At 50.8% G+C, this 56,062-nt stretch carries 54 protein-coding genes, 24 tRNA genes and 1 rRNA gene (1 of these 79 cut by a window edge); 36 read left to right on the top strand and 43 right to left on the bottom strand.

The window, feature by feature from the left end; translation table 11 throughout:
• The 4 genes from AC27IT_RS24115 to AC27IT_RS24100 form a co-directional block, all read right to left on the bottom strand.
• Window positions 1-786: the 5' portion of an AIPR family protein gene (locus AC27IT_RS24115; RefSeq protein WP_283858482.1), read on the bottom strand. It extends 987 nt beyond the left edge of the window; the window shows 786 of its 1,773 coding nt (coding positions 1-786); the start codon lies at window positions 784-786; its stop codon lies off the left edge, out of view.
• Window positions 787-870: 84 nt separating this feature from the next.
• Window positions 871-1,350 carry a 23S rRNA (pseudouridine(1915)-N(3))-methyltransferase RlmH gene (gene rlmH, locus AC27IT_RS24110; protein ID WP_283858483.1) on the bottom strand — a complete coding sequence of 160 codons (480 nt, stop codon included), beginning with the start codon at window positions 1,348-1,350 and terminating at the stop codon, window positions 871-873.
• Window positions 1,351-1,356: 6 nt separating this feature from the next.
• Window positions 1,357-1,599, bottom strand: coding sequence for a CxxH/CxxC protein (locus AC27IT_RS24105; RefSeq protein ID WP_007780439.1), 243 nt, complete (start codon window positions 1,597-1,599; stop codon window positions 1,357-1,359).
• Window positions 1,600-2,139: 540 nt separating this feature from the next.
• A complete protein-coding gene (locus tag AC27IT_RS24100; protein ID WP_005831709.1) occupies window positions 2,140-3,360 on the bottom strand; it encodes a S1C family serine protease in 1,221 nt (406 codons plus the stop codon).
• Window positions 3,361-3,636: 276 nt separating this feature from the next.
• Between AC27IT_RS24100 and AC27IT_RS24095 the strand changes: the two genes are divergently transcribed.
• Entirely contained in the window at window positions 3,637-3,873 is a 237-nt protein-coding gene (locus AC27IT_RS24095) for a hypothetical protein (protein ID WP_005831713.1), read from the top strand.
• Here the strand turns inward: AC27IT_RS24095 and AC27IT_RS24090 are convergent.
• The 6 genes from AC27IT_RS24090 to AC27IT_RS24065 all read right to left on the bottom strand — a co-directional run bounded on the left by AC27IT_RS24090 (window position 3,868) and on the right by AC27IT_RS24065 (window position 11,053).
• Window positions 3,868-4,656 (bottom strand): MBL fold metallo-hydrolase, encoded by a 789-nt coding sequence (locus AC27IT_RS24090; protein ID WP_007780446.1) that lies wholly within the window; start codon window positions 4,654-4,656, stop codon window positions 3,868-3,870. The genes AC27IT_RS24095 and AC27IT_RS24090 overlap by 6 nt on opposite strands.
• A 43-nt stretch (window positions 4,657-4,699) precedes the next feature.
• Window positions 4,700-5,473 (bottom strand): two-component system regulatory protein YycI, encoded by a 774-nt coding sequence (locus tag AC27IT_RS24085; protein ID WP_005831717.1) that lies wholly within the window; start codon window positions 5,471-5,473, stop codon window positions 4,700-4,702.
• A complete protein-coding gene (locus AC27IT_RS24080; protein ID WP_197187555.1) occupies window positions 5,460-6,842 on the bottom strand; it encodes a YycH family regulatory protein in 1,383 nt (460 codons plus the stop codon). The genes AC27IT_RS24085 and AC27IT_RS24080 overlap by 14 nt, the downstream gene beginning before the upstream one ends.
• Window positions 6,839-8,662, bottom strand: a complete 1,824-nt coding sequence (gene walK, locus AC27IT_RS24075; RefSeq protein ID WP_025846297.1) for a cell wall metabolism sensor histidine kinase WalK — start codon at window positions 8,660-8,662, stop codon at window positions 6,839-6,841. Before walK ends, AC27IT_RS24080 begins: the two co-directional genes overlap by 4 nt.
• Window positions 8,662-9,372 (bottom strand): response regulator YycF, encoded by a 711-nt coding sequence (yycF, locus tag AC27IT_RS24070; RefSeq protein ID WP_005831723.1) that lies wholly within the window; start codon window positions 9,370-9,372, stop codon window positions 8,662-8,664. Before yycF ends, walK begins: the two co-directional genes overlap by 1 nt.
• 184 nt (window positions 9,373-9,556) lie before the next feature.
• Entirely contained in the window at window positions 9,557-11,053 is a 1,497-nt protein-coding gene (locus tag AC27IT_RS24065; protein WP_005831724.1) for a LysM peptidoglycan-binding domain-containing M23 family metallopeptidase, read from the bottom strand.
• 257 nt (window positions 11,054-11,310) lie between these two features.
• Here AC27IT_RS24065 and AC27IT_RS24060 point away from each other — a divergent pair, with 257 nt between their 5' ends.
• A complete protein-coding gene (locus tag AC27IT_RS24060; protein ID WP_005831726.1) occupies window positions 11,311-11,682 on the top strand; it encodes a hypothetical protein in 372 nt (123 codons plus the stop codon).
• A gap of 75 nt (window positions 11,683-11,757) precedes the next feature.
• Here AC27IT_RS24060 and AC27IT_RS24055 read toward each other — a convergent pair whose 3' ends face one another.
• From AC27IT_RS24055 to ychF, 10 genes are all read right to left on the bottom strand, one after another.
• The gene (locus AC27IT_RS24055) at window positions 11,758-11,967 is read right to left on the bottom strand and encodes a hypothetical protein (protein ID WP_007780462.1); all 210 of its coding nucleotides are present in this window, start codon (window positions 11,965-11,967) and stop codon (window positions 11,758-11,760) included.
• A 170-nt stretch (window positions 11,968-12,137) separates the two neighbouring features.
• A complete protein-coding gene (locus AC27IT_RS24050) occupies window positions 12,138-13,424 on the bottom strand; it encodes an adenylosuccinate synthase (RefSeq protein ID WP_005831731.1) in 1,287 nt (428 codons plus the stop codon).
• A gap of 181 nt (window positions 13,425-13,605) precedes the next feature.
• A complete protein-coding gene (dnaB, locus tag AC27IT_RS24045) occupies window positions 13,606-14,955 on the bottom strand; it encodes a replicative DNA helicase (protein ID WP_005831733.1) in 1,350 nt (449 codons plus the stop codon).
• A gap of 24 nt (window positions 14,956-14,979) precedes the next feature.
• Window positions 14,980-15,423, bottom strand: coding sequence for a 50S ribosomal protein L9 (gene rplI / locus AC27IT_RS24040; RefSeq protein WP_025846303.1), 444 nt, complete (start codon window positions 15,421-15,423; stop codon window positions 14,980-14,982).
• A gap of 26 nt (window positions 15,424-15,449) precedes the next feature.
• Entirely contained in the window at window positions 15,450-17,387 is a 1,938-nt protein-coding gene (locus AC27IT_RS24035; RefSeq protein ID WP_487092133.1) for a DHH family phosphoesterase, read from the bottom strand.
• A 4-nt stretch (window positions 17,388-17,391) separates the two neighbouring features.
• The gene (locus AC27IT_RS24030) at window positions 17,392-18,300 is read right to left on the bottom strand and encodes a DUF2232 domain-containing protein (RefSeq protein ID WP_005831738.1); all 909 of its coding nucleotides are present in this window, start codon (window positions 18,298-18,300) and stop codon (window positions 17,392-17,394) included.
• A gap of 84 nt (window positions 18,301-18,384) precedes the next feature.
• Complete coding sequence (gene rpsR, locus AC27IT_RS24025) at window positions 18,385-18,615, bottom strand: 30S ribosomal protein S18 (RefSeq protein ID WP_005831740.1); 231 nt, start codon at window positions 18,613-18,615, stop codon at window positions 18,385-18,387.
• A 41-nt stretch (window positions 18,616-18,656) separates the two neighbouring features.
• A complete protein-coding gene (locus AC27IT_RS24020; RefSeq protein WP_007779761.1) occupies window positions 18,657-19,136 on the bottom strand; it encodes a single-stranded DNA-binding protein in 480 nt (159 codons plus the stop codon).
• Window positions 19,137-19,165: 29 nt separating this feature from the next.
• On the bottom strand, window positions 19,166-19,453 hold the full coding sequence (gene rpsF / locus AC27IT_RS24015) for a 30S ribosomal protein S6 (RefSeq protein WP_005828370.1): 288 nt from the start codon (window positions 19,451-19,453) through the stop codon (window positions 19,166-19,168).
• Window positions 19,454-19,595: 142 nt separating this feature from the next.
• On the bottom strand, window positions 19,596-20,696 hold the full coding sequence (gene ychF / locus AC27IT_RS24010; protein ID WP_005828368.1) for a redox-regulated ATPase YchF: 1,101 nt from the start codon (window positions 20,694-20,696) through the stop codon (window positions 19,596-19,598).
• Window positions 20,697-20,941: 245 nt separating this feature from the next.
• Here ychF and AC27IT_RS24005 point away from each other — a divergent pair, with 245 nt between their 5' ends.
• Window positions 20,942-21,565, top strand: coding sequence for an NAD(P)-dependent oxidoreductase (locus AC27IT_RS24005; protein ID WP_487092132.1), 624 nt, complete (start codon window positions 20,942-20,944; stop codon window positions 21,563-21,565).
• Between the two features lie 147 nt (window positions 21,566-21,712).
• Entirely contained in the window at window positions 21,713-22,093 is a 381-nt protein-coding gene (locus AC27IT_RS24000) for a hypothetical protein (protein ID WP_487092131.1), read from the top strand.
• A gap of 281 nt (window positions 22,094-22,374) precedes the next feature.
• Here the strand turns inward: AC27IT_RS24000 and pepF are convergent, their stop codons facing one another.
• The 6 genes from pepF to AC27IT_RS23970 form a co-directional block, all read right to left on the bottom strand.
• Window positions 22,375-24,285: an oligoendopeptidase F gene (pepF, locus tag AC27IT_RS23995; RefSeq protein ID WP_487092130.1), complete on the bottom strand. Its 1,911-nt coding sequence runs from the start codon at window positions 24,283-24,285 to the stop codon at window positions 22,375-22,377.
• Window positions 24,286-24,474: 189 nt separating this feature from the next.
• Window positions 24,475-24,780, bottom strand: a complete 306-nt coding sequence (locus AC27IT_RS23990) for a hypothetical protein (RefSeq protein WP_025846312.1) — start codon at window positions 24,778-24,780, stop codon at window positions 24,475-24,477.
• 178 nt (window positions 24,781-24,958) lie between these two features.
• Entirely contained in the window at window positions 24,959-25,735 is a 777-nt protein-coding gene (locus AC27IT_RS23985) for an Ig-like domain-containing domain (RefSeq protein ID WP_429782345.1), read from the bottom strand.
• Between the two features lie 105 nt (window positions 25,736-25,840).
• Window positions 25,841-26,050, bottom strand: coding sequence for a DUF951 domain-containing protein (locus tag AC27IT_RS23980; RefSeq protein WP_005828358.1), 210 nt, complete (start codon window positions 26,048-26,050; stop codon window positions 25,841-25,843).
• Between the two features lie 20 nt (window positions 26,051-26,070).
• Window positions 26,071-26,964: a mechanosensitive ion channel family protein gene (locus AC27IT_RS23975; protein ID WP_005828356.1), complete on the bottom strand. Its 894-nt coding sequence runs from the start codon at window positions 26,962-26,964 to the stop codon at window positions 26,071-26,073.
• Window positions 26,961-27,242 carry a putative Se/S carrier protein gene (locus tag AC27IT_RS23970; protein ID WP_005828354.1) on the bottom strand — a complete coding sequence of 94 codons (282 nt, stop codon included), beginning with the start codon at window positions 27,240-27,242 and terminating at the stop codon, window positions 26,961-26,963. The genes AC27IT_RS23975 and AC27IT_RS23970 overlap by 4 nt, the downstream gene beginning before the upstream one ends.
• 216 nt (window positions 27,243-27,458) lie before the next feature.
• Between AC27IT_RS23970 and yyaC the strand changes: the two genes are divergently transcribed.
• Window positions 27,459-28,064 carry a spore protease YyaC gene (gene yyaC, locus AC27IT_RS23965; protein WP_487092129.1) on the top strand — a complete coding sequence of 202 codons (606 nt, stop codon included), beginning with the start codon at window positions 27,459-27,461 and terminating at the stop codon, window positions 28,062-28,064.
• Window positions 28,065-28,145: 81 nt separating this feature from the next.
• On the opposite strand, the gene AC27IT_RS23960 is transcribed toward yyaC, so the two are convergent.
• From AC27IT_RS23960 to rpmH, 17 genes are all read right to left on the bottom strand, one after another.
• Window positions 28,146-29,045 (bottom strand): diacylglycerol/lipid kinase family protein, encoded by a 900-nt coding sequence (locus tag AC27IT_RS23960; RefSeq protein WP_007779789.1) that lies wholly within the window; start codon window positions 29,043-29,045, stop codon window positions 28,146-28,148.
• A gap of 599 nt (window positions 29,046-29,644) precedes the next feature.
• Window positions 29,645-30,355: a DUF554 domain-containing protein gene (locus tag AC27IT_RS23955; RefSeq protein ID WP_005828347.1), complete on the bottom strand. Its 711-nt coding sequence runs from the start codon at window positions 30,353-30,355 to the stop codon at window positions 29,645-29,647.
• Between the two features lie 23 nt (window positions 30,356-30,378).
• A complete protein-coding gene (locus tag AC27IT_RS23950) occupies window positions 30,379-31,533 on the bottom strand; it encodes an aminotransferase class V-fold PLP-dependent enzyme (protein ID WP_005828345.1) in 1,155 nt (384 codons plus the stop codon).
• A gap of 15 nt (window positions 31,534-31,548) precedes the next feature.
• A complete protein-coding gene (locus AC27IT_RS23945; RefSeq protein WP_327944123.1) occupies window positions 31,549-32,394 on the bottom strand; it encodes a ParB/RepB/Spo0J family partition protein in 846 nt (281 codons plus the stop codon).
• On the bottom strand, window positions 32,391-33,149 hold the full coding sequence (locus AC27IT_RS23940; RefSeq protein ID WP_007779793.1) for a ParA family protein: 759 nt from the start codon (window positions 33,147-33,149) through the stop codon (window positions 32,391-32,393). The genes AC27IT_RS23945 and AC27IT_RS23940 overlap by 4 nt, the downstream gene beginning before the upstream one ends.
• A 1,777-nt stretch (window positions 33,150-34,926) precedes the next feature.
• Window positions 34,927-35,772, bottom strand: a complete 846-nt coding sequence (gene noc / locus AC27IT_RS23935) for a nucleoid occlusion protein (protein ID WP_007779796.1) — start codon at window positions 35,770-35,772, stop codon at window positions 34,927-34,929.
• Between the two features lie 906 nt (window positions 35,773-36,678).
• Complete coding sequence (locus tag AC27IT_RS23930; protein ID WP_327944122.1) at window positions 36,679-37,239, bottom strand: MgtC/SapB family protein; 561 nt, start codon at window positions 37,237-37,239, stop codon at window positions 36,679-36,681.
• A gap of 303 nt (window positions 37,240-37,542) precedes the next feature.
• Complete coding sequence (locus AC27IT_RS23925; RefSeq protein ID WP_327944121.1) at window positions 37,543-37,671, bottom strand: hypothetical protein; 129 nt, start codon at window positions 37,669-37,671, stop codon at window positions 37,543-37,545.
• A gap of 442 nt (window positions 37,672-38,113) precedes the next feature.
• Entirely contained in the window at window positions 38,114-38,830 is a 717-nt protein-coding gene (gene rsmG, locus AC27IT_RS23920) for a 16S rRNA (guanine(527)-N(7))-methyltransferase RsmG (RefSeq protein WP_026557681.1), read from the bottom strand.
• Window positions 38,831-38,843: 13 nt separating this feature from the next.
• Window positions 38,844-40,742, bottom strand: a complete 1,899-nt coding sequence (gene mnmG, locus AC27IT_RS23915) for a tRNA uridine-5-carboxymethylaminomethyl(34) synthesis enzyme MnmG (RefSeq protein ID WP_005828336.1) — start codon at window positions 40,740-40,742, stop codon at window positions 38,844-38,846.
• A 106-nt stretch (window positions 40,743-40,848) separates the two neighbouring features.
• Entirely contained in the window at window positions 40,849-42,225 is a 1,377-nt protein-coding gene (mnmE, locus tag AC27IT_RS23910; protein WP_005828334.1) for a tRNA uridine-5-carboxymethylaminomethyl(34) synthesis GTPase MnmE, read from the bottom strand.
• A 345-nt stretch (window positions 42,226-42,570) separates the two neighbouring features.
• Entirely contained in the window at window positions 42,571-43,200 is a 630-nt protein-coding gene (gene jag, locus AC27IT_RS23905) for an RNA-binding cell elongation regulator Jag/EloR (RefSeq protein WP_327944120.1), read from the bottom strand.
• A complete protein-coding gene (yidC, locus tag AC27IT_RS23900; protein ID WP_007779807.1) occupies window positions 43,197-43,955 on the bottom strand; it encodes a membrane protein insertase YidC in 759 nt (252 codons plus the stop codon). The genes jag and yidC overlap by 4 nt, the downstream gene beginning before the upstream one ends.
• A gap of 37 nt (window positions 43,956-43,992) precedes the next feature.
• The gene (yidD, locus tag AC27IT_RS23895; protein ID WP_005828328.1) at window positions 43,993-44,217 is read right to left on the bottom strand and encodes a membrane protein insertion efficiency factor YidD; all 225 of its coding nucleotides are present in this window, start codon (window positions 44,215-44,217) and stop codon (window positions 43,993-43,995) included.
• A 4-nt stretch (window positions 44,218-44,221) separates the two neighbouring features.
• On the bottom strand, window positions 44,222-44,590 hold the full coding sequence (rnpA, locus tag AC27IT_RS23890) for a ribonuclease P protein component (RefSeq protein ID WP_005828326.1): 369 nt from the start codon (window positions 44,588-44,590) through the stop codon (window positions 44,222-44,224).
• Between the two features lie 141 nt (window positions 44,591-44,731).
• The gene (locus AC27IT_RS23885) at window positions 44,732-45,700 is read right to left on the bottom strand and encodes a nucleotidyltransferase domain-containing protein (RefSeq protein WP_327944119.1); all 969 of its coding nucleotides are present in this window, start codon (window positions 45,698-45,700) and stop codon (window positions 44,732-44,734) included.
• Window positions 45,701-45,862: 162 nt separating this feature from the next.
• On the bottom strand, window positions 45,863-45,997 hold the full coding sequence (rpmH, locus tag AC27IT_RS23880) for a 50S ribosomal protein L34 (protein WP_005828322.1): 135 nt from the start codon (window positions 45,995-45,997) through the stop codon (window positions 45,863-45,865).
• A 582-nt stretch (window positions 45,998-46,579) separates the two neighbouring features.
• On the opposite strand from rpmH, the gene dnaA reads away from it, so the two are divergent.
• From dnaA to AC27IT_RS23725, 31 genes are all read left to right on the top strand, one after another.
• On the top strand, window positions 46,580-47,941 hold the full coding sequence (gene dnaA, locus AC27IT_RS23875; RefSeq protein ID WP_005828320.1) for a chromosomal replication initiator protein DnaA: 1,362 nt from the start codon (window positions 46,580-46,582) through the stop codon (window positions 47,939-47,941).
• A 206-nt stretch (window positions 47,942-48,147) separates the two neighbouring features.
• Window positions 48,148-49,287: a DNA polymerase III subunit beta gene (dnaN, locus tag AC27IT_RS23870; RefSeq protein ID WP_005828319.1), complete on the top strand. Its 1,140-nt coding sequence runs from the start codon at window positions 48,148-48,150 to the stop codon at window positions 49,285-49,287.
• A 48-nt stretch (window positions 49,288-49,335) separates the two neighbouring features.
• Entirely contained in the window at window positions 49,336-49,551 is a 216-nt protein-coding gene (gene yaaA / locus AC27IT_RS23865) for a S4 domain-containing protein YaaA (RefSeq protein ID WP_005828317.1), read from the top strand.
• Window positions 49,552-49,567: 16 nt separating this feature from the next.
• Window positions 49,568-50,686, top strand: coding sequence for a DNA replication/repair protein RecF (gene recF / locus AC27IT_RS23860; protein ID WP_327944118.1), 1,119 nt, complete (start codon window positions 49,568-49,570; stop codon window positions 50,684-50,686).
• Between the two features lie 9 nt (window positions 50,687-50,695).
• Window positions 50,696-50,983, top strand: a complete 288-nt coding sequence (gene remB, locus AC27IT_RS23855) for an extracellular matrix regulator RemB (protein ID WP_005828313.1) — start codon at window positions 50,696-50,698, stop codon at window positions 50,981-50,983.
• An 8-nt stretch (window positions 50,984-50,991) separates the two neighbouring features.
• Window positions 50,992-52,908 (top strand): DNA topoisomerase (ATP-hydrolyzing) subunit B, encoded by a 1,917-nt coding sequence (gene gyrB, locus AC27IT_RS23850; protein ID WP_369750389.1) that lies wholly within the window; start codon window positions 50,992-50,994, stop codon window positions 52,906-52,908.
• Window positions 52,909-53,133: 225 nt separating this feature from the next.
• Window positions 53,134-53,210, top strand: a tRNA-Ile gene (locus tag AC27IT_RS23845).
• A gap of 54 nt (window positions 53,211-53,264) precedes the next feature.
• A tRNA-Ala gene (locus AC27IT_RS23840) sits at window positions 53,265-53,340 on the top strand.
• Window positions 53,341-53,379: 39 nt separating this feature from the next.
• A tRNA-Asn gene (locus AC27IT_RS23835) sits at window positions 53,380-53,455 on the top strand.
• Between the two features lie 6 nt (window positions 53,456-53,461).
• Window positions 53,462-53,537 (top strand) — tRNA-Thr (locus AC27IT_RS23830).
• Window positions 53,538-53,554: 17 nt separating this feature from the next.
• Window positions 53,555-53,628: transfer RNA gene (locus tag AC27IT_RS23825), tRNA-Glu, on the top strand.
• An 84-nt stretch (window positions 53,629-53,712) separates the two neighbouring features.
• Window positions 53,713-53,788, top strand: a tRNA-Val gene (locus AC27IT_RS23820).
• A gap of 22 nt (window positions 53,789-53,810) precedes the next feature.
• A tRNA-Asp gene (locus AC27IT_RS23815) sits at window positions 53,811-53,887 on the top strand.
• A 35-nt stretch (window positions 53,888-53,922) separates the two neighbouring features.
• A tRNA-Phe gene (locus AC27IT_RS23810) sits at window positions 53,923-53,998 on the top strand.
• Between the two features lie 17 nt (window positions 53,999-54,015).
• A tRNA-Thr gene (locus AC27IT_RS23805) sits at window positions 54,016-54,091 on the top strand.
• Between the two features lie 49 nt (window positions 54,092-54,140).
• Window positions 54,141-54,225: transfer RNA gene (locus AC27IT_RS23800), tRNA-Tyr, on the top strand.
• 18 nt (window positions 54,226-54,243) lie between these two features.
• A tRNA-Gln gene (locus AC27IT_RS23795) sits at window positions 54,244-54,318 on the top strand.
• Between the two features lie 6 nt (window positions 54,319-54,324).
• Window positions 54,325-54,400 (top strand) — tRNA-Lys (locus tag AC27IT_RS23790).
• Window positions 54,401-54,421: 21 nt separating this feature from the next.
• Window positions 54,422-54,508 (top strand) — tRNA-Leu (locus AC27IT_RS23785).
• Between the two features lie 24 nt (window positions 54,509-54,532).
• Window positions 54,533-54,608, top strand: a tRNA-Gly gene (locus tag AC27IT_RS23780).
• 152 nt (window positions 54,609-54,760) lie between these two features.
• Window positions 54,761-54,834 (top strand) — tRNA-Arg (locus AC27IT_RS23775).
• 16 nt (window positions 54,835-54,850) lie between these two features.
• A tRNA-Pro gene (locus AC27IT_RS23770) sits at window positions 54,851-54,927 on the top strand.
• Window positions 54,928-54,945: 18 nt separating this feature from the next.
• A tRNA-Leu gene (locus AC27IT_RS23765) sits at window positions 54,946-55,027 on the top strand.
• 6 nt (window positions 55,028-55,033) lie between these two features.
• A tRNA-Gly gene (locus AC27IT_RS23760) sits at window positions 55,034-55,107 on the top strand.
• An 8-nt stretch (window positions 55,108-55,115) separates the two neighbouring features.
• A tRNA-Ser gene (locus AC27IT_RS23755) sits at window positions 55,116-55,204 on the top strand.
• A gap of 24 nt (window positions 55,205-55,228) precedes the next feature.
• Window positions 55,229-55,305, top strand: a tRNA-Met gene (locus AC27IT_RS23750).
• 1 nt (window position 55,306) lies between these two features.
• A tRNA-Trp gene (locus AC27IT_RS23745) sits at window positions 55,307-55,380 on the top strand.
• A gap of 23 nt (window positions 55,381-55,403) precedes the next feature.
• Window positions 55,404-55,479: transfer RNA gene (locus AC27IT_RS23740), tRNA-His, on the top strand.
• A gap of 24 nt (window positions 55,480-55,503) precedes the next feature.
• A tRNA-Arg gene (locus AC27IT_RS23735) sits at window positions 55,504-55,577 on the top strand.
• Window positions 55,578-55,586: 9 nt separating this feature from the next.
• Window positions 55,587-55,671 (top strand) — tRNA-Leu (locus AC27IT_RS23730).
• Window positions 55,672-55,943: 272 nt separating this feature from the next.
• Window positions 55,944-56,062: ribosomal RNA gene (locus AC27IT_RS23725) — 16S ribosomal RNA — on the top strand; the annotation flags it as partial.

The following is a 56,062-nucleotide window of genomic DNA, read 5'->3' as shown; positions in this document are numbered from 1 at the left end:
GTCAAAATATTGTTTTAAATTTGCTAATACTATGTATTCTTTTTCCTCTTGGACAATAATGGGAGTTTCAGAAATATGCAAAACAAAATCCGTTTTCGAAGGTGCATCATACAATGCAAGGATTTTCTGAGCATCAATATAATCTACACTAATAGTAGTATTTGGACTGGGATATAATGTCTTTAATTTAGCCATCATCTCATCAGCTTGTTGTTGTACATTAATATGAACCTCATTACCGATGCTTGTGTAAAAAAACTTAAAATTTACTTTTGGGGATTTTGTAATTAGACTTAAAAAAGTGTTATGGAATCTCCCGAAAAATTCTAATACATCACCATTGTACCTTTTTGAAAAATCGTTATTTTGAAATGATTCTAGAGAAAAAAGATTATCAACAATACTTTTCCAATTACTAAAAGCATTTTCTCTAAAAGATGTCTCAAATTTTGATTGGATGATATATACATCAAGAGTTGGGTTCTTTTTTATATTTGATAGAGGCGCATCATCCATAATTAACTCCTCATTTACAAACAAATAAAGTCCATCACATCCTCCATCGTTCCCACTTCCTACTATTCCTTTTTCTAACTCTTCGTCACTTAAATCAAATGACTTTAATATTAAACTAGCTGAAAAGAATTCAAAATAATCATGCAACATGGCATTAAATTGAGCATCATTTCGAACATTAAATATTCCATTTTCCACCAACATCTCTTCAAAGCTTTTTTTTATAAGTTGTTTTGCAATCAACTGAGAATTGTCCATTTTCTTTGACATAGTTAAAAAGCACCACCTAAATACATAGATATAAGTGTTGTTTCGACAGTATCAACTAATCTCCTTCTATCTCACTAATATCCCTCACTTATGATAAGGCTCCCCCCGACTAATCCGAAACGCCCGATAAACCTGCTCCAACAACACCAACCGCACCAACTGATGCGGAAACGTCATCTTCGAAAAAGACAACAGCGCATCCGCTCGCTTCAGCACTGCGTCTGCCAGCCCGAGCGATCCGCCGATCACGAACGCCACCTGGCTGCGCCCGTGCAGCGCCAGCCTGTCCAGTTCTGCCGACAGCTTTTCCGATGACCACATCTGCCCCTCGATCGCCAGTGCGATCACATACTGGTCCTGCTTGATCTGCGCGAGGATGCGCTCGCCTTCCTTGCGCTTTACCTGCTCCATTTCGGCCGCGCTCATTTCTTCCGGGGCTTTTTCGTCGTTGACCTCGATTACTTGCAGCTTGCAGTAGGCAGACAGGCGCTTGCTGTACTCGTCGATGCCCTCGCGCAAATACTTTTCTTTCAGCTTGCCTACGGTGATAATCGAAATTTGCACGTTCGTCTACATTCCTTTCTCTTTCAAAAGCGCAATCTGGCCTGGCTCGCCGCATACCCGGCAGCGCTTGTCGGCTGCGCTGTCGTCGATCGCCTGTGCCGGATACGTGTCCGGTGCCGTCTCGAAGTCGTTCACGTAGTCATCCAGTTCCTGCTCCAGATGCTCCATGCAGGAAAAACGCACCGGATATCCCGCTTGCAGCTCCACTTCCTTGCCCTCTATGCGAATGCTTTCCATCATCTTGTCCATCTCCATTGCCTCTTTTCCGCGCATTTTCATGTCGCTTCTTATTCTACCCCAGAACGACAGCAAAACAAATCCATGACCTGCTGATTTGCTGCTCCGAACTAAGCTAAGCTGACACTTCACCCCAGTTTCCACACAAAAAAAAGAAAGCGCCGATCTCAGCTCGACGCTCTACAAAGAAGGGATCTATTTTACAAATAGATAGAGGGGGGAACTACTTATATGCAAACGGGACAAAATCGTCCCGGAATTGCTGCCAGTTGGTTGCTGGCGAGACACTCCGGTTTGACAACAGGCTTCCAGAAGACTTCTGCCTTCCGTCTTTCACCAGCCACCAGAACGCCGCCAAGCTCGATCTTTACTCACGGAGCGGACTTACATTCACAGCCCTTATTCATGCTTCATGCCATGTCCGCATCTCCATCTATGGAAACTCTATGAAAGGAAGCGCAACGCCATAGCAACAACGCAACGCTTGCCATCCATAAGCTTAATCGACCACAAAAGCCTTACTGTTGTTACTCACAATATCACGTCAACTCATCACTGCGGTGTTTTCGTCAGCTTGACAGTAGCCGTCTTCTTGAAGCCGTCACGGTAGTACGTAATCACAACCGTGTCGCCCGGCTTTTTGTTCAAGGTCAGGAACTTGCGCAGTTGAGCGCCGTTGGCAATGTCCTTGTTGTCCATTTTGACGATGACGTCGTATTGTCTCAGGCCGACTTCGCCCGCTGGGGAGAATTTGCCGACTTCGCCTTGGATGACGACCCCTGCTTTTACTTCATCCGGCAGGTTCAAGGTTTCTTTCCAATGCACGCGCGGCACGTTGGTCAGGTCGAATGGCTGTACGCCAAGGTAAGCGCGTTCCAGCTTGCCTTTTTCCATCAGCTCGCTGACGATGACTTTCACGTCATTGATCGGCAGGGCAAAACCAAGACCTTCTACACCGGCTTTGGAGATTTTCAGCGTATTGATCCCGATGACCTGTCCTTGAATGTTGACAAGTGCGCCACCGCTGTTGCCCGGGTTGATCGCTGCGTCCGTTTGCAAAACATCCAGCTCCCAGTCGTCCTGGCCGTCTTCGTTAAAGTCCATCGGCATGGAGCGCTCCAGAGAACTGATGATGCCCTGTGTCACCGTGCGGGAAAACTTCATGCCCAGAGGGTTCCCGATGGCGATCGCCGGCTCGCCGACTTGCAGCGTGGAGGAGTCCCCCAGCTCGGCAACGGCGGTTACTTTGGAGCCGTCGATTTCCAGAACGGCGAGGTCAGCGTACGGATCAGCACCCAAAACCTTCGCGTCCACCTTTTCCCCTGTCGGCAAGGCGATTTCCAGCTTCTGCGCCTGGTCGATGACGTGGTAGTTGGTGATGATGTGGGCTTTGCCGCCCTTTTTCTCGAAAATGACGCCAGAACCTTCACCCTGCTCGACATCTTGCGTATTGCTGAACCAATTGCTGCGGGCACGGCCGATATTGATGACGCCGACAACCGCGTTCTCCACTTTTTTCACTGCGTTTACTGTGCCGGTTTCTACCTTTACAGATACAGGCGTGGCAAACAGGTTGGCCGCGGGATTGCTCATGACGTTTGACGCTCCTGGCTTGACCATATTGATATATCCGGAGTTGGAGAGAGTCGGCAGCATGAGCAGGACGACCATTCCCCCAATCACCGCCGACGTTACGGACGTCAAGACAGTGCGACCGATAGAACCGCTTCGTTTTTTCCGCTCCACGTGAGTCAAATCATCGTAAAACCCCATGATTCACACTCTCCTTCTTCCTCTACTAATACTAGGGTTACAGGTTTTTCATTCTCCTATACCCCTGTGTCAGCCGATTGCATGTATGAGTTCGTTGCTGTCTGTTCCTTTTGACACCTTTAGTATACGTCCTGGTTTCGGCAAAATCGCGTGAGAAATATGGAAAGGTTGTGGAATGAAAAAAGCAAAAAGCCCTCGGAATATTTCACCGAGAGCGCGGATATGATAGATTAAAAGCTTTTTCTGACACCAGCTAAAAGAAAGGGTTGATAGAGTATGAAAGAAGTACAGCTCATCGCCAAGCTCGCCGATCTGCAGGAAACGGATTACCACAATACGCTTGTCCTGCATGCCCTGATCGACCTCCTCGTTGCAAAAGGACTGCTGACGCATGACGAGCTGACAGCCAAAGCAAAGGAGCTCGACAGCCAGCTCAGCTTTCAGCTCGATACGATGGTCAAGCTCTCCGATGCGATCAGCCGCCGCCAGACCCGGATCGAACCGCTCCTATAGCTCTTCCAGCTTGGTCGGGCGGTCCGGGTATGTATCGCGCAAATGCACGTCATCCCCGACGGTCAGCCCCTTTTCTTCCAAAATGTTTTTCACCGTCAGTCGGGCCAGGTCGATCATGTTGTTTTCCTTGCTCAAATGGGCCAAATACACGCGCTCTGCTCCGCCCGTCAAACACTCGGTCAAAGCGTCGCCTGCCGCCTCGTTCGACAAGTGGCCCACGTCGCTTAAAATGCGCCGTTTAATGCTCCACGGATACTGCGACATACGCAGCAGCTCGACATCGTGATTGGACTCGAATACATACGCGTCCGCACCGCGAATCGTCTCCTTGATCCGGTCGCTGACATAGCCCAGGTCTGTTGCCACACTGAGCTTTTTCTTGCCGTGATAAAAGCAAAAGCCCATCGGCTCCGCCGCATCGTGCGAGATGCCGAACGACTCGATGCCCAAGTCCTCCAGCTCCCGCTTCTCCCCTACGGCAAACAGGCGCTTTTGCTCTTCCTTGATCGCGCCAATCTGTCCGTTCAGCTCCGCCCACGTTTTTTCATTGGCGTAAATCGGCAAATCGTATCGCCGCGCCATGACGCCGACCCCTTTGATATGGTCGACGTGCTCGTGGGTAACGAGGATCGCGCTCAAATCGGCAGGATTGACGCCGATTGTTTGCAGCGCCGCCTCTGCCTGCTTGCCTGTAATCCCCACATCGATCAGCACGGAAACACGGTCTGTCGCCACGTAGATGGCATTGCCTGTGCTCCCGCTTGCCAACACACTAAATCTCACCGAACATCCCTCTTCCCGTCGCTTTCCCTGGCTGTCTATTTGTTCATCGCTGCGTGACCATCGCCCGCTCCAAAGCCCCGGTGAACGCGTTGACAAAATGCTGCTTGCCATCGTGGACGACCCGCCATACCGGAGCCAGCGCCTGAATATCCGCATCGTATGAACCGTAATAGCCCAGGCTTACATTCTCAATCCGTTCACCCGGCTGGATAATTTGCTTTTCGACCAGCGAGAGCAGCGCCTTGTAGCCGGAGATGACCTGCCGCCCGCCTTTTTGTTCCCGCACGTGGAAAAACGTTTGCCGATAGCCCAAAATCGCTCCGTTTTCCAAATACACTTCCAAAGGGGCGACGAAGATCGGCATTTTTTCGTGAACCTGCCAGTACAGCAGCCGTGATTGATTCGACTGGTACGAATCCGGCCCGTACTGCTCGGCGTACATCAGCCTTGGCCCGATCTGACGCAGCAGCTCATTCGGCGTCAGTTGGCCGCGAATCTGAATCGGCGGGTCCAGCCTTGCCGCAAGCGACATTTTCTCCACCGTAGCCTGAATGCCAGGCAGCTCAAGCAAGTTAATCGGACTGATTCCGACGTATTCCGCATCGAGATAAGCCATCTCCGGAGTTTCTTGCGGAACCTCTGTGTCCAGGGCAATATTTTGCTGATTCAGATACAGCTCCATATTCCACTTTTCTCCCTGCGCCACTTCCTTGTCATTCCAGAGGCTGATGCGCGTCACGTACACCTGATAGAAAAGAAACAGATCGAGCAGAAGAAAGGCCCAGATCAGAATGGTCTTCGTTCTACTCCAATCCATGCGCCCCTCCTCCTCCCTGCTTCACTCGCGCGAGAATGTACAGATTCCCCTGATTCGCCAGCTCGACGATCCAGGTCGGAACCAGATCGACGTATCCGTCTCCTATGACCGTTTGATAGGCGAGGTAGGCATTTGTGATTTGTTCCGTATCGGCCAGCTTTTTGTCCCGGATCAGCTTGTACAGCTCCGGCCCCGACATGATCGTCTGCTCGTTGTTGCCGATGTATTTATCCAGATCGAGCAGGGAACGGCTCATCGTTACAACCTGTCCCGCTTCCGATGTAATCTGGATCGTATCAATCTGGATCGGCTCACTTGTGCTCACCAGAGGATACGCCCCGACATACTGGCGGAAGGTGATTAAATCTTTTTCATTGTAGCTTTTCTTGATTCGTTCAAAATGAAAATCGTCCAGCCAACCGAGATGCTTGTTGATAAACGTAACCGCACTCTGGACTTTTTCCTCGTCAGACAGCTCCTGCGCCCGCTGCTGGTAAGCCGGGTCTGTGAAGGTGATCGCCTGCTGCTCTGCCCTCAACTGGATGGATCTGCTGCCGTCTGTGAAAATGACTGTTTTGTCCCGCTCCATGATTTGTCTGACCAACGACTGGTCGATAAAATACGCCTCCATCAGCCGCTCGTTGGTGACAGGCACATAGCTGTAGCGGAACTGCTGCATCCGCATCTGGTTTTTCGGCAAGTAATACATGCTCCAGATCGGCGCCGGGCCTTCGAGTACCGAATAAGTCCGCTCCGGCCTGACGACCTTCATGATTTGCTCCGGCATAGAACTGCCGGAAGCCAAGTACGACTCCCGCAAATCTTTTGGGCTGATCGAAGTACGCGAACGCATCATGCGACCTTCCTCTGTCGAGAGAAACAGCGCATAGACGACGTCCTCGTCTTTTTCGTAGTACAGCCACAAGCGGTCAATGCCCTTGATGCCGCTGTCATACTCGTCGCGAAACGTGACCAGTCGCGATACGATCGACAGCGGTACTGTACTGCGAAACCGGACCTCCAGCCCCAACTTTTCCCGGGCAATTTCCCCCCACTTTTCATTGGACAGCGCAAACGGGGAGAAATCGAGGAAAATCCATTTCGACATCTCGCTTACGATCAGGCTGTAAGGCGCATCTGTCGCTACTGCACGCGTATGGCGCTCTTCCCCGTAATGAAACACGACCGACTCCGGGGTCACCAATTGCTCCAGCGTCTTTTCCTTAACCGGTTTGGACTCTGTGTATTGTGCGGGCTCGATGAACTGCAAATTGGGCTGGTTCGACCACAGCATAGCTGTCAGGCAAAAGCTGGCCACGACCAGCAGGATCAGCAAGACGGTCTTGGCAGGCTCCAGCATCCGCTTCATCCCGCATTACCTCCTTGGGCAAATGGGACCCAGAACGTCACCGTCGTCCCCACGTTCCATTCGCTGGTAATCTCGATATCTGCGCCGTGAGCCTGAACCAGTTCGCGGGCGATAGCCAGTCCCAAACCTGTGCCGCCTTGTCCACGCGAGCGCGCTTTGTCTACCCGGTAAAACCGTTCAAAAATTCGCTTCAAATCACGGGCCGGTATCCCGATCCCTGTATCGCTAATCGAGATTTGCACCCGCTTCTGACTGCGGTTTTCTTTGGCGGACAGCACGACCGTGCCGCCTTGGGACGTATATTTGATCGCATTGGACAGCAAATTGTCCAGCACCTGGTTGATCGCATCCAAATCAATGTACACAGGCGGCAACTTGTTTGGCACATCAACAGTAAGCTGTACCTCCTGCTGCTCGCTGAACATGGAAAAGCGATCGGCCGCATAGCGCAAAAGCCGGCTGATGTCCGCCTCCTTGCAGTGCAGACGCACGCCCTGCGAATCGAAGCGGCTAAGCTGCAGCAAGTCATTGACCAGGCGAATCATCCGCTCTGTCTCGGACATGGTCACCTTCAAAAAGCGATTGGACAGCTCCGGCTCATCTACTGCACCGTCCAGCAAGGCTTCCACGTAGCTTTTGATCGTCGTCAGCGGAGTGCGCAGCTCATGCGAGACATTGGCGACAAATTCCCTGCGCTGCTGCTCCAGTCGCTGCTGCTCGGTTACATCCGCGACTACCGCGATGATCCCGCCCTTTTTTCCGCTGTCGTGCTGCAAAGGCGTAAACGTCACGCGCAAAATGACTTCTTCCTGATTCGGGAGGCGCATTTCAATAAACAGCGGCTCCTCCTGCGCGTACAAAGACATCTCTTCCTCGGGAGGCAGGCTGAGCAGATCGGCCAGCGTCCTTTTTTTTCGCAAAACATCTGCCATGCGCACTTGCAGCATCTCTTCCGCTGCGCGGTTGAACAAAATAATCTGCCCGTTGCGATTGGCCGCGATCACGCCGTCCGTCATGTTGCTCAAAATACCCGCGAGCTTTTCCCGTTCTTCCTCCTGCTGCAAAATCGCTTCCTGCAGCCGCAGCGTCATGTGGTTAAAGGCCATTCCCAGTTGGCCGATCTCGTCGTCGCTGTACACCCGCACGCTGCTGTTGAAATCGCCGTCGGCAACGAGCCTTGCCTGTTTGGTCATTTCCTTGATCGGCTTGGTAATCGTTCGCGCGAGCACGACCCCCAGGCCCGCCGTAATGACGAGCGCAAACATCGTGCCCGTCGCCAAAATCCCGTTCATTTTACGAATCGTCGTGTAGGTGCCTTCCATCGAAGCCATCATGTAGACTGCGCCATAGACGATCTGGTCGCCTTTTACGGGCAGCACCAGCACCTTTACCCTTGCTCCGGTGCGCGGGTCAATCCGCATCGACTCACTGCGCGTTCCGAGCAAAGCTACTGTGACCTCCGGCTGCGAGGTGCGCTGACCAATCGTGCTCTTGTCCTCTGTCGTGCTGACCACTGTTCCGGTCTGGTCGATGACCTGCACATTGGCGCCGTTTATTTTCACCAGGTTGTTAATGAGGTTGTCGATGTCCTGGCGGTTTTGCTCCGCGCTCGGCTCCTTCCCGTCGCGCGGCCGCAGATCGCTCTCCAGCAAACTCGCCAAAAGGCTCGCCTGGGCATTGAGCGCCTCTGAAAAGTTATTGATGTAATAGCTCTCCACTTCCCTGGCAAAATAAGCGCCGATGAACTGCATGGCGAGCAGAATCAGCAGCATGTAGATGACGACCATTTTCCACTGGATCGTTTTGAACAGCCGCCTCATCATCCAGGCGTGCCTCCCACCCCGGGATTGCGCATGGTGTAGCCTAATCCGCGCCGCGTAATAATGTACTTCGGCTGGCTCGGGTCGTCCTCGATCTTTTCGCGCAAGCGGCGGATCGTGACGTCCACCGTCCGTACATCGCCAAAATAGTCGAAGCCCCACACCGACTGAAGCAGGTGCTCCCGCGTCAAAACTTGTCCCTGATGACGGGCCAAGTACATCAGCAGCTCAAACTCGCGGTGCGTCAGATCCAGCGGTTCTCCCGCCTTCTCCACCGTGTACGAGTTCAAATCAATTTCCAGCTCGTGCACACGCAGCAGATGCTGGCTGTCTTTTTCCTCGGCTCTTGGGCGGTGGCGGCGCAAATGCGCTTTGACCCGCGCCACCAGCTCACGGGTACTGAAAGGCTTGGTCACGTAATCATCCGCTCCCAGCTCCAGCCCCAGCACTTTATCCAGCTCCGAGTCCTTTGCCGTCAGCATGATGATCGGCACGTCGTGCGTTTGCCGGACAGCCCGACAGACGTCCATTCCGTCCCTGCCCGGCAGCATGACATCGAGCAAAATCAAATCCGGCCGCTCATCCTGAACGACAACAAGCGCTTCGTCGCCATCGTAGGCGCACACGACCTGATACCCTTCTTTTTCAAACGTGAACTTCAATATATCTGCAATCGGCTTTTCATCGTCTACCACGAGGAGTTTTGCCATCCCGCTCCCTCCTTTTCTCTATAAGGATTCCACTTCGAACATCGCTATTCCTCTACAATACACCATGTCCACCCGGCATAGAAGCCCCTGCCAGCCACTCCCTGCCTTTCGCATCGTCAAAGTGCCGACATAGCAAAAAGGGCTCCTCCAAAGAGTCGCCCTTTTCTATCCAAAAATTACATGTCTATTTTAAGAAACGCATCGGGTTCTGAACTCGTCCATTTTGATGAACCTCAAAATGGAGATGGACACCGGTAGAGTCTCCGGTCGAACCTTTTACGCCAATTTTCTTCCCTTGTTCAACTACATCGCCGACCTTCACGCTGATCGTGCTCAAGTGGCCATACAGCGTTTCCATCCCGTTTCCATGGTCGATGATGATCGCTTTTCCGTAATCGCCGTCCCAGCCCGCGAATTTGACGCGGCCGTTGTCTGCCGCCATGACAGACCCTGATCCGGCAATGTCGATTCCTTTGTGCAGTCGGCCCCAGCGAGAGCCGAATCCGCTGCTGATATATCCGCTTGCAGGCCAGCTCAGACGGCCTGTCCCACGCGAAGGAATAACCTTTGTTCCGCGCTCCATGATTTTTGCGACTGGCTGTGCAATGACTTCTTGTTTGACAACCTTGCGCTCGACAACTTGTCCATTTTCTTTCACGACTTCATACTGAACGAGCTTCGTACCGTTTTTGCCTTCTTGAACAACTTTTGTTTCCCCTTTGGGAAGCTTGTCATTGTTGTTGATCTGGGTAGGGAATGCAATGACTTCTTGCTGCGAAACGTCTTCCTTCACCCGTACCGTAACCAACGGGCGAATCGCTGTGACGTTGATTTCCTGTCCTAGCTGCAAAAGCGTGTTTTCCGTAATGCCAGGGTTATTGGCATAAATGTCTTTTGTGGTAATTCCGTACTTTTTGGCAATACAGCCGATGCAATCGCCCTCAACTACCGTGTGCTTCAGTTCCTTGAAGGTGCCCTTGACCAAAAGCTCTTCGACTTTTTCGGCAGGCAAAATTTGAGCTGCAGGTACTGTTTCCGTCTGCAACTCTACGTTTTCTTTGAAAGTCACTTCTTTTACCGGGGTTGCCTTCATCTCCGCCATGGACGCCGCCGCTACTGCGGCTTTTTTGCCAGTGAGAATAGGCACGCCGGAATATTTTTGCTTCACTTCGGCCAGCACTTCTTCAGCCGATTGCTGATCGGGCAAGTAGCCGACCACTTTGCCGTCGATCACCAGCTTCACTGCCTGAACCTTGATGTCTGCCACGGAAGCCAGCGCTTTGACTGCGGCATCGTTGTCAAAAGGAGCCTTGAACTGGCGCTCTTCCTTGAAGGTGATGTAATCCGCCAGCGTCAGATTCAGCCCTTTTTTGGCTTTTTCTTCTGCCAGCTTTGCTGCCGTCCAATCCTGAATGACCTTAGGATCGTTCACCACACCGATTTCCTGTCCGTTTACGATGACGTGATAGACCGATGTGACATTGCTCGTATAGTAATATTGCGCCGAAGCTCCGGCGGCCACCGTCACCAGCAATCCCGCTGCGATGGAAACCGTTTGCTTTTTATGTCCCTGGATGTACGAGCTTGTACGTTTCATTGCACGTTTCGCCAGATCGCTGCAATCCCGAACGATGCGTTCGGACCGTTCCTGCAGCTTGGCCTTCCACTCAGACCATTGCATAACTTGTCCCTCCTGAAAACAGATACAGCTATCTCGTTCCATTTCCTGAAAATTTTAAATATACCGACTAGGTCATATATCCCAATATTTAGTTACCAATTATCTGCCAAAATGCCTAAAGAAACCAACTATGTCGACTTTACCATAAATTTCACGACAACATCAAGTGTAAATTGCTGTCGAATAAAAAATATGACGAAGCGTCACCATATGGACATACAATTGGGGGTTTTTTTCATTACTGGGAGGCTGATTACGTGAAAGAACGCAACATTTTGGCTGGATTCCATACCGAGGATGAGGCGAAACAGGCAGAAAATGCGCTTCGACAAGCCGGCTTTACGACCATTCAAATCGACAAAATCGGCCAATTTCCAGGGGACGGATTAGAACAGATCACCACCCCGCTCTCCGGCGATTTTCCGGGGGTAGGGGTGCTGACACTGGCTGGCGATTTTCCAAGCGGACCGGATGCACGCATCCTGGCAGCGGCGAATCCGGATGCCAGCGGGCTGTCCGATCGCGGTGACGATAATCTGACCCGTACGGTGCTGCTGACTGCAGTCGTTGCGGAAGAACGGGGGGACGAAGCGATCGCCATCATCCGCTCTCATGGCGGCCTGATCTGAAATGTGAAACACAATAAACAGCCATCTTTCCCTTTTTGGAGGAAAGATGGCTTATTTCGTCTCAGGCATCCAGGCTTACACCTCTTGCATTGATGTCACGTCTTTCAGGGCGAGTCTGCGAATCGTCGTTTTCTCTGCGTCGTTTTGCTGCTTGTAAGTGGTGATGAAGCAAAGGTAACCGTTGTTGAAATGAGTCATGGTCCCCTTGATAACGACGCCGTTAATCATTTTCACCTGTACGTTTTTCCCCAGCAGCTTCTTGGCTTTTTGGTCAAACCCCATCATCACGATCACCTCTCCATTTCTCCTTATGTCTAACCTTATGCCCAGAGGGTGCCGTTTCTTGTCTGTCCGTAAAAAAAGGAAAAGCTGCCGAATTATCGACAGCTTTTTTCATACGGCTTGCCCATGAAAATGGTCAGGCCGACTTTTCTGCTACGACGTTGGAACTAGGCTTATCCCCAGATGCCGCGCACAACAACGGTTTGCTCGCGATCTGGCCCTACGGAGAAGATCGACATTGGGATACCTGTCAGTTGTGTGATGCGCTCGATGTAGTGGCGAGCGTTTTCTGGCAGGTCGTTCAGATTGCGAACACCGGTGATGTCCTCGGTCCAGCCTGGCAGTTCTTCGTAAACAGGCTCGCATTTTGCCAGCAGGTTGAGGTTTGCCGGGAACGATTCAATGATTTCGCCATTGTATTTATACGCTGTGCAAATGCGTAGAGTCTCAACACCAGAGAGCGTATCCAGCTTGGTGATAGCCAGACCAGTGATACCGCTCACGCGACGGGCATGACGAACGACTACGCTGTCAAACCAGCCTACGCGGCGGGCACGGCCGGTTGTCGTACCGTACTCGAAGCCAACCTCGCGGATGTGATCGCCAGTAGCGTCAGTCAGCTCAGTCAGGAACGGACCGTCACCTACGCGAGTGGTGTACGCCTTCGCTACACCGATTACTTGATTGATTTTGGTTGGTCCCACGCCGGAACCGATAGTCACGCCACCCGCAATCGGGTTGGAGGAGGTGACATAAGGATACGTCCCTTGGTCGATGTCGAGCAGTACGCCTTGGGCCCCTTCAAAAAGAACACGGTTTCCGTTGTCAATCGCATCGTTGAGCACAACAGATGTGTCGGTTACGTATGGACGAATGATTTCTGCCAGAGCGAGGTACTCATCCAGCACTTCTTGCAGGTCAAAGCCAGTCGTATTGTACATTTTCTCCAGCAGCATGTTTTTCTCTGCCAGGTTGCGTTCCAGCTTGCGGGCAAACTCATCGCGATCCAATAGATCGGCAATGCGGATGCCGATGCGAGCTGCTTTGTCCATGTATGCCGGGCCGATCCCTTTGCGGGTCGTACCGATTTTATTTGCACCGCGGCTGTCTTCTTCCACGCCATCCAGCTTGATGTGGTACGGCATGATGACATGCGCGCGATCGCTGATTTTCAGATTGCTAGTGGAAAAACCGAAGCTGTGAATGTACTCCAGCTCTTTTACCAATGCCTTCGGATCGATTACCATACCGTTTCCGATTACGCAGGTCTTGTCAGTATAGAAAATTCCGGATGGAATCAGGTGCAGCTTATATTTGTTACCATCAAAAATAATGGTATGGCCGGCGTTGTTACCCCCTTGGTAACGTGCCACTACCTCTGCGCTTTCAGCCAAATAGTCTGTAATTTTACCTTTACCTTCATCGCCCCACTGGGTTCCGACGACAACGACTGTTGACATCGAAAAACACCTCCTGATATCATCATGTCCTTTTGGGCCTGAAACAATCTAAGTGTACTAAACCATTTCTTGCATGTCAACGGAAAATACGAACATTTAAATAGTGGAAAGATTATATGTTCGGCAATTCAAGCAAGAAAAAAAAGCCGGAATTGCTCCGGCTTTTTCTCCATTTGCTCTATTATCCAGCCTGATTTCGAAAGCGCTGATCCAAGCTTACGAATTTGTTAAATTCTTTGAGGAATGCCAGCTCTACCGTCCCGGTCGGGCCGTTACGCTGTTTGGCGATGATGACCTCGATGACGTTTTTGTTTTCCGTTTCCTTGTCGTAGTAGTCATCACGGTACAGGAACGCAACGATATCGGCGTCCTGCTCGATCGAACCGGACTCGCGGATGTCGGACATCATCGGGCGCTTGTCCTGCCGCTGCTCTACGCCACGGCTCAACTGGGACAAAGCGATTACGGGAACATTCAGCTCACGGGCGATTCCTTTGAGCGTACGGGAGATTTCCGATACTTCTTGCTGGCGGTTGTCTCCCTTGCCGCGGCCGTGAATCAATTGCAGGTAGTCGATGAGAATCATGCCCAGGCCGCGTTCAGCCTGCAATCTGCGGCATTTTGCGCGAATGTCCTGCACGGTTACGCCTGGCGTATCATCAATAAAAATCGGTGCCTTCGCCAACGTACCAATCGCCATCGTCAGCTTCTGCCAGTCGTCTTCCTCCAGCGTACCGGAACGCATCCGCGAGGCGTCCAGATTGCCCTCGGCACAGATCATACGCTGTACCAACTGGGAAGCGCCCATCTCCAGAGAGAAGATGGCGACAGTCTCTCCAGCTCGTGCAGCGACGTTTTGCGCGACATTCAAGGCAAAAGCCGTCTTCCCGACAGAGGGACGGGCTGCCAGAATGATGAGGTCACTGCGCTGAAATCCGGCGGTCATTTTATCCAAATCGGTATATCCGGAAGGAATCCCGGTAATGTCTCCACGCCGTTGACTCAAAAACTCGATCCGTTCATACGTTTCCAGAAGCGCGTCACGGATTGGCGTAAAACCGCCGCTGTTGCGGTTTTGCCCGATCTCCATGATGTACTTCTCGGCATCCGCAATGATCTCCGTTACGTCGTCCTCGCGGGAGTAACCGTCGTTCGCAATTTTTGTTGCCGTATGAATCAAGCGCCGTAGCAGCGCTTTTTCTTCTACAATTTTGGCGTAGTATTCGATATTCGCCGCGGTCGGAACCGAGCTGGCGATTTCGGTTAAATACGTGACGCCGCCGACTTCATCTAACAGCTTGTGGTCCTGCAGCTCAGCGGTTACGGTAACCAGATCGACTGGCTCGCCCTTTTCGTACAGGTCCACCATGGTTTGAAAGATGCGCTGATGCGCTGTCTTGTAAAAATCCTCCGGACGGAGAATCTCAATGGCCGTGATTAAAGCTTCCTTAGACAAGAACACGGCACCCAGCACTGATTGTTCCGCTTCCTTGTTCTGCGGCGGCACACGATCCAAAAACAGGTCGCTCACGTCACACCCTCCAGGATTGCGTCATTATTCTTCTACCACGTGAACTTTGAGTGTCGCAGTTACTTCGTTGTGCAGCTTGACTTTGATTTGCGTCACGCCAAGCGCGCGGATGGCGTCCATCTCCAGCTTGCGTTTGTCCAGCTTGATTTTGAACTGCTCTTCCAGCGCTTGTGCCACTTGTTTGCTCGAAATTGCGCCAAACAGTCGTCCGCCCTCGCCGGCTTTTCCTGTTACTTTTACTGTCAGCTCGCTCAGCTTCGCGCCCAGCGCTTGTGCTTCCAGCTTTTCCTGCTCCTTGCGCTTCTCTTCGCTGCGCTTTTGCGCATCCAGCGTTTTTATGTTGCTATCTGTAGCTTCCTTCGCCAGCTTGCGCGGCAGCAGGAAGTTGCGTACGTAGCCTTCAGACAGGTCTTTGATTTCGCCTTTTTTGCCTTGGCCTTTTACATCTTGAAGAAAAATGACTTTCATCATCGTTTCCCCCTTTTCAAATTGGCCTACACGACCGAATCAATCGCTTCTTTCAAACGTCGAGTCGCTTCCTTCACGGAAATGCCCTGAATTTGCGTGGCGGCTCCTGTCAGGTGTCCGCCACCGCCCAAGAGCTCCATGATCGCTTGCACGTTGATGTCGCCCAAAGAGCGTCCGCTAATCAGGATCGTATCGTCTCCCCGCTCGGCAATGACAAAAGATGCCTGGATGCCCGAGAGCGTAAGCAACTGCTCGGCCGCCTGGGCCACCTGGACTTGCGTGTAGTTCTCGGTAGGATCCCCAATGGCAATCGCCATATTATCTCTGTACGTTTCCGTGTTCATAATGATGCGTGCCCGCTTCACATACTGCGTCAAATCTTCCTTCAGCAAACGTTGAACAGCAGCCGTATCGGCCCCGTTGCGCCGCAGGAAGGACGCCGCTTCAAACGTGCGCGAGCCTGTACGGAACGCAAAGCTTTTCGTGTCTACCACAATCCCTGCCAACAGTGCGGTGGCAATCAGATTGTCGATATTCAAGCGCTCGCTTTGATATTGCAAAAGCTCTGTGACCAGCTCAGATGTCGAAGACGCATACGGTTCGAGGTACAACAGAACCGGCTCGATAAACTCTTCGGAGCGTCGATGGTGGTCAATGACGACGATCCGGCTTGTCTCACCGAGCAACTTCGGCTCAATGACCAGCGAAGGACGGTGCGTATCGACAACCACGAGCAACGTGCGGCCCGTCACCAGTCTGATCGCCTGCTCCGGCGTAATAAATGTTTCAGCCAATTCCTCATTGGCGTAAATCTCCCGCATCAAGCGTTCGACAGAGTTGTTGCTTTCATCCATGACGATATAGGCTGCCTTGTTGTGCAACTGCACGGCCTTCAATACACCAAGCGAAGCACCGATGGAGTCCATATCTGGCTGTTTGTGGCCCATTACGATCACATGCTCGGCCTCGTGGATCAAATCACGCAGCGCATGGGCGATCACCCGTGCCCGAACGCGCGTCCGTTTTTCTACCGCATTTGATTTGCCACCGTAGAAGGTGAGCTTGTTACCGATCTTGATCGCGCACTGGTCGCCACCGCGGCCCAGCGCAATGTCCAAGCTCGATTGGGCCATTTGCCCCAGCTCGATGTACGTCGTCGCCGCTGCCCCAACCCCGATACTGAGCGTAATCGGAATTTTGTTGTCAGCCGTCATTTCCCGAACCACATCGAGAATGTCAAAACGCGTTTCTTCCAATTTATCAAGGGCTTCCCGTTCCATCAGCGCCAAAAATTTGTCAGCCGTGATTCGGCGAAGGTATATGCCATGTTTGTTGGCCCACTCTGTAATCACACCAGCCACGCTTGTCGACAAAAGCGTACGGCTCTGATCGTCCATGACTTGTCCAACCTCGTCCAGGTTGTCGAGGTGAATAATGGCGAGAGCAGCCTTTTCGCGATGGTAACGCGTCGTCAATTCTTTGAAGTCCGTAATGTCCTTGAAATACAAAAGACGCTCATCGGACCGAACCATGACTTCGTAAACCCGCTCATTGTAAGTAAATTCGAGCCGTTTTTGTTCCGGCTTCCACACGAGTTGGGGGAATACCTCTTGAAGGCTCTTCCCGATCATCGACTCATCCCCGGACATATGTGTCATGAACGGGTTGACCCACTCGATTGCCTTTTCCTCGTTGTATAAGAGAATTCCGATCGGCAGCTCCTGAATAACGCCTTCTCCGGCTTTTTTCACGCGGTGAGTGACTGTCGCCAAATACAGGCGCAAGTCCCGCTGAAATCCTTTTTCTGCTTGAAGGGCGTATAGAACCAGGCCAATCAAGCAAACAATGCCGATCGCCCCGTACATCCAATGGTGCAGGGTCAAAATCCCCAACAACAGCAAGCTAAAGCTGAGTGCCAGGACCATGTGCATCCCGTACCAACGCTTTAACAGGAATTTGGGCATCTCCTCAGCCCCTCTTCACTCTTGTTTCCAGTTTTTCACGCAAACGAAGCCCTAAGTCAAATATCCCTACCAGACTAAGTATAGTGCTTAAGAACGGAAAAATAAATAGACAGACAACAAGCACTGGAGTCAATCTCTTCCACCCGTACAGGTACGCTGCAAACAGGCAGAAGCTCAAACCTTGGAGTGTAAAAATCCCGTCCAGCATGACTTTTACGTTCATGATGGCGGTCTCCCAGAACGTTCCCTGCATGCTGCCGCCAAACACCAGAATGCTAATCATGGCGAGGAAATAATAGTACAGCAAAGATCGCGGGAAACTCCACTCCCGGATTGGCTTCAACGCCGGAATCGGCTTTTTGATCCGTTTTCCAATCAGGCTGGCCAATCCATGTGTGATCGCGCTGGAGATAAAGCTGAACATCACGATGCTCGTAGGCAGTACCATTTTGATAAGAGCAACCGTCTGGTCAAATTGCTCTTTTGTCACGAAGGAAGGGCGCATTTGAGCGGTCTGTTCCAGCATGGTCTGGAAATTCAGGTTCATTCCAAATGCCATGAAGGCAAGCCCGAAAACGGTGCTGAGAAACACAACACCAGCTCCGGCTACAATCGCCGGAAGTGCCTTCCCTCTTTTCGCATAAACAATTCCCATGGCAGAGCCCCAAACCGCTCCGCTCAAGGCGATCGCAGCAGCGATCGGTCCTGCGATGATCCAGCCAAGGAACGTGTACACGACAGAGATCCACACCATAATCGACACGTTGCGGCTTACGGCCAGGAAAATAAACGGCAGCGGTAAAAGGAAACTGACCAGTGCTCCCAGTACGGTATATGTACTAAGGAACAACAGTACCAGTGCAATACCCAGCATCAGGGCATTTTCAGCCAATTGCTTCGTTTTGGAAGGCATGTCAGCACCTCATTTGCGAGTAGCGAAAAATATGGAAAAAAGAGGGCCACGCAATTGTGTCCCCCTTTTTATCGCTTGTGTAAATTATTCAGCCGTGTAAGGCAGCAGTGCTACTTGACGAGCGCGTTTGATCGCAATTGTCAAAGCACGTTGATACTTCGCAGAAGTACCAGTTACACGACGTGGCAAGATTTTGCCGCGTTCGCTGATGAATTTTTTGAGCAAGTCTACATCTTTATAGTCGATGTGCTTGATTTTGTTCACTTTAAAGAAGCATACTTTACGACGCTTATTAGGACGTCCTTTGCGTGCCATGATAGTCCCTCCTTCTTAGGAATGTGAAAGTTTTACGATTCTTAGAACGGCAAGTCGTCATCAGAAATGTTGATCGGCTTGCCTGCACTCGCGAAGGGATCACCAAACGGATCAAAGTCATTGTTTCTCTGACCGGATGGCTTGTTTCCGCCACCAAATCCTGGTCCTGGATCGTATCCTGCGTTGTCTCCGCCGCCTTCATTGCCTCGACCGCCCAAAAATTGAACGTTCTCCGCAACGACCTCTGTTACATATACGCGTTTTCCTTCTTTATTATCGTAGGAGCGCGTTTGAATGCGTCCTTCGATGGCAGCTTGTCTTCCTTTGCGCAAGTAGCTTGCACAAAGATCGGCAAGTTTTTGCCAAGCGACAATATTAATGAAATCGGCTTCTCTCTCGCCTGCCTGATTGGTGCGAGGACGATTGACAGCCACGGTAAAAGTAGCAACGGCAACGCCATTCGGCGTGTAGCGAAGTTCAGGATCTTTCGTCAGGTTGCCGATGAGAATAACTTTATTCATCTTGGTTCCCCCTCTGACCGCGACAATAATTACTTCTCATCACGAACGAACATGAAGCGGATTACGTCGTCGTTGATTTTCATCAGACGCTCAGCTTCCGCAACAGCATCAGCGTTCGCTTTGAAGTTCATCAGAACGTAGTAACCTTCACGGAACTTATTGATCTCGTACGCAAGACGACGTTTACCCATTTCTTGAAGCTTAGAGATTTCGCCACCGTAGTTGGTCACAATTTCACTGTAACGAGCTACATTGGATTTTACTTTCTCTTCTTCAAGGTCTGGACGCAATACATACATAACTTCGTATTGACGCATACCTTTTCACCTCCTTATGGACTTTGCGGCCCTGTACGGGCAAGGAGCGAGTGCTAAAACGAAACGCACAAAACATGCACTCCATAAATACTCGCATTATCGTATTATAGCAAAACGCCTATAGTGAAGCAACTATTTCGTACTAAACATTGAAGCGAAAATGCATGACATCTCCGTCAGCCACAACGTACTCTTTCCCTTCAAGACGGTACTTCCCGCGCTCTCTGGCTGCCGCAACTGATCCAGCATCTACCAGGTCGTCGTAAGCAATAACCTCTGCGCGAATAAAGCCGCGCTCGAAATCGGTATGAATCACGCCTGCCGCACCTGGAGCCTTTGTGCCCTTGCGAATGGTCCACGCGCGCACTTCCTGTACCCCTGCCGTAAAGTAGGTAACCAGACCGAGCAGCTTGTAAGCAGCGCGAATCAGGCGGTCCAGACCGGACTCGGCCAAACCGAGCTCTTGCAGGAACATTTCTTTGTCTTCGCCTTCCAGTTCAGCAATTTCTGCCTCGACCTTGGCGCTGATGACAACGACCTCTGCTCCTTCCTTCGCCGCATGCTCGCGAACAGCCTGCACGTGAGGATTGTTGTCTGCGTCATTGATTCCGTCCTCTGCCACGTTGCACACGTACAGCATCGGCTTGATCGTCAAAAGGTGCAGGTCGCGAATCCATTTGCGCTCTTCGTCGTCCAACTCCACGCTGCGCGCGGACTGGCCTTCTTCGAATGCAGCCTTCAGTTTTTCCAGCACGTCCAACTCCTGCTTGGACTCCTTGTCGCCGGATTTCACCTTGCGCGCGATACGGTCGATACGGCGCTCGACTGAATCCAGATCGGCAAAAATCAGCTCCAGATTGATCGTTTCGATATCGCTCAGTGGATCGACACGGCCTGCCACGTGCGTGATGTTTTCATCCTCGAAGCAGCGAACGACATGCGCGATCGCGTCTACTTCCCGGATATGTCCGAGGAACTGGTTGCCAAGCCCCTCGCCTTTGCTCGCGCCTTTTACCAGGCCGGCAATGTCCACGAACTCAAATGCCGTCGGAACGACTTTGTTCGGCACTACGATCTCTGTCAGCTTTGTGAGACGCGGATCCGGAACTTCTACGATCCCCACGTTCGGGTCAATCGTACAGAACGGGTAGTTCGCCGACTCCGCACCCGCTTGTGTAATGGCATTGAACAGTGTTGATTTCCCCACGTTGGGAAGCCCAACAATACCGCAAGATGCACCCATCTATATACACTCCCTTGTCATCGTCCTAACATCCTTTTAAGTATATAGATTTGGATTTAAGAATACAATTGTCTCCTTGTGGCAACTTTGGGCCCTGACAGGAAGCTCACCGTGCTGTCGGAATGTCCCCCTTTCCACTTCCACGATAGCTGATGGTGGTGGGACAAAAAAAGAAATGCTAGACTTACACTAGCAAAAAAACTGTTGACCCGATCACTCATTCATGTTCATGAGGTGAATACATAATGAAGCTTTTGCTTTTCGGCGCCACCGGCCGCGTCGGCAGCCATATTTTACGGCACGCGCTGGCAGATGGCCATGAAGCTACGATTTTGGTGCGCTCTGCGGACAAGCTCCCCCAGCCTTTGCCCGAAAACGTGCGCGTGCTTACGGGAAACGTCTTGAATGAACAGGACGTCAAACTGGCGATGCAGGGCGTCGATGCCGTTATCAGCGCCCTTGGCACAGATGGCACGACCACACTGTCGGAGGGCATGCCGCTCATCCTGCATGCCATGAAGCAGGAAGGCGTCTCCCGAATTGTCACAGTAGGCACAGCGGGAATTTTGCAAAGCAGAGTCTCCCCCGATTTGCTCCGCTACCAGTCCAGCGAATCGCGGCAAAAGCTGACCAGGGCCGCCGAGGAGCACCACAAGGCGTACTTGCTCCTGCAACAATCCGGACTGGACTGGACGATTGTGTGCCCGACCTATTTGCCTGACGGCAGCTACACAGGCAATTACCGGGTCGAGGCCGATTACTTGCCTGCAGATGGCATGCAAATTTCCGTTGCCGATACGGCGGAGTTTACGTACAGGCAGCTCGGCAGTTCTGATTATTTGCGTGTACGGGTGGGGATTGCTTATTAGTTGTTGTTTGGGGAAAACATGAAGTTTGGATATCCCTCTAGCTTCGTTAATACAATAATTACACAAGAAACCTTTTTCCTTTTTTTTCTTCATATCAAATAGGTGGTTTCTCAAAATTATGGTGTAACTTTATCTGGAGGGAAAATGATGAAAAAACTTTTGATATTTTGTGCTAACAGCATCATAGCAATATGGTTCTTTTTACTTTGGTGCAACATGATGCTGCTTTCCAGTGATATTCCTATAAACATCAGTTATGATGAGATGAAAAGTTCAACTCTTACAATTCTCGTTTCTACAGCCATTACGATCTTTTACGTTAAACTCACTCCTGACAACAAGTTATATTACTTTCTTATCTTTCCTACACTTCTTTGGGGCTTTTCCATGACTCAATCATTAATTTACAACTATCACCAATCCGATACGATAATTGCTATTACCGGATTTATTTGTAGTGCATTAATTTTCTTTGTTTTATTTTTTGATGCTAGACGTACATCAATGTCACCTAAAATACTGTCCTAACAAGGAAGAACGTTCACTTCCCTATAGAAGTGAACGTTCTTCTTGCTTGTTTACAATCCCGGAAACGGGACCGTCACCACGGAACTCAAAGTATTCTGATTTTCTCGATGAACCTTAACGTAATTCCTATGTGTCGGGTCGCATTTTCCTTGTTAACCAATCTCATTTTACTACTAATTAAGTTAAACTACTTTAATGTAAGCTCTTGTTTGTTTGCAAAAAAGACTCCCTGCCGCTTGAAGACAGGGAGCCTTTGCTTTGTTTATGCAGCGCTAAACGCTTTACTTTTCGTTCACCAGTTTTTCCAGCTCATTCAACGTCTCTTCGAAAATCTCCATGGCCTGCTCGATCGGCTTGGATGTAGACATGTCTACGCCCGCTGCCTTCAGCACCTCGATTGGCGGAGCAGAGTTACCCGCTTCAAGGAAGTTTTTGCGGATACGGTCAACTGCCGGCTGTCCTTCATCCAGGATTTGTTTCGCCAGCGCCTGGGACGCCGCAAAGCTCGTAGAGTATTGGTACACGTAGTACTTATAGTTGAAGAAATGGGAAACGCGCGCCCATTCCATCGCGATTTCCTCGTCGGAAACCATGTCTTTGCCGTAGTACTTTTTGTTGATGTCGAGGTAGATTTTTTTGATCGCCTCGGCGTTGAGCGATTCTCCTGCCTGCTCCTTGTCGTGAATCGCTTTTTCAAACTCGGCAAATTGCGTTTGGCGGAACAAGGTCGAGCGGAAGTTCTCCAGGTAGTGGTTCAGGAGATACATTTTCTCTTCCTTCGTCTTCGCCTGCGCGTACATGCTCTTGAACAGCAGCGTCTCATTCATCGTGGAAGCCACTTCCGCCGTAAAGGTCGGATAGTTCGACGAAATGTACGGCTGGTTTTTGTTCGTGTAGTACGACTGCATCGCATGCCCCATCTCGTGGGCGATGGTGTACACGTCATCGAGTGTGCCCTGATGGTTCAAAAGCACGTACGGATGCGTGTCGTAGGCTCCCCACTGGTAAGCGCCGGTGCGTTTGTCGTCGGTCGAATAGACGTCTACCCAGCCGCCATCCAGTCCTTCCGCCAGCACCTTCACGTAATCGTCGCCCATTGCTTTCAAACCTTCGGTGACGATTTTTTTCCCTTCCTCGAAGGAAATGTATTTGTCGTCGGATGGAACGATCGGCACATAGATGTCGTACATGTGCAGCTCCTTCACTCCGAGCATTTTTTTCTTCAAGGCAATATAGCGGTGCAGCAGCGGCAAGTTGTCGTTGACCGTGTCGATCAGCTCATCGTACACCTTGGTCGGGATGTTGTTCGGCGTCAGGCTCGCTTCCAGCGCAGAGTTGTAGTTGCGTGCCTGCGCGTAGAAATTGTCTGCCTTCACTTTTGCTGCCAGTGTCTGTGCGAACGAATCCTGGAAGTCAATCAAGGCGCTGTAGTATGCCTTGAAAGCATCCCTTCTCACACGCTGGTCCTTGCTTTCCATATACGAAATGAAGTTGGCACGCGTCAGTTGGACTTCCTTGCCTTGCTCATCCTTGATTTTCGGGAACTTCACATCTTTGGACAGCATGCTGTAAATGTTGGTTGGCGCATTGCCCAGCGGAGAGGATTTTGCCAGCAGCTCCTCCATCTCTGTGGAGAGCGAATGCGGCTTGGTTCTCAGCATGTCCTCAATGAAAAGCTTGTACGGCGCCAAAGACTTGTCAGCGAGCAAGCTCTTCATTTTCTCATCCGGAATGGCAACGATTTCTGGCTGGAGCCATGCCGTTTTTTCCGAAACAAGCGTGTACATTTTCTCGGCGCGGTCTGCCAGCTTCTGCAGCTCAGAGTTGGCCGAGTTTACGTCCAGCGACATGTTGGCGTACACATACGCCTTGTCGTTGAGCCGCATCATGTCCTCGTAATCATCGAAAGCAGCGAGCATCGCCGCAGCAGAAGTCCCCAGCTTGCCCTGGTGCTTGGTAAAAGCATTCGCCAAAGCCTCCACCTTGACTACGTCTTTTTCCCAATCCTGAACAGTCGGGTAAATATGATTCAGTTTCCACTTATATTGGTCTGGAATTTCAGCGCGGGTCTGATAATTTGGCTTTTCCGCAGCAAAAGCGACTGCCGGCGTGCTGTACGGAATAAATGGTACCGATACGGCCGAAAACGCAATAGCCAAAGCTGTAACTGATGCAAACACTTGCTTTTTCAAATCTCAATCGCCCCTTTTCCTTACTCTTTATCTTTTCCAATTTCTAGTTAGTGTAATTACGTTGTTGCACGTCCAAATTCCTTCTTATTAATAAAAATATTTTAAATATTTACTAACAACAGTCAATTTATCCAGAGAAAATTCAGATTTGTGGATAATTTTGTGGATAACTGTCTATCCACAGCTTGTTTATTCCCAACCCCCTTTTCCGTTTTGCATTTTTCGACAAAAAGTTGTCCACATTTTCTGTGGATAGAGTGTGAATAACTTATTTTCGTCGGAACCAGGGCATTCGCCCATACCCATTTTCATGTTCCTACATAGCATGAGTATTGAAACTAGGGTAGGAGGTGTTAGCAAGTGGGTCTCTTTAACGGCTTCGACGATTTCGCGCTGATCCTGGTTCTTTTCATCCTTCTCGTAATCGTAGGTTGTGACTGCGACTAAGCTTCCCGCTGCCATCCGGCCTATCTGAAGGTAAGCTTGCACGACCATGCATCTTACCTTCCCCATTCCACATAGATCATTGACTGGCTACGCAGCCGACGGAAAATGATCGGTCATAACCTTAAAGTACAATCACCGGGAGATACATCTGATCGTACAAAAAGGAAAAAAGGATGCGCCGCTTGCTACGGGTTGCATCCTTTTTTTATCCACAACCAAACTTCCATTACTTCGCGCCACTCGTGAAACTCGACCATTGTGACTTATTCACATTGCCCGCCTGATCTTGCAGCAGGCCGCCAGCGAGACTGACCTGATAGCTCGTATGCGGCTGCCATTTTCCTTTTGGCTTGATTGACAGCATTCGCTTGCTCTTGTTCCAGGTGACGGTATGCGGGACAGCCTGGCCTTTTTCATCTGTCAAGCGCACAAGTCCTGCCGCCGTTTTGCTGGAGAGTGCTCCTCCGCTTGCCAGAGTCACTTCCTCCGCAAACTGCAGCGTCACTTTCTCCTCCAGCTTCACCTGCTTGGCGCCATGACCAGGCAAAATAATCGCCTGCGGAGCAATGTTATCCACGGGCTTTTTTGTCGTGAACGCAGCGGACAGCTCCGGGTTCAGCTCCCCTCGCGCATCCTTCAGCTTTTTGGCGGGCAGTGTGACGCGATACGCTTTTCCCGCCTCCAGGTTACCCACAGGGTCGATCACGATGCTTTTCGCTGTCTTGTTCCACTTGGCTGTGAACGGGACTTTCTTTTTCTTTTCGTCCACAAGCTGCACGATGGACAGCAACGACTTGTCCGTGATGTCACGCGAATTTGCCAAACGGACCGTCCCGGAAAACGTCAGCGTAATGACAGCGTCTGCTGCTACCTCTGTCGCTTTGTCCGTCGGCGAGACGCTTATCTTCCAGTTGCTTGCGTCCTTCGCCCATGCCGCCTGTGAAAACGCAAGCAGCATCCCCAGCACAGCGATCCATTGCATCCACAACCGTCTGGCACTCATCTTAACCATCCCTTTCGTCTGCGTGGCGAAAGCTTTTGGTCAGCTCCACCACTGTTTACGGACAGTGTAGAAAAAGACAGACGGTTCCTTCAAAAGTTTTTTGCTTTACTCTTTCGGCTCTTCCTCTGCGCGCACCAATATTTTTTTCAGTTTGCGTTCAAATTCAAGACGACCGATCATGACACTGTGGTCGCAGCCCGTACATTTGATTCGCACGTCCATGCCCATGCGAATGACTTTCCACGCATTTGTTCCGCATGGATGCGGCTTTTTCATTTGTACGATGTCCCCCAGCCCAAATTGCTTCCTTTCCATCTCTCTTCTCCCCCTCTACTCTATGCTTGGCCTTGTGCCTTGCCCGACATCGCGACGATTTTCGGATACGGAATCTGAATGCCCCGTTTGGTAAACTCGGTGCGAATCATCGCCCGCAGGTTGCGATTGACGCCGTGGTGGGTGTTCGGCTTGCACTCGGCAGTCACCCGCATGACGACCTCAGACGGCCCCAATGCTTGTACGCCCAAAATTTGTGGCTCCGCCACGATATCTGTCAGCTCGGCTTGCGCTTTTGCCAGCACTTCTTTCAGCACTTCTTCAACCTGACCCAGATTTTCCTCGTACGCTACCGAGACATCCACAACAGCCAACGTATTTTGCAGCGAAAAATTGGTCACTTGCGTAATGGTTCCGTTCGGGAAAATAAATACTTCTCCCGTCCAACTGCGCACGCGTGTGATCCGCAGGCCAATCTCCTGTACGGTCCCGGTCATGTTATTGATCGTCACGACATCCCCTACAGCAAACTGGTCTTCAAAAATGATAAAGAAACCAGTGATAATATCGCGCACGAGACTTTGCGCCCCAAAGCCGACAGCCAGCCCGAGCACCCCTGCGCTCACCAACACAGGCCGCAAGTCGATCCCGATCAGTTGCAAGATCATCAAAATCGCCAGGAAATAAATCGTGTACTGAATGATATTGTTAACAAGCACGCGCATCGTATCGACACGGCGTTGATCCAGTTGGAGCTTGCCGCCTCCGTGGCGATGATGAAAAATGCGGTTGACTGTCGCGTGCAACAACGAAACAACGATACGCGAGGCAACGATGATCGCCAAAATTTTCGCCAGCACCATCCCTACAGTTACCCACATGTCGGCATCTGTGAGATAGTCGTAAATTTGGTTGTACAGCTTTTGAAAAAAGCCTTCTGCATTTGTAGTATTCATTCTGTCCTCTCCTTCTGTCTGCCGTATTCGTCAACCTCCTGGTATCGGCCAGCAAACTGACGAAAATATCCTCGAATGACTACTTGCTGCTCTTCCATGATCGTTTTCGCGCGAGAATAGTCAGGCAAAGGAAACTCAATGGAAAGGGCACAGCCAGCCGTTATCTCTTTTGGCGTCGGTCTTGTGTCGATATCAATATCTTCGTACTCCAGCAGCATTTCTGCACGCAAAGCTTGCTGTGTGGAATCAAATGCAATCAGTACAGTCTCTCCTTCCATCCCTCTCCCTCCTTCGTGTCCTTGTTTTCTTTTTCACAAGGCTTTGCTGACGTGCTTCTCTTATTTTACCCGTTCAATTTCCGGCTTGCCAGCTTCGCTGATTTTTCAAAACCTCCACAACCTTCCCATTAGCAGGTATAAAAATGACTTCCCGGTACTATACTGTGAATACTCTTCTATAACGTTTAGGCCAAGTCCGCAAGAGTGGGGGTAGCCATGAGTACATTTGAAAATCTCAAAAACTGTTCTTTGCCACCTTTTAAAGTGGAATACCGCAGTGAAAACGCAGACGATCATCTGGCTAGACACCTTGCGCAGCGCTTTCGCTTAAAACCGTATGATGAAGACATTGTAATTGTATGTATCGGCACAGACCGTTCGACAGGCGACGCGCTTGGGCCGCTCGTCGGAACCAAGCTGCAAACTGCCGCGCCCAGTCATTTGCAAGTGTACGGAACGCTGGACGATCCGGTGCATGCGATGAATCTCAAGGAAAAACTCGATTCCATCCAAACGAACCACCCCAGCGCTACACTGATTGCCGTAGACGCCTGTCTGGGCCAATTCAGCCACGTCGGCAACATCAATGTCATCAGCGGTCCGCTAAAGCCAGGTGCCGGGGTCAAAAAGGAGTTGCCGCCTGTCGGTACGTTTCACATTACTGGAATCGTCAATGTCGGCGGCTTCATGGAGTATTTCGTACTCCAAAACACGCGACTTGCCGTCGTCATGAACATGGCCGAGATTATTGCCTCTGGTTTGGCCAAAGCCGCGACACTCGCTGCTGCGCCGAACCGTTTGGATAGTGTTTTGCACGACTGACCATCTTCCCTCGACCTTTTCAAATCAATAGCCATTTTCTTTGACTTGCCCGGTCCCTCTGCGGATGGCAAGTCTCTTTTTTTAGACGAAAATCACCTGTTGACCGGGAAGCATTTTCACCTGAACGGGGGTTTCCCCCATCAATTCGCCATCGGCATGAACCATGAGCGGCACAGCCGTTTCAATCGTGACCTGGCTCCCGCGGAAAAAGGAAACTTTCGGATGCGTGACATGGGTGCCTGTGTATATTTTCAAAAAGGCGCGCAGCAGCTCGCCCCGGCTTACATTGCTGACGACGCAAATATCCGTCAGGCCATCGTCGGCGACCGCCATAGGGCAAATTTTCATTCCCCCGCCGTAATTCGGAATATTGGCTGCTGTCACAAGCCAAACTCCCGACTTGTCGATCGTTTGCCCGTCGACCTGCAAGCTCAGATGGCCCGGCTTGAAGTTGCGCAGCTCCCGTAAAACGGAAATGACATAAGCCAGTCCACCCAGTCCGTATCGGTTCAGCCACGCTTTATATTGCGCTGCATCGGTCGCTTTCGCTACTTGCGCATCAAAGCCTGCTCCAATCGAATTTGCAGCAATTCGCCCGTTCATCAGCATCAGATCAATCCGTCTTTCTGCTTTTTCTGACAAAATTCGCTCCACTGCCTCGATCGGATCGTTGACAATGCCGTGCGCCCGGGCAAAGTCGTTCCCTGATCCAGCCGGCACCAAGCCAAACTTGCATGCTTGTCCGGACTGATAGATCCCGTTCAACACGCCATGAACGGTTCCGTCTCCCCCTATTGCAATGATTTTATTTACTCCCTCTTTTTGAATCAACTCTTTTGCCAGCTTTTCCGCGTCTCCCTCTCCCGATGTCTCCCTCACGGAAAAAACCGCTCCTAAGCCATTTACAGCAGGCTCTATCCTCTCCCATACTCTCTTCCCTTTGCCATTTCCCGCCACGGGATTGACGATAAAACCCACCATTGACTTTCTCTCCCCACAAGACGCTTTCCGTTCTAATGGTCATTATCGCACGACATTTTCTTTTGATGATAGCGGTTTTTTTTATGCCAAACTTACATGTCGCATTCCTTTCGCTCCGTTGTTCCTCGCTGTATGGTTTACAGTGGCATGGCCCGCTGGATTGCTGTCTTTTGTTAATGAGTTCGTCGCGTCAAAAAAAGTAAGTCTCAGCAGCTCCGTTTACTGTTTACTTGGTCTCACACTATTATTGCGAGTTGTTGTGGACAGTCCCTTGAAATCAAATGGCTATGTGTGTGCCTTTTGCAGTAGGTCATTTCAAACGGCACAGCGCACGGCTACCTGTCATGCTCTCTGGTTTCTGGTTTCTTCTTTCTGCCTTTTCCCTTTGTCCTGCTTCATTTCTCTTTCCCCACTCTTCCTACTTGCTCCCTAGCTTTTACTCCGAACCCCCGACTCCCCCTACAGCTTTGCCTTTGCCTGCTCCCATCTTTAAAATGTCCGCCCTGAGTTCTACGCGCCCCATCGCCCTGCATGAAAAAAAGACCCCTCCTGCACGCTACCCGCGCACAGAAAAAGTCTTTTCCCGCTATCTTGCCATCTTATAAAAAACTGGACAACCACTGGCTAATCGGAACTCCCAATGCTGCAATCACCAGTGCGGGCAGCATGTTCGCTACATTGATATTTTTGATCTCCAAAATGTTGATCCCAATCGCGATAATCATCAAGCCACCCACTGCCGTTACTTCTGCCAGCATCGCATCGAGCATCGTTTGGCTCACCACACTGTAAATTTGGGTAGCCAGCAACGTCAGCACACTTTGGTACAAAAACACAGGTACTGCTGAAAATATGACGCCAATCCCTAGCGTCGAAGTGAAAATAATCGCGGAAAAGCCGTCCAGAAGCGCTTTGGTGAACAAAATGTCGTGGTTGTTTCGCAACCCGCTGTCCATCGCTCCCAAAACAGCCATTGCGCCGATACAATAGACCAGAGTAGCTGTTACAAACCCGGTGGCAATACTGCCTTTTCCGCCGCCAACCTTCCGCTCCAGCCAGTGCCCCAGACGATTCAAGCCTTTTTCAATCCCCATCAATTCCCCGATAATTGCCCCCAAAACAATGCTGACGATCACCAATAAGAAGTTGCCCGATCCAAGGCTCATCTTGACGCCCAAAATCATCACAGCCAGCCCGATTCCTTGCATGACTGTATGTCGGATCGAATCGGGAATCCTCGTCAAGAGCCTCCCCAACAAAGCTCCTACTATGATGGCGCCAGCGTTTACCAGGGTTCCTAACAAGATCACGTGTGTGTCCTCCTACCGCTACCTTACGAAAACGCCGATGCTATCTCTCTAACAGCGTTCATAAGAGCTTCTACGTCTTTCTCTGTATTGAACATCCCAAAACTGGCCCGCACCGCTCCCCGCTGCTCGGTCCCTGCCGTATGGTGCCCCAGCGGCGTGCAATGATAGCCCGATCTCGTTGCGATTCCGTATTGTTGATCGAGAATAAAGGATACCTCCGATGCATCCACCTGCCCGATGTTGAACGCGATTACTGCGACCCGCTCTGTTTCAATTCCCGGACCGTACACCTCTACTCCAGGAATTTGCTGCAGACCTGTGATCGTTTGCTTGGCAAGCTCCCATTCATGCTGGCGAATGTTTTCCACGCCTTTTTCCAGGACAAATTCGACCCCGGCCAGTAATCCTGCCAAACCGACTGTATTCAACGTCCCGCTCTCGTAGCGGTCCGGCCGTGTAGTCGGTTGCTCAATCGCTTCTGATTGACTGCCAGTTCCCCCATGCAGCAACGGCTCCAGATCAATGTCGCTGTGCACATACAATCCGCCTGTCCCTTGTGGACCATACAGCCCTTTGTGCCCGGGAAACGCCAGCATGCCAATATTCATTTCTTCGACGTGAATAGGCAGCACTCCCGCCGACTGCGAGGCGTCTACCAGAAACGTGATACCCTTCTCTTTGGCCAGTTTGCCCAACTCTGCAATCGGCAAAATAACACCTGTCAGGTTGGAAGCGTGGCTTACGACCAGCAGACGCGTGTTTGGCTGGATCGCCTTGGCAAAATCGTCAACATGAAAAAGATGATCGCCTCTAGGCTCGACAAAAGTAGCTTCTACCTGATGGACGCGGCGCATATATTCAATAGGACGTCTCACTGAATTATGCTCCACTGACGAAGAAATCACATGATCGCCCGGCTTTAGAAACCCTTTGATCGCCTGGTTGAGTGCTTGTGTCGCATTTAGATAAAAAAAGAGGTTATTCGGGTTTTGAATCCCAAACAACCGCGATAACTGCACTCGTGTCCGAAACACGGTCTTGCTCGCTTTCATCGCCAAGGTATGTCCACCCCGGCCAGGGTTGGCGGCAAAATCTTCGATGACTTCAGCCATCCGCTCTTTCACGCCGGGTGGCTTCGGCCAAGTTGAAGCTGCGTTATCCAAATAGATGATCGCCATGACTACCTCCTGGACTTACTTCTCATCATTCAGTATCTCAATGATCCGCTGCAAATCTTCCTGCGAATAAAAGTCAATTTCGATCTTGCCGCGTTTCGCGCCTTTTTTAATTTTCACGGCGGTTCCAAAGCGACTGCGCAGCCGTTCTTCCAGCTCAACCAAAATCGGCTCGCTTTTTGCCGGCTTTTTCTTCTTTGTTTCACGTGAAACACTCAACTGTTTGACCAACTCTTCCAGTTGTCGCACGTTCAGCCCTTTTTCCACTACATCCTTCGCAAGCTGCTTTTGCACTTTCTCATCTGAGACACCCAAAAGCGCCCGAGCGTGGCCCATGGACAACTCTGCCGCTGAAACCATTTTCCGAATGCTTTCCGGAAGTTGCAACAGCCGCAGCATGTTCGCTACATGCGGTCTGCTTTTTCCGATTCGCTGAGCAAGCTGCTCTTGGGTATAATCGTGGTGCGCGATCAGCTTTTCATATGCTTCCGCTTCTTCCAACGGATTGAGGTTTTCCCGCTGCAGATTTTCAATCAGCGCAATTTCCATCAACTGCTGATCGGTGTAGGCTTTGACGACTACCGGAACCTGCTTCAAGCCCGCGAGCTTCGCTGCACGCAAGCGTCTTTCTCCCGCTACCAGCTCGTAACCCTTGATGCTTTTCCGGACAATCAGCGGCTGGATAATGCCATGTTCCTGTATCGAGTTTGCCAATTCATCAATAGCCGATTGTTCGAATTCTTTACGGGGCTGATACGGGTTGGGACGAATCTCACTGACGGAAACCTCTTTTACTTGCTCCCCTTCTTCAATGAGATTGGACGTAATAAGTGCATTCAGCCCTTTTCCCAAACCTCTACTCATACCCCTACCACTTCCTTCGCCAAGTCAGAATAAACTTCTGCACCACGCGAGCGTGGATCGTACGTTATAATGGCTTGTCCATGTGATGGCGCTTCGCTCAAACGAACATTTCGCGGAATAATCGTTTTGTACACTTTCTCCTGGAAGTACTTTTTCACTTCCTCAATTACTTGCAGCCCCAAATTCGTGCGTGCATCCAGCATGGTCAGCACGACGCCTTCAATCGCCAATTGCGAATTGAGATGCTTTTGTACCAGGCGAATTGTGTTCAACAGTTGGCTCAATCCTTCCAATGCGTAGTATTCACATTGAATCGGGATCAAGACCGAGTCAGCAGCAGTCAGGGAGTTGACTGTCAAAATTCCCAAGGAAGGCGGGCAATCGATAATGACAAAGTCGTATTTGTCCTTCACAACCTCCAAGGCTTTTTTCAGACGAACCTCCCGGGATATCGTTGGAACCAATTCAATTTCTGCTCCCGCCAATTGAATCGTCGCCGGAATAATCATCAATCCTTCAATCTCGGTAGGCAGAGTCGCATCTACGGGGCTGATGTCGTTAATGAGAACATCATAAATACAATAGCGGACATCGGCTTTGTTTACTCCGATACCACTGGTTGCGTTCCCTTGTGGATCAATATCCACCAGCAGCACCTTTTTCCCCAATGCGGCCAGACAAGCACTTAGATTGACGGACGTAGTCGTTTTCCCGACGCCGCCTTTCTGGTTCGCAACCGCAATGATTTTACCCAACTTCTCCACCTCATTTTTCTCGTGTAGGAAAGCTTGTGATTTTGCCTAGCAAGATACAATCGCCAGCTTTCCGGAACGCCTTCAAGAATATCTGGTTTGTGCCAAAAGACTCGTGATCGGTTATCTTCAACTGCCTATGCTCTGCCTGATCCGGCTGGACCCGGGCAGATTCTTTAACTATCTAAGAACTTTTCAATGTGGGGCCTGTGACGTTGCCTCTGAAATGTGTGTATCAGGTAGCGTTATGGAAAAGCTTTTTGCGGGATGGCGGTTGTTGTTTCCAACCAGGAAGAAGCTTTCGGACAGCTTTTTCAGGCTTCCATCCGTTCCAAACTTCCCCTTCTGAAGCAAAAAGCTGCGCTAGCTTGCCTGTTATACACAAAACGAAACCTCATCGCGAAACAACGACTACCCCAAAACGTAAAAAAAGCTTGGTACTACCCATGTTACCAGATTTATTGCTTGCCCGTACGCTGTTTTTTTGATATTGAGACAATTTGTCCTTAATTTTGTCCGAACAGTTCCGATTGTCCCCTTTTTGCCAGAAAAAGATGCTTCTTGCGCAAGCAAAGCTTGGAAAAAACGGTCAAGGCCGCGCATGCAAACTCCCAAAAAGAATCGGTCGTGCAGGTAGTCGGGCACAGTCGTAAGTGCTCGCTGCTCCGATCTATTACTTTTCTCATTCGGATTTGCCCAAAAAGAAAGGCGACCCTGTCGCCACGCCCTTGCCGTTTTTTCGTTTTATGTTTTGATATGTTCTTTTTTTATGGGAGTGGCTTTCTGTTCTCTATTATCTATTATTATAGAGACAGAGGTATAGTGGGGCAGGTGTTGCCGTTCATGCTCTTATGTTGCGATTCTTGGCGTTTTTTCGGACTGTTGGCTTTCTAAAGGGTACGGGACACGATTTGATTTCAACTCGCATGGATTTCGCGAGGTCACGCGGGCGGGCACGACGGCACTTTAGTTCGTAAGCTTTTGCAAAAGCATGATCCGCAGCGTCACTTCAACTCGTTAGGTTTTTGTAAGGACATCGTTTTCAACGGTACTATCGCTCGTAGGCTTTTGGCAATGCCAGATTTACAACGGCATTTCAACTCGTAGGCTTTCGCGAGGACACGATTCACAACGCCATTTCTCGCAAGCTTTTGGCAATGCCATGATTCGCACGCCATTTTAGCTCGTCAGCTTTTGGCAATGCTATGATTCACACGCCATTTCAGCTCGTAACCATTTGGCAAGCCACGGTTCACAGCGCCGCTTCTATTCGAAATCTATTCGTAAGATCACCATTCACGACGGCACTTCAACCCACAATCTTTTCTCACAGCCTTCATTCTCGCCGCCCTTTTAACTCGACAACTTTTGCAACGCTTCGCCCTTAAATCGCAGGCTTAGCGCAAGGGCACGATTCGGAATATCACTTCAACTGGCGAGCTTTTCCCAAGTCTACGATTTTTGACGCTATTCAACTCGCAAGCTGTTTCCCAAGTCCACCATTCACAACGCAACTTCAACTCACAAGCTTTGCGCAAGGCAACGATCAAAACCGCCTTCAAATCGCAGACTTTTTGCAAGGCCGCGATTCTCAATACGTGTTCAACTCGTAGGCTTTCGCTAGGACACGATTCACCATGCCCACAACTCATGACGAAGCCCATCTCGCCCAAAAGCCACTACCCGAAATCGACTACGCCCTTCTTGCAAAAACAGCCCTTCTCATAGAAGAGAAGGCAGCTAAGCCCTTCGCCTACCATACTTCATGTACACTTGCTTCCTACTTGTTATTTTTCGGAATTCGAATGGTGAATTGATAAAATTCATCATGGTCTTCCTCGTTCGTCTCTACTGGCAAGCCCGTCTGCATGACCATGTCAATCGACTGGCGCACTGTATTGATCGCGATGCGGGCATCTCTGGAGAATGCTTTCCAGCGCGGTTTTGACTCTTTTTCCGCCTTTGGATTTTCCGCCGCTTCCAGAAGCTGCTTGACGCGCACCTCTGTCTGCTTGACATTCCACTCTCGCTCCAGGATTTCTGCCAGCACTTTTACTTGCAGTTCCGCGTCCTTGAGTGGAATCAATGCTCGCGCATGGCGCTCTGTCACCTGGCGAGTCAACAGCGCATCTTGCACCTCCTGCGGCAAATGCAAAAGTCGCAGCTTGTTGGCGATGGTCGACTGCCCTTTTCCCAGACGCTGCGCCAGACTCTCCTGCGTCAAATCGTGCAAATCGATCAGCTTCTGATAGGCAACAGCCTCTTCAATCGCCGTCAGTCCTTCGCGCTGAAGATTTTCAATCAAGGCAATCGAAGCTGTTTGTGCATCGTTGAAATCTTTGATGATCGCAGGAATTTTCTCCATGCCTAACTTTTTTGTTGCGCGCAAACGCCGTTCTCCGGCAATCAACTCGTAGCGGCCGTCTCTCACCCGGACAACGATCGGTTGAATCAGCCCATGAGTGCGAATCGTTTGACACAGCTCGTCGATTTTCTCGTCATCAAAAACCGTTCGAGGCTGATATGGATTTGGCACAATCTCTTCGACTGGAAGCTGCCTGATTTCTTCATTATCTGTCTTGTCTGTCAATCCAAAAATCCGAGAAAATGAATCCTTCACTGCCATAGAAAAATCCCCCACTTCTACCCGTTCCATCGCGCTAATGTAAAACCACTGCTGCTCTGTGCGTAAAGCTTTCGAGACTCCAGCTCTCTAAGCATCTGCCGAAGAACTGAATGCCAACCGGCACGGGCTTCTTCATCAGTCATTCCAAGCCTCGCCGCCATGTCGACGCGACTAGCTGCGCTGCCTTTGCATCATCACCTGCAAAAAGTAATCCTGCGACGCCAAAAGCTGTCTGTAATCAACCGTTTTGCTTAAACAGGCAATCCTGTACAAATTTTTGCGTGGTGAAAACGAAAAACATCCCTCCACGTGAAAAAAAGGTCCTGTCCATTCACATGGCAGAATCTCGGCAAAAAGCTATTTGTCTTTCTGGTGTAAATATCGGCTGGAATTGACTGTTAAAACATATACACATTCGCTAGTCCGCGCGCCTTGCCATTTTGTCAGGCATGACGAAGTGCATCAGCGCCCGCTTCAGGCATTTTTTCGCTAAAAACCCTCCGCTATGCTGCCAGCAGCCGCTCAGAGTTGCATGGGACTGATAGAGTCTCCCTATACCGTTAAGTGGATGCTGCTGTCCGGTGTCCACTGTGAAACGAGGCTAGTTCTTCAGAGCTAGTTTCCGTCCCCCTCGCCTTTCAGATCGTTAGCCACTTAACGCAGAAATGCCCCCTTCCTTGCATTCCCCCATTTTCATTGGAGAATTGCGGTCAACACCCGCGAACAAGGTTCCCAAGCACTACACGATGCACTTCCTGCCAGACTCGTATTGCCTATCCGATCGTTTTGAAAAATCCCCTTTGACCTATTGCCATTTTCTCTGTAAATGACTTAGTTTTCTTTTATATTAGTAATTCTGCAAGCTTCGCCCAATTCCTGCTTGGGAAAAACGTTTCACGTGAAACATCAATCGTGATCGTGGTCATAGAAATTGGCTTTGCCACTGTGTTTTCCCCGCTCTTCCCCACCTATGCTCTCATCGGTAGGATGTGAAATCTTGGTGACAGAAAAGAGCTTGGGAAACAACCGATGGAAGTCCAGAGTCAGGTAGGCAAAAAATGCAGCTACAATCGCCGTTATGTACATGCCCGCACTAAACATCAGTCCGATCGCCGACGCCACCCACATCCCGGCCGCAGTCGTCAAGCCTTTCACTGAGCCGTTGAATTTGATGATCGCCCCCGCCCCCAAAAAACCCATGCCCGTAACCACCTGTGCAGCTACCCTGCCGGGATCGTTGTTCACCCCGCTGGATTGAAAGCCGTAAATGGAGGCCAGTCCAAACAGACAAGATCCGAAACAAACGAGGCTGTAAGTCCGAAAGCCAGCTCCTCGTTGCCTGCTCACGTCTTTAATAAAACGCTCCCGCTCCCACCCCATGATGGCTCCCGCCAAAAAGGCAAAGAACAGCCGCAACAAAATAGTCGGAAGCTCCGGTGGAAAAAGGGAAGTCCACGCTTCTTCCATATCTATCATCCTCTCAGAACGGTAATCGTTATCGTCACTGTTACTCGTATGTATATGCGCCCTGAGAGAGCTGCATGCGCCTAAGCGGTAGATTCATTTTGGCGTGTAAGGACTCGAATGTTGGTTGGTCGCGGGTAAAAGGACTTCTCATAAAGGACCGAAGAAGCTTTGGAGGTCGACTGTCCGCTCGCGCAGGCCACGACTACCTCCACCCGAACTCGCCTCTGCTCACGAGAGTAAGTCGCTTCGTTCCAAACGTTCTGCCGTGAGAAAAGAAAACTTCGCCAACCAAGCCAAAACAGCTTATGGGTCCGAATGTCTGGCTGGTGTCTGGCTGGCTGTCCACCTGCCTGCCTGCCTGTCTGCCTGTCTGTCTGCGTCTGCCTGTCTGCCTGTCTGCCTGTCTGTCTGCCTGTCTGCCTGCTCGCCCACCCCACAACCACCTACACTCCAATTTTCCTCTCTACACACACACATATCCCCTTTAACCTCGCGCTAATCGTTCCTCGCGCACCATGGCCATATAAGAAAAAGAACTTTGACCTAAGCAAAAAAGCCCCAAAAGTTTTCAGGCTGCTTTTCAGACCGCTTTTCAGCCTGTTCCCCAGGCCGCTAGCCACTCTAACTCCCCAAGACCACGCCCGCCTCGCCCAAAAACACCTCCCCACTTACAACACATGCCCACCCCCTCCGTTCCAATCCCACCAATAACGACCGATAGCAAAAAAACTCTACCAAAAACCCTTTAACTCCCTTAGCCCCCTAAAACAATAAAAACCACCTTATCCCCGCTCATCTTCCCCTAACTCTCTCTCCACTTCCCAAAACAAAAAAAGACCGCAGCCCCGCTCTGCGATCTTCTCCAATCCTCTTACTATACCAACGGCTTCTTAGCCGGAACCCCCGCCTTGCGCGGATAGTTTTTCGGCGTCGCCTCTATTTTTTCAATGATGACGATGTTGCGCTCCCCTGCGCCCTCCAGCAGTTGGAACGTCTCCACCTTTCGCGTTTTGCCGCCCAACGTTTTGATCGCCTTTTTCGCTTCGTTCAGCTCAGTCGTAATATCTGCCCCTTTGAGAGCGATAAAATGGCCCTTCGGCTGGGCAAATGGCAGACAAAATTCAGCCAGCAAGTTCAGCCGTGCCACAGCGCGGGCAACTACGAGATCGAACTGCTCGCGATAGCCGGCCTCTTGTCCGCGATCCTCTGCCCGTCCATGGACGGGATGAACGTCTGCCAGCCCCAATTCGCTCGCCACATGCTGCAAAAAGCTCATGCGCTTGTTCAGCGAATCAATAATCGTCATTTTCAGATGCGGAAAGCAAATTTTCAGCGGGATGCTCGGGAAGCCGGCACCGCCGCCAATATCTACGACCGACTTTACCTGGTCAAAAGGGAAGTAAAAGGCAGGCGTGATCGAATCGTAAAAGTGCTTGATGTACACTTGCCCCTCTTCGGTAATGCCCGTCAGATTCATTTTCTCGTTCCATTCCACAAGCAGACGGAAAAATTGGTCAAACTGCTCCTTCTGACGATCCGTTAACGAAATGCCTTGCGCTGCGAGAGCCTCGGCAAACTGTTCTTTGGTCATTTGGCTGATCTCCTTACTCCGCTGCACCTGCGCGTTTATACTCCAGATACACCATCAAAACGGAAATGTCTGCAGGAGTTACCCCTGCGATGCGCGCCGCTTGCCCGATGTTCAAAGGGCGGATTTTGGACATGTTTTCCCGGGACTCTTTGGACAAGCCGGAAATCTGATGGTAGTCGATGTCTGCCGGAATGCGGCGTTCCTCCATCTTTTTCATCCGTTCGACCTGCTGCAAAGACTTTTTAATGTAGCCGTCGTATTTAATCTGGATTTCTACCTGCTCTTTCACTTCCTCCGGCAACGCTTGCGGCGCGGGAACCATCGCTTCGATATGGCTATAAGTCAGCTCCGGGCGGCGCAGCAATTGCGCCAGCTCAATCACTTCTGTCAGTTCTGGCGATCCCGCTGCACGCAACACTTCCTGTACATGCTCCATGTCGGGACGCACGCGCGTATTTTCCACGCGCTCCTTTTCCTGCTCGATCAAGCGGCGTTTTTCGGTAAAACGCTTGTAGCGTTCTTCGCTAATCAAGCCGATTTCGTAGCCGATGTCGGTCAGACGCAGGTCGGCATTGTCATGACGCAAAAGCAGACGATACTCGGCGCGGGAAGTAAGCAGACGATAAGGCTCATGTGTCCCTTTTGTCACCAGGTCGTCGATCAAAACGCCAATGTACGCCTCTTCCCGGCCCAAAATGACTGGCGGTTTGCCCTGAACCCGGCGCGCTGCGTTGATGCCCGCCATCAGCCCTTGACCCGCTGCCTCTTCATACCCCGAAGTTCCGTTGATTTGACCGGCCGTAAACAGGCCAGGCAATTTTTTTGTTTCCAAAGACGGCCACAGTTGCGTCGGCACAATCGAATCGTACTCGATCGCATAGCCTGGGCGCATCATTTTGACTTCTTCCATCCCCGCCATCGAACGCAGCATCGACAACTGCACGTCTTCCGGCAAGCTTGTGGACAAGCCCTGCACGTACATTTCTTCCGTATTCCGCCCTTCCGGCTCCAGGAAGATTTGATGGCGCGGCTTGTCGTTAAAGCGCACGACTTTGTCCTCAATAGACGGGCAGTAACGCGGTCCGGTCCCTTCGATCATGCCCGAGTACATCGGAGCGCGGTGCAGGTTCGAATTGATGAGCCCGTGCGTCTCCTCATTGGTATATGTCAGCCAGCAAGGCAACTGGTCCATGATAAACTCCGTTGTTTCATACGAAAAGGCGCGTGGCACCGAGTCTCCAGGCTGAATCTCCATTTTGGAAAAATCGACGCTGTTTTTGTGCACGCGCGGAGGCGTACCTGTCTTGAAGCGCGTCATTTCAAAGCCGAGTTCTTTCAGATGATGGGCCAGGCGAATCGACGGACGCATGTTGTTCGGGCCGCTCTCGTACTGCAAATCGCCGAGAATGATTTTTCCGCGCAAATACGTTCCGGTCGTCAAAACAACCGATTTTGCCTTGTACCGCGCCCCTGTCTGGGTGATAACCCCTACACAGACACCGTCCTCGACGAGCAGCTCCTCTACCATCGCTTGACGGAGGATCAAATTTGGCGTATTCTCAATCGTTTTTTTCATTTCATGCTGATAGGCGAATTTGTCCGCCTGCGCGCGCAAAGCATGTACAGCAGGACCTTTTCCCGTATTGAGCATGCGCATTTGAATGTGCGTTTTATCGGTATTGCGTCCCATTTCGCCGCCGAGGGCATCCAGCTCCCGCACGACGTGGCCTTTTGCCGGTCCACCTACCGACGGGTTGCACGGCATGTACGCAACAGCGTCCAGGTTGATCGTCAAAAGCAACGTGCTGCAGCCCATGCGCGCCGCCGCCAAAGCCGCTTCACAGCCGGCATGACCTGCCCCGATTACGATGACGTCAAACGAGCCCGCTTCATACGCAGGTACAACGTTCATTTTTGTTTTCCCCCTTACTCGTGAGTGACTCTCTCGCACACGACTTCCTTTTAAACAGGACGATGTGTCCTGCAAATACTTCTATGCTGCGTCCATTTCGCTTCGATTACTTGCCCAGACAAAACTGAGAGAAAATCTGGTCGATCAAATCTTCGCCGACACTCTCCCCAATCACTTCGCCGAGCAGCTCCCACGACTTTTTGATGTCGATCTGGATCATGTCGACAGGCATCAAATCATCAATTCCGGCCAGCGCCTCGTCAATCGCTTTTTCAGCCTGGCGAAGCAGTTGAATATGACGGGCATTGCTCACATAGGTCAAATCATCCTGCTGCACGCGTCCACTGAAGAAAATGTCCCCGATCGCCTGCTCCAGCAAGTCGATGCCCTTCTCTTCACGCGCGGAGGTCATGATGAGCGGCTGCTGCGGGAAGTGACGCTTGATCTCTTCCAGGTCCACTTTTTGCGGCAAGTCGAACTTGTTTACGATCACGATGACCTGAAAGCCTTTTGCCGCTTCAAAAATCGCATAGTCGTCAGCCGTGAGCGGCTCATTGTAATTGACGACGAGCAGAACAAGATCAGCCTTTTGCAAAAGCTGACGCGATTTTTCCACCCCGATTTTCTCCACGATATCTTCCGTATCGCGAATCCCTGCCGTATCAATGAGACGCAGAGGAACCCCGCGCACGTTGACGTACTCTTCAATCACGTCACGAGTCGTTCCGGCCACATCGGTGACGATTGCTTTTTCCTCCTGAACGAGACTGTTCAGAAGAGAGGACTTTCCTACATTCGGCCGCCCGATAATCGCCGTAGACAAGCCTTCGCGCAATATTTTCCCTTGCTTGGCTGTCTGCAAAAGCCGCTGAATCTCGCCTTTTACCTCCTGGCATTTTCCGCGCAGGAAGTTTTGCGTAAACTCCTCGACGTCATGCTCGGGATAGTCCAGCGTTACTTCTATATGCGCCATGGCTTCAATCAAATTTTGGCGCAACTGTCGAATGAGCCGCGACAGCTTGCCCTCTACCTGGTTCAAAGCCACCTTCATCGCTCTGTCTGTTTTCGCCCGGATCAAATCAATCACGGCCTCAGCCTGAGACAAATCGACGCGTCCGTTTAAAAACGCACGCTTCGTAAATTCGCCCGGCTCCGCCAGTCTGGCGCCGTTATCCAGAATCAGCTCCAACACCTTTTCAACGGACACGATTCCTCCGTGGCAGTTTACCTCCACTACATCCTCTCGCGTGAACGTACGCGGAGCCTTCATCACAGACACAAGCACCTCTTCCACCCGTTCACCCGTTTCTGGATCGTACAGGTGACCGTAGTGGATCGTATGGCTATCCACTGTGGACAACCGCTGTTTTCCTTTATATATCTTATCCACAACGTCGATCGCTTCCGCACCGCTTACCCGAATGACGGCGATGCCGCCTTCGCCCATCGGTGTCGCAACCGCTGCTATTGTATCGAATTTCATGACCTTCACCTCAAGCTTTCCAATCAGACAAGTCAGCCACTAACTTACTAGCTTAACAGATCGCCCTGAAAAATTCCAAATGAAAGTGCAAATTTTGCACGCTCTCCTTCCCCAACCAGAAAAAGCAACCCCGCCGTCCAAGGTTGCTGTCCGTTCTCGTTATCCACAGTATGATCTTTTTGCGAAAAGCTCAACCCTTCCCGCGCTTATCCACAGTGGACAACTGTTTTTGGCGGCCACGCTGCAAGCGCGCACGTCGCAATTTGTCGATTTTCCTCGCTCTCGCGCCCGCTCCAACTGGCGAACCGTTCTCCGTCTATTTCGAGCGAAGCCAAAAAAAGAAGCCTAACGAGAGGCTTCTTTCGGTGCAATGACGATATATCGGTTTGGCTCGTCTCCTTCGCTGAAGGTGACGACATCCGCTCTTTTTTGCAGGAAGGCGTGAATTACTTTGCGCTCCGCGGCTGACATCGGCTCCAGCCGCACGTCCCGCCTGGTCGACAGAGCCTTTTTCGCGACACGGTCAGCGAGCTGCTCCAATGTTTCCTTGCGGCGCATCCTGTAATTTTCCGCATCCAAGGTGATGCGTACATGTTTGTCCGCATGACGGTTCGCTACGACGTTTACGAGATACTGTAAGGAATCCAGAGTTTGCCCTCTGCGGCCAATGATAATTCCCAGGTTGCTGCCCTGGATATCAAACAGGATGCCCTCTTCATTAGTACGAGTCTCCACTTTGGCGTTCACCTTCATGTTAGACAAAACATCTTGAAGAAAGTCACGTCCCTGTGCAATCGGGTCAAAATGAAATTCCACTTCCACTTTGGCGTCCTTGGCCCCAATCAGTCCAAAAAGGCCCCTGCTCGGCTCCTCCAGAACGCGGATACTCGCCTTTTCACGCGGTACACCCAATTCCAGCAAAGCTTTTTGCACAGCATCGTCTATCGTTTTTGCCGTAGCTACCACCTTTTTCACTTGGAGGTTCCCTCCTTGGGAGTAAGCTTATTGCCTTTATCACGATACAGGAAGTACGTTTGTACGATGGTAAACAGGTTGCCGTAAACCCAGTACAGAGACAGCGCAGATGGCAATGTGACGGCGATGGCCAAAATCATCAGCGGCATCATGACCAGCATCATTTGCATTTGCGGGTTGCCCTGTGTCGCTTGTCCCATCATTTTCGACTGCAGGTACGTCGTAATCGCAGCGATGATCGGCAAGATGTAGTACGGGTCTTTTTCACCCAAAGTCAGCCAGAGGAACGTTTGCGTCTTGATTTCCTCCGTCCGGATGATGGCATGGTAAAAGGCGATCAGGATAGGCATTTGCACCAGCATCGGCAAGCAACCAGCGAGTGGATTGACGCCGTTTTTCTGGAAGACAGCCATTGTTTCCTGTTGCGCTTTTTGCGGATCGTTTTTATACTTCTCACGAATTTTTTGCATCTCCGGTTGAAGCTCTTGCATTTTCTTGGAGCTCTTGATTTGCTTGACCATCAATGGCAGCACAATCAAACGGATGATGACTGTCGCTACCAGGATACCGAAACCGTAGTTGTCTCCAAGCACCAAAGCGCTTTCTTTAATCAACCAGGACAAGGGATATACGAGATACTTGTCCCAGAAGCCGGTTGCGTCAGGGCCGATAGGCTCAGCAGTCGCCGGGTTACAGCCTGACAGCACAAGAACCAGCATAGTCAGCATTAGCATGCTGAGGGTACGTCTACTCAAGGGTGATCCTCCTTTTCCCCGCTTCAATGAGGTATGCTTATTTGCGTTGATCCGGAACTGGATCAAACCCGCCCGGGTGGAACGGATGACATTTCAGGATGCGACGAAGAGCCAGCCAGCCTCCACGCCACGCCCCAAACCGGCGAACCGATTCGATAGCGTAGTGCGAGCAGGTGGGCGCGAATCTGCATGTAGGAGGTTTCAGCGGAGAAATAAACAACTGGTATCCGCGGATCAACCAAACCATGACTTTCGCAATCATCGTTTCACCCTCTTTTTCCATTATGTACGGGTGCCCGTTTGATTACTTTGGCGCGCTTCATCACGTGCAACAGAGATTGCTCAATGGCTTCAAGCGACATGGCTTCCACTCCCGGACGGGCGATGATGACAAGATCGAGGCCGAGTGGAATGTCTGACTCCAGCCGCGCTACCGCTTCGCGAATCAGCCGTTTGACTCTGTTGCGGATAACAGCGTTACCAATTTTTTTGCTGACAGAAATTCCGGCGCGAAAAGCAGCCTGTCCCTCTTGTTTGGCTGAATACAGGACAAATTGCTTGTTGGCAGCCGAAGTTCCTCGTTGAAACACTGCTTGAAAGTGCTCATTTTTTTTGAGCCGGTGTGAACGATGCAAGGTAAACAACCCCTAACATCACAATTATAGTAGAAAACGTAAACAGCATCTACCAGTATATCCTTGTTTCGTCCACTTTTTTCCCCAAAGTCTGCGCACTTTGTGCGAAAATCAAAAAACACCAGGGAAAATCAGGGAAAATTAGTCTATTTTTGCGATCAGCTCGGCCTTTGCCCTGCGCAGCTCAGAGACTCCCAGCTCATCCATCTGGAAAAAACCAAGTTCCAAAAGCGCCTCGCCCAACTCGGGCGGCAGCTCTCCCCAATGCTCCTCCCACCAGTTGCCCTCGTCCGTGCTGGAATACAGCCACACGGCCTCGGAAAACAGCAGAAAGCCCGCCTCTACGTACTGGCCTTGTCGCAGCAGCCTGTCGATCTTTCGCTTCAATAGAACGTCATTCTCTGCTCCCAGCGAAAACGTCTCCTGACCGCGGCGCGTTTTCAAATGGGCACGATAGGCCGCAAGCACCGCCAGCCCATCCATGAGCGCCTCTTTTGTCTGATACGTCTCCGCAAAACACTGCTCAAGCGCTGTCCATTCGCCCAGCTCCCGCAGCAACTGATACAGCGCACGATCGCTGAGCTTTCCATGCGAAACGCAAGCGATCAGTTGCAAAGCTTCCAACCAGCCGGCCCACTCAAGCAGGGCAACTGAATAAAAGCGTCCTTCTGCAAGCGCCTCATCTCCGCTCCGCTCATACGCCGCAATCGCCGCCTTCACCTGGCCAATCATCTTTTGCCGAGCCTCTTCCGATTCGAGGTAATCTTGCATCTGCACAAACCAGCCCGTAAAACGAGCCGTGGGATCGGCAATCAGCCGGGCCTCCTGCAAATACCGCCACGCCCACGGGTTGGCACGCACGTCCTCTATCGTCGGCACTGAATGCACGTGAAGCTGAATCAGTTGCCCGCGAAACTGGCGGTTTTCACTTCGATGTTCAGAGGCTCCCTCCATGAACACATTCAGGTCGAGATCGCTGAAGGCGTCTGCTTCCCCCCTCCCGACCGAACCGCCCGCATAGGCGCATACCATCCCCGAAAGCGATAGCTGCTCGACAAAGTCACGGCCCAACTCAATAAAAAAGTCGGTTTCATCCTTATAAGGCTTCATCGGTTCCTCCCGCTCTTTGCTATGCTGCAAGAGCCTTTCCATAGCTAGGTAATGATTCTCCCCCAAGAAAGGTTCCACATCGCGGTTAGACTTCCTCTTCACACCTTAAAAAGAATTTTCCGACATCATTGCGCAAACAAAAAGGCCACTGGAAATGTGGCCTTACGCGGAAAGAACTTTTCTACCTTTTTGACGACGAGCAGCCAAAATTTTACGGCCGTTTTTTGTGCTCATGCGCTTACGGAATCCATGATCCTTTTTGCGCTTGCGATTGTTAGGATTAAAAGATGGTTTCATTTCGTATTACACCTCCGTCTCGCACAGACATTCTTTTGCATTATAAGGACATATAGTAAAAAAGTCAAGCGACAGTGGAATTTCGTTACCAAGGCAAATATCCCCATAAAACTATTTCCCGGATCTGTGGATATCATCTTATCCACAAAAGCAGATTTCGACAAGTTTATCTACAGCTTGTACACAAAATATAGATATGTGAATATGTGCCTGGTACCAGTGGTTGTGTTTGTGGATAAGTATGAAAAAACCATTGATGCCATGCCTTATATCTGTTATTATGTTTTTGTTTTGAAGCGTGAATAACTCCGATAGGCTAATCGGTTTTTCCACAGGGTGTGGATAAGTTTGTGGACAGATTCCTTCCTATGTGTATGTCGTTACTCACAGGGATGCGGATAACCGTCTGCTTTTTTTCTCTTCTACGAGCGGAATCCCTATTTTTCGACTTTTTTTATCCACAGTCGCTGTAAACGACCGTGTTGACAATTGGGTCACACATATGAGGTTTTTTGCAATTGCTATCGTTTGTTTCTTATCGGTGATTTTATTTTTCGGACGGCCCAAAAGGAGGGATTCTGGTTGGATGCAGCGATTAGCGAACTATGGCGCAAAGTTCTCGCCAAGATAGAAAAATCGCTAAGCAAACCAAGTTTTGATACCTGGCTCAAAGCGACGAGAGCAACAACCTTGGAAGAGGATGCACTGATCGTCGTCGCGCCCAACGACTTTGCGAGGGATTGGCTTGAAACCAGGTACGCTCAACTGATTACCGATACACTATATGAAGTGACAGGTATCAATATGAAGGTAAAATTCGTCGCCCTGCAAAATCAGGACGCCGCATTTGCCGAAGAACAACCAGCCCCGCGGGTGAAAATGAGCGCTCCGCCCTCAGCAGCGGATGACCAGCCACCCAGCATTTTAAATCCCAAGTACACCTTTGACACCTTCGTCATCGGTGCCGGGAACCGATTCGCTCACGCCGCTTCGCTTGCGGTCGCTGAAGCTCCTGCTAAAGCTTACAATCCTCTCTTCATTTACGGAGGAGTCGGACTTGGCAAAACCCACTTGATGCACGCAATTGGCCATTATGTCATTCAACACAATCCATCGGCGAAAGTGGTCTATTTGTCGTCAGAGAAGTTCACCAATGAATTCATCAACTCTATTCGCGACAACAAGGCCGTTGAATTCCGCAATAAGTACCGGAGTGTAGACGTTCTTTTAATTGATGATATTCAGTTTTTGGCAGGCAAGGAATCGACGCAGGAAGAGTTTTTCCATACGTTTAATGCCCTGCACGAAGAAAGCAAGCAGATCATTATCTCCTCTGACCGGCCTCCCAAGGAGATTCCGACTCTGGAGGATCGTCTGCGCTCCCGCTTTGAATGGGGACTCATTACCGACATTCAGCCGCCAGATTTGGAAACGCGGATTGCCATTTTGCGCAAAAAGGCAAAAGCTGAGAATCTCGACATCCCGAATGAGGTAATGGCGTACATCGCGAACCAGATCGACAGCAACATCCGCGAGCTGGAAGGCGCCCTGATCCGCGTCGTGGCTTACTCTTCGCTGATTAATCGCGACATTGATACGCAGTTGGCCGCTGAAGCGCTGAAAGACATCATTCCGTCTTCTCGCCCTCGCGTCATTACGATCATGGACATCCAGCGCGCAGTCGGAGAAGCCTTTAGCCTCAAGCTGGAAGACTTCAAGGCGAAAAAGCGAACCAAAACCGTCGCTTTTCCGCGGCAAATTGCCATGTATTTGTCTCGCGAGCTGACAGATGCCTCTTTGCCGAAAATCGGGGACGAATTTGGCGGACGCGACCATACGACCGTCATTCACGCACACGAAAAAATCTCTCGGGCGCTGGCAAGCGACCCGCAGATGCAGACTACGATTCAGTCGCTCATTGAAAAGTTAAAAGCAAACCATTAAACCTGTGCATAACGCAAAAAGCCTATACACAACTTACCCACATGTGTATAGGCTATCTTTTACGTTATCAATCCACATATCCACAAATCCACAGGCCCTATTACTACTTCTGTTTAAAAAGATTTATCCTAATAAGATATGATAAAGACGCAGCCATTATGCATAGCCACTTAAAAAATGGCGCAGATAGAGGGAGGATCACGTTGATGCATATTACCGTTCAGCGAGACAAGCTGTCTAACGCCGTGTCACATGTCAGCAAAGCGGTTTCCAGCAGAACCACCATTCCGATTTTGACTGGGATTAAGATAAAGACGGATGATGAGGGACTTACTCTGACTGCAAGCGATTCGGATGTATCCATCGAGGTGCAGATTCCTTTGGAAGAAGCGGGAGAATGGGGAGTAACGATCCATCAGCATGGGAGCATTGTTTTGACAGCGCGCATTTTCAGCGAAATCGTGCGCAAGCTGCCAAGCAACGAGATTCACATTCAGGTAGACGACCGTCTCGTTACGCAAATCCGTTCGGGACAAGCCGAATTCACCATTAACGGAATGGATGCCAGCGAGTATCCTCAACTGCCGCATCTGGAAGAAGACAAAGTTTTCAGCGTTCCCTGTGACTTGCTGAAAGCCATGATCCGGCAAACCGTTTTTGGCGTCTCTACTTCCGAAATGCGTCCGATCTTGACTGGACTCATGTGGTCCCTGGAACAAGGCAAGCTGCGCTTTGTCGCTACTGACAGTCACCGTCTGGCCAGCCGTACTGCGATGGTAGAATGCCCGGAAGACTTGTCCTTCCACAACGTAGTCGTGCCAGGAAAAAGCTGCAACGAACTGGTGAAAATTCTCGATGACGACCAAAACCCGGCTGACATCGTCGTAGCCGACAATCAGATTTTGGTGAAGTCCAAGCACATTTTGTTCTATTCCCGTCTGCTGGAAGGAACTTACCCGGACACGACCAGAATCATCCCGCAAGGCAGCAAAACCGAGATTACCGTCAGCACCAAGGAATTTTTGCAATCAATTGAGCGCGCTTCCTTGCTCAGCCGCGAAGGCAAATCGAACGTGGTCAAGCTGGTTACATTGCCGGACGGCAGCGTGGAGATCACTTCCAACGCACCGGAAATCGGTAAAGTTACGGACATTTTGACGCCAAAAGCCACGAACGGTGAAGAGCTGAAGATTTCCTTCAACGCGAAGTACATGATTGACGCCTTGCGTGCGATCGACAGCGCCGAGATCAAAGCCAGCTTTACCGGCCCGATGAGTCCGTTCGTGATTCGTCCGACAGACCACGACTGGATGCTGCATTTGATCCTGCCAGTCCGTACTTACTAGGTCTTTTTCGTAAAAAAGTTCTTTTTCGTAAAAGAAAGGAGCCAAACCATGCGTGAGGTTTCCATCAACACCGAATACATTGCGCTCGGCCAATTTTTGAAGCTGGCTGACGTCATTGACACAGGCGGCATGGCTAAAGCGTTTTTGGCAGAAGTGCCGATCAAGATCAATGGCGAGTTGGACAACCGGCGCGGCCGCAAGCTATATCCTGGCGATGAAGTGGCGATTGAAGGCCATGGCCGCTTTCAAGTGGTACGCCGCTGAGAGGAGAGCGTGATTCTTGTTTCTCAAGAACCTGTCGCTAACCAACTATCGCAACTACCAATCCTTGTCCTTGGATTTTGACGGACCGATCCAGTTGTTCATCGGGAACAACGCCCAAGGGAAAACTAATGCACTCGAGTCGATATACGTTCTGGCTCTGGCCAAATCCCACCGCACGCCCCGAGACAAGGAGCTGATTGCGTGGGATGCCGATTACGCCACGATCCGTAGCGATGTTCTTCGTCGCTACGGTTCTGTTCGTTTGGAGCTGCAGTTGACAACCAAGGGAAAGCGGGCCAAAATCAACGGAATGGAGCAGCAAAAGCTGAGCGCCTACGTGGGAGCTTTGAACGTAGTCATGTTTGCGCCGGAGGACCTGTCCATTGTAAAAGGAGCGCCTGCCCAGCGTAGGCGTTTCATTGACATGGAAATTGGCCAAGTTTCGCCCACCTATCTGTATTATTTGAGCAACTACAACAAGGTGCTGGCTCAGCGGAACCAACTGCTGAAGGACTTGGCGATGAAAAAAAGCCATTCGCTGGAAATGCTGGCAATTTGGAATACCCAACTGGCCGATTTAGCGGTAAAATTGTTGAGGAAGCGATTTGAGTTTCTGCGCAAGCTGGAGGTGTGGGCGCAGGAGATCCACACCGGCATTACCAGCGGCAGGGAAATGCTTTCTTTGCATTACGTGAACTCATCGCCCGTTACGGATGAAATGTCGGCAGAGCAAGCGGTTGAAAAAATGCTGGCTGCCTATGAAGAGGTTCGCGACCGGGAAATTATGCGCGGAAGCACGCTGATCGGACCGCACCGCGATGATTTTTCACTCAAAGTGAACAACATGGATGTCCAGACGTACGGTTCGCAAGGGCAGCAGCGCACGAGCGCCCTGTCCATCAAATTGGCCGAAATTGAGCTGATTAAAGAAGAAGTCGGGGAATACCCCGTTCTTTTGTTGGATGATGTCTTGTCAGAGTTGGATGAACATCGGCAAACCCTGCTGCTCGAAACCATTCAGGATCGGGTTCAGACGTTTGTAAGCACGACAGGTGTGGAAGGCTTAAAGCATCAGGTTCTCCAGCAAGCCTCTCGGTTTTACGTGAAGGAAGGGACAATCTCGGGAGAAAGGTAGGGGTCAGGGATGTTTATTCACATTGGTGGAGATACTGTGGTGAGCACTAAGGAAGTTATTTCCATCCTCGACCATCAAACCGTGAAATCCTCGAAGGTCAACAAGGCTTTCCTGGAGGAAAAGCGGAAAACGATTGTCGATCACAGCGTGGAAGAAACAAAATCTTATGTAATCACCCAGGACGCCATTTACTGTTCACCTATTTCTTCTCTGACGCTAAAGCGACGCGCTCAGTTCGTGGACAGCTTGGATCAGTTTCCCTTTGTACAAGCTGAAGTGGAGGAGTTGACAGAGTAGTGGATCAAGTGACGACGAACGATACAAACTATGATGCGAGTCAGATTCAGGTTCTGGAAGGTCTGGAAGCTGTTCGGAAACGTCCCGGCATGTATATCGGCTCGACCAGCAGCCGCGGTTTGCATCACCTGGTATGGGAGATTGTCGACAATGCTATCGACGAGGCGCTTGCCGGTTATTGCGACAACATCTTGGTGGTCATTCATCCGGACAACTCCGTATCTGTAACTGATAACGGCCGGGGAATCCCGACCGGCATCCATGAAAAAACCGGGAAATCAACCGTTGAGACGGTTTTGACTGTCCTGCACGCCGGCGGAAAATTCGGCGGTGGCGGATACAAAGTCTCCGGCGGTCTGCACGGGGTAGGTAGCTCGGTAGTGAACGCGCTATCTGAATGGATGGAAGTAGAAGTAAAGCAAAACAACAAAATTCACTATATGCGCTTTACAGTCGGAACGCCTGATGCTGATCTTGCCGTCATTGGCGAGACAGAGGAGACGGGAACAAAAGTCACCTTCAAGCCAGATCCGACGATTTTTACGGAAACGACTGTTTTTGAATACGACGTTTTGCAAAAACGTATTCGCGAGCTCGCCTTCCTGAACAAAGGGCTGCGCATTACGCTGAAGGATACGCGCCCGGACCAGGAGCGGGAAGAATCGTTCCACTATGAGGGCGGTATCGTACAGTTCGTGGAATACTTGAATAAAAACCGGGAACCGTTGCACGAAGAGGTCATTTACTGCGAGGGCGAAAAAGACGGCCTTTTCGTTGAGGTTGCTCTGCAGTACAACGACAGCTATGTGAGCAACATCTACTCGTTCGCCAACAACATCAACACGCATGAGGGCGGAACGCACGAAACAGGCTTCAAGACAGCTCTTACCCGTGTCATTAACGACTACAGCCGCAAATTCAATCTCCTGAAGGAAAAAGATCCGAACCTCTCCGGCGATGACGTGCGCGAAGGGATTACGGCGATCATTTCCGTGAAGATTCAGGAGCCGCAGTTTGAAGGGCAGACGAAAACCAAGCTCGGCAATTCGGAAGCGCGCAGCATTACCGAATCTGTCTTTGGCGATCGCTTCAGCACCTTTATGGAGGAAAATCCGGGCGTAGCGAAAAAAGTGGTGGAGAAAGCCCTGATGGCTTCCCGTGCTCGTGAAGCAGCGCGGAAAGCCCGTGAAATGACTCGCCGTAAAAGTGCGCTCGAAGTCAGCGCTTTGCCGGGTAAATTGGCGGACTGCTCTTCGAAGGACGCTTCGGAATCCGAACTGTTCATCGTTGAGGGGGACTCCGCGGGCGGTTCTGCGAAGTCCGGCCGCGATCGCCATTTCCAGGCCATTCTTCCTTTGCGTGGAAAAGTGCTGAACGTAGAGAAAGCGCGCTTGGACAAAATTCTCGGCAACAACGAGATTCGCATGATTATTACTGCGCTCGGCACCGGGGTAGGCGAAGATTTTGACATTACAAAAGCGCGCTACCACAAAGTTGTGATTATGACGGACGCGGACGTGGACGGCTCGCATATTCGCACGCTGCTGCTGACGTTCTTCTACCGTTACATGCGTCAGCTCATCGAAGCGGGGTACATTTATATCGCGCAGCCGCCGCTCTACAGCATCAAGCAAGGCAAGACGCTGCATTACGCGTATAACGACAAGCAGCGCGATGAAATACTCGCGACCCTCAAGGCTACACCGAAGCCAAGCGTCCAGCGCTACAAAGGGTTGGGCGAGATGAATGCTGACCAATTGTGGGAGACGACAATGGACCCTGCCATGCGCACGCTCCTGCAAGTGAACCTGGAAGACGCCATGGAAGCAGACATGGTGTTTGAGACGCTCATGGGCGACGAAGTAGAGCCGCGCAGGGAGTTTATCGAGCAACACGCGGCATCTGTAAGGGATTTGGACATTTAAGCTTTGAAATAGATTCGGTATATGGCAAGAAGGCTCAGCGATCCAGGCGGTATGAAAATGGCTTCAACAGGCGGTTTGCGCTGAACGAAGCTATTATTTTGCTGAGCTTTGGATAGCTGAGTCTGCCTTCTTGCAAAAAAATTCACTGTCGCACGATAAAAAAATCAAAAATTCTATTGCAATGAATTAAAATGTATGCTAGATTAAAGATCCAGGAAGTGATACGGGCCTATAGCTCAGTTGGTTAGAGCGCACGCCTGATAAGCGTGAGGTCGGCTGTTCGAGTCAGCCTAGGCCCACCACTTATACAAGGCGATAGCGCCGGATGCGACATCGCTTCTCCATTTTTGGAAAATGGGGCTGTAGCTCAGTTGGGAGAGCGCCTGCCTTGCAAGCAGGAGGTCATCGGTTCGATCCCGTTCAGCTCCACCAATATACTCCTATAGGCAATTGGCCTGGATGTCCTAATGTTCCTCGGTAGCTCAGTTGGTAGAGCAATCGGCTGTTAACCGATCGGTCGGCGGTTCGAGTCCGTCCCGAGGAGCCATATCACGCTCCTGTAGCTCAGTCGGTAGAGCGTTTCCATGGTAAGGAAGAGGTCGCAGGTTCGATTCCTGTCGGGAGCACCAGAAATGATTACGAACATGGCCCGTTGGTGAAGCGGTTTAACACAGCAGCCTTTCACGCTGTCATACAGGGGTTCGAATCCCCTACGGGTCACTTATACACCCAACTAGTTGTTGGGGTCCCCGCAAAGTACTCGGTGTTGCTACAACGCAATCTCTTCACTTTGTGGGGTACTTTGGAGGCTTAGCTCAGCTGGGAGAGCATCTGCCTTACAAGCAGAGGGTCGGCGGTTCGATCCCGTCAGCCTCCACCATTTTCACGAATGACAAAAACATGGAGCTGTGGTGAAGTTGGAGTTCACGCCGGTCTGTCACACCGGAGGTCGCGGGTTCGAGTCCCGTCAGCTCCGCCATTATTCAAAAAGTAATGGTGGACTCACATACACGAGGCTCGGTAGCTCAGTCGGTAGAGCAGAGGACTGAAAATCCTCGTGTCGGCGGTTCGATTCCGTCCCGAGCCACCATGAAATAAACTGAACATGCCGGTATAGCTCAATTGGTAGAGCACCTGACTTGTAATCAGGGGGTTGTGGGTTCAAGTCCTATTGCCGGCACCATTTTCATCCTTTCGAGCAAAGAGCAATCCGTGCTTACGAAGGACAAGCTGGGGAGATAGTGAAGTGGCTAAACACGGCAGACTGTAAATCTGCTCCCTCCGGGTTCGGCGGTTCGAATCCGTCTCTCCCCACCATCTTTACTTCATGGCTATTGGGGTATAGCCAAGCGGTAAGGCAACGGACTTTGACTCCGTCATTCCTAGGTTCAAATCCTAGTACCCCAGCCATAATGAGAGCCATTAGCTCAGTTGGTAGAGCATCTGACTTTTAATCAGAGGGTCGAAGGTTCGAGTCCTTCATGGCTCACCAGTATTTTTGACAAGTAGATATGCGGTCGTGGCGGAATTGGCAGACGCGCTAGATTCAGGTTCTAGTGGTGGCAACACCGTGGAGGTTCAAGTCCTCTCGACCGCACCAACCCATCCTATGATGGATGAAAATGCGGACGTAGCTCAATTGGTAGAGCGTCGCCTTGCCAAGGCGAAGGTCGCGGGTTCGAGACCCGTCGTCCGCTCCATCAATGTTCTCGGGTCTCTCACCCGTTCCGGGTTTACCCTGGAAGAACATCAAGGAAGAGTGTCACGGGCACTTCCGATCTGGCTTTGCAGGCAGCGTTTTGACGCAGCAGCGCCAGAAAGAAGCGAGACCCGTCGTCCGCTCCATTATCATGTGCCCTTAGCTCAGCCGGATAGAGCGTTTGACTACGAATCAAAAGGTCGGGAGTTCGAATCTCTCAGGGCACGCTTTTCTTTATATAGTCGGGAAGTAGCTCAGCTTGGTAGAGTACTTGGCTTGGGACCAAGGGGTCGCAGGTTCGAATCCTGTCTTCCCGACCAGTTTTTCCAATTTGATATGCCGGTGTGGCGGAATGGCAGACGCGCGCGACTCAAAATCGTGAGGGAAACCGTGGGGGTTCAAGTCCCTTCACCGGCACCATATTTTGCGGGTGTAGTTCAATGGTAGAACTCCAGCCTTCCAAGCTGGTCGCGTGGGTTCGATTCCCATCACCCGCTCCATTTTTTGCGGAGGGATACCGAAGTGGTCATAACGGGGCGGTCTTGAAAACCGTTAGGGTGCAAGCCCACGGGGGTTCGAATCCCTCTCCCTCCGCCATTCTCATTCCTACCTGATGTTCGTGGCGGCGTAGCTCAGATGGCTAGAGCGTTCGGTTCATACCCGAAAGGTCGGGGGTTCGATCCCCTCCACCGCTACCATAGGGGCATAGTTTAACGGTAGAACGAAGGTCTCCAAAACCTTTGGTGTGGGTTCGATTCCTACTGCCCCTGCCAAAAGTGTATAGTTACTATTCATGGCGGTCGTGGCGAAGGGGTTAACGCACCGGATTGTGGCTCCGGCACTCGTGGGTTCAAGTCCCATCGATCGCCCCATTTTTATTTTAACTAACGATATATGTCTCAGTAGCTCAGCTGGATAGAGCATCCGCCTTCTAAGCGGACGGTCGGGAGTTCGAACCTCTCCTGAGACGTTTTTACATGCGGTCGTGGTGGAATTGGCAGACACACCATCTTGAGGGGGTGGCGGGGCGACCCGTGCGAGTTCGAGTCTCGCCGACCGCACCACTAAATAATTTCAATGAGTTTTCAAAAAAGCTCTTGAAATTACGAAGTGAACATGATATATTAAAAGTCCGCTCGCGATTGCTAGATTTAAGGCGAGTGAACAAAAGTAAATGTCACCTAAAAAAGCTCTTGACTTTGATAGGTGGACATGATAAGATGAAGCTCCGCTCCGCTGAGTGGACGCAATCGAAAATGCTCTTTGAAAACTGAACAGCGAAAGCGTTGATGAGTCTATCATTAATGATTTGCCAGCTTTGAACCAGAAACAAACTTTATTGGAGAGTTTGATCCTGGCTCAGGACGAACGCTGGCGGCGTGCCTAATACATGCAAGTCGAGCGAGTCCCTTCGGGGGCTAGCGGCGGACGGGTGAGTAACACGTAGGCAACCTG

Source organism: Brevibacillus sp. YAE8 (genome assembly GCF_057543335.1).
The sequence above is the reverse complement of the archived record's forward strand: the minus strand, read 5'-3'. Positions and strand labels throughout refer to the sequence as shown.

Excerpts from the sequence above, each read along its gene's own strand:
- AC27IT_RS24105 (WP_007780439.1), bottom strand. The coding sequence starts at position 1,599 with ATGGACAAGATGATGGAAAGCATTCGCATAGAGGGCAAGGAAGTGGAG.
- AC27IT_RS24100 (WP_005831709.1), bottom strand. The coding sequence starts at position 3,360 with ATGGGGTTTTACGATGATTTGACTCACGTGGAGCGGAAAAAACGAAGC.
- AC27IT_RS24095 (WP_005831713.1), top strand. The coding sequence starts at position 3,637 with ATGAAAGAAGTACAGCTCATCGCCAAGCTCGCCGATCTGCAGGAAACG.
- AC27IT_RS24085 (WP_005831717.1), bottom strand. The coding sequence starts at position 5,473 with ATGGATTGGAGTAGAACGAAGACCATTCTGATCTGGGCCTTTCTTCTG.
- AC27IT_RS24080 (WP_197187555.1), bottom strand. The coding sequence starts at position 6,842 with ATGAAGCGGATGCTGGAGCCTGCCAAGACCGTCTTGCTGATCCTGCTG.
- walK (WP_025846297.1), bottom strand. The coding sequence starts at position 8,662 with ATGAGGCGGCTGTTCAAAACGATCCAGTGGAAAATGGTCGTCATCTAC.
- yycF (WP_005831723.1), bottom strand. The coding sequence starts at position 9,372 with ATGGCAAAACTCCTCGTGGTAGACGATGAAAAGCCGATTGCAGATATA.
- AC27IT_RS24065 (WP_005831724.1), bottom strand. The coding sequence starts at position 11,053 with ATGCAATGGTCTGAGTGGAAGGCCAAGCTGCAGGAACGGTCCGAACGC.
- AC27IT_RS24055 (WP_007780462.1), bottom strand. The coding sequence starts at position 11,967 with ATGATGGGGTTTGACCAAAAAGCCAAGAAGCTGCTGGGGAAAAACGTA.
- AC27IT_RS24050 (WP_005831731.1), bottom strand. The coding sequence starts at position 13,424 with ATGTCAACAGTCGTTGTCGTCGGAACCCAGTGGGGCGATGAAGGTAAA.
- rplI (WP_025846303.1), bottom strand. The coding sequence starts at position 15,423 with ATGAAAGTCATTTTTCTTCAAGATGTAAAAGGCCAAGGCAAAAAAGGC.
- AC27IT_RS24035 (WP_487092133.1), bottom strand. The coding sequence starts at position 17,387 with ATGCCCAAATTCCTGTTAAAGCGTTGGTACGGGATGCACATGGTCCTG.
- AC27IT_RS24030 (WP_005831738.1), bottom strand. The coding sequence starts at position 18,300 with ATGCCTTCCAAAACGAAGCAATTGGCTGAAAATGCCCTGATGCTGGGT.
- rpsR (WP_005831740.1), bottom strand. The coding sequence starts at position 18,615 with ATGGCACGCAAAGGACGTCCTAATAAGCGTCGTAAAGTATGCTTCTTT.
- AC27IT_RS24020 (WP_007779761.1), bottom strand. The coding sequence starts at position 19,136 with ATGAATAAAGTTATTCTCATCGGCAACCTGACGAAAGATCCTGAACTT.
- rpsF (WP_005828370.1), bottom strand. The coding sequence starts at position 19,453 with ATGCGTCAATACGAAGTTATGTATGTATTGCGTCCAGACCTTGAAGAA.
- ychF (WP_005828368.1), bottom strand. The coding sequence starts at position 20,696 with ATGGGTGCATCTTGCGGTATTGTTGGGCTTCCCAACGTGGGGAAATCA.
- AC27IT_RS24005 (WP_487092132.1), top strand. The coding sequence starts at position 20,942 with ATGAAGCTTTTGCTTTTCGGCGCCACCGGCCGCGTCGGCAGCCATATT.
- AC27IT_RS24000 (WP_487092131.1), top strand. The coding sequence starts at position 21,713 with ATGAAAAAACTTTTGATATTTTGTGCTAACAGCATCATAGCAATATGG.
- AC27IT_RS23990 (WP_025846312.1), bottom strand. The coding sequence starts at position 24,780 with ATGGTCGTGCAAGCTTACCTTCAGATAGGCCGGATGGCAGCGGGAAGC.
- AC27IT_RS23985 (WP_429782345.1), bottom strand. The coding sequence starts at position 25,735 with ATGAGTGCCAGACGGTTGTGGATGCAATGGATCGCTGTGCTGGGGATG.
- AC27IT_RS23980 (WP_005828358.1), bottom strand. The coding sequence starts at position 26,050 with ATGGAAAGGAAGCAATTTGGGCTGGGGGACATCGTACAAATGAAAAAG.
- AC27IT_RS23975 (WP_005828356.1), bottom strand. The coding sequence starts at position 26,964 with ATGAATACTACAAATGCAGAAGGCTTTTTTCAAAAGCTGTACAACCAA.
- AC27IT_RS23970 (WP_005828354.1), bottom strand. The coding sequence starts at position 27,242 with ATGGAAGGAGAGACTGTACTGATTGCATTTGATTCCACACAGCAAGCT.
- yyaC (WP_487092129.1), top strand. The coding sequence starts at position 27,459 with ATGAGTACATTTGAAAATCTCAAAAACTGTTCTTTGCCACCTTTTAAA.
- AC27IT_RS23960 (WP_007779789.1), bottom strand. The coding sequence starts at position 29,045 with ATGGTGGGTTTTATCGTCAATCCCGTGGCGGGAAATGGCAAAGGGAAG.
- AC27IT_RS23950 (WP_005828345.1), bottom strand. The coding sequence starts at position 31,533 with ATGGCGATCATCTATTTGGATAACGCAGCTTCAACTTGGCCGAAGCCA.
- AC27IT_RS23945 (WP_327944123.1), bottom strand. The coding sequence starts at position 32,394 with ATGAGTAGAGGTTTGGGAAAAGGGCTGAATGCACTTATTACGTCCAAT.
- noc (WP_007779796.1), bottom strand. The coding sequence starts at position 35,772 with ATGGCAGTGAAGGATTCATTTTCTCGGATTTTTGGATTGACAGACAAG.
- AC27IT_RS23930 (WP_327944122.1), bottom strand. The coding sequence starts at position 37,239 with ATGGAAGAAGCGTGGACTTCCCTTTTTCCACCGGAGCTTCCGACTATT.
- rsmG (WP_026557681.1), bottom strand. The coding sequence starts at position 38,830 with ATGACCAAAGAACAGTTTGCCGAGGCTCTCGCAGCGCAAGGCATTTCG.
- mnmG (WP_005828336.1), bottom strand. The coding sequence starts at position 40,742 with ATGAACGTTGTACCTGCGTATGAAGCGGGCTCGTTTGACGTCATCGTA.
- mnmE (WP_005828334.1), bottom strand. The coding sequence starts at position 42,225 with ATGAAATTCGATACAATAGCAGCGGTTGCGACACCGATGGGCGAAGGC.
- yidD (WP_005828328.1), bottom strand. The coding sequence starts at position 44,217 with ATGATTGCGAAAGTCATGGTTTGGTTGATCCGCGGATACCAGTTGTTT.
- AC27IT_RS23885 (WP_327944119.1), bottom strand. The coding sequence starts at position 45,700 with ATGAAGCCTTATAAGGATGAAACCGACTTTTTTATTGAGTTGGGCCGT.
- rpmH (WP_005828322.1), bottom strand. The coding sequence starts at position 45,997 with ATGAAACCATCTTTTAATCCTAACAATCGCAAGCGCAAAAAGGATCAT.
- dnaN (WP_005828319.1), top strand. The coding sequence starts at position 48,148 with ATGCATATTACCGTTCAGCGAGACAAGCTGTCTAACGCCGTGTCACAT.
- yaaA (WP_005828317.1), top strand. The coding sequence starts at position 49,336 with ATGCGTGAGGTTTCCATCAACACCGAATACATTGCGCTCGGCCAATTT.
- remB (WP_005828313.1), top strand. The coding sequence starts at position 50,696 with ATGTTTATTCACATTGGTGGAGATACTGTGGTGAGCACTAAGGAAGTT.